The organism is Collinsella aerofaciens (assembly GCF_040926405.1).
GTDB lineage: Bacteria > Actinomycetota > Coriobacteriia > Coriobacteriales > Coriobacteriaceae > Collinsella.
Genome location: NZ_JBCOIG010000003.1, coordinates 56,417 through 107,649, shown reverse-complemented (window position 1 = coordinate 107,649; position 51,233 = coordinate 56,417). Strand labels below are relative to the sequence as shown.

At 64.2% G+C, this 51,233-nt stretch carries 53 protein-coding genes (1 of these 53 cut by a window edge); 21 read left to right on the top strand and 32 right to left on the bottom strand.

Annotation, left to right across the window (positions count from 1 at the left end; all coding sequences use genetic code 11):
• The 3 genes from AB5758_RS02300 to AB5758_RS02290 form a co-directional block, all read left to right on the top strand.
• A partial coding sequence (locus tag AB5758_RS02300; RefSeq protein ID WP_368155343.1) for an ATP-binding protein occupies window positions 1-392 on the top strand: 392 nt, incomplete at its 5' end.
• A 114-nt stretch (window positions 393-506) separates the two neighbouring features.
• Entirely contained in the window at window positions 507-1,583 is a 1,077-nt protein-coding gene (gene ychF, locus AB5758_RS02295; RefSeq protein WP_368141797.1) for a redox-regulated ATPase YchF, read from the top strand.
• An 11-nt stretch (window positions 1,584-1,594) separates the two neighbouring features.
• Entirely contained in the window at window positions 1,595-1,978 is a 384-nt protein-coding gene (locus tag AB5758_RS02290) for a DUF1648 domain-containing protein (RefSeq protein WP_089572786.1), read from the top strand.
• Window positions 1,979-1,987: 9 nt separating this feature from the next.
• Here AB5758_RS02290 and AB5758_RS02285 read toward each other — a convergent pair whose 3' ends face one another.
• Entirely contained in the window at window positions 1,988-2,377 is a 390-nt protein-coding gene (locus AB5758_RS02285) for a hypothetical protein (RefSeq protein WP_138111664.1), read from the bottom strand.
• A gap of 76 nt (window positions 2,378-2,453) precedes the next feature.
• On the opposite strand from AB5758_RS02285, the gene AB5758_RS02280 reads away from it, so the two are divergent.
• A complete protein-coding gene (locus AB5758_RS02280) occupies window positions 2,454-2,672 on the top strand; it encodes a helix-turn-helix domain-containing protein (protein WP_035136926.1) in 219 nt (72 codons plus the stop codon).
• Between the two features lie 22 nt (window positions 2,673-2,694).
• Here AB5758_RS02280 and AB5758_RS02275 read toward each other — a convergent pair whose 3' ends face one another.
• Window positions 2,695-3,708 (bottom strand): asparaginase, encoded by a 1,014-nt coding sequence (locus AB5758_RS02275; RefSeq protein WP_225093256.1) that lies wholly within the window; start codon window positions 3,706-3,708, stop codon window positions 2,695-2,697.
• Between the two features lie 268 nt (window positions 3,709-3,976).
• Here AB5758_RS02275 and guaA point away from each other — a divergent pair, with 268 nt between their 5' ends.
• A complete protein-coding gene (gene guaA / locus AB5758_RS02270) occupies window positions 3,977-5,575 on the top strand; it encodes a glutamine-hydrolyzing GMP synthase (RefSeq protein ID WP_368141794.1) in 1,599 nt (532 codons plus the stop codon).
• 617 nt (window positions 5,576-6,192) lie between these two features.
• Here the strand turns inward: guaA and AB5758_RS02265 are convergent.
• On the bottom strand, window positions 6,193-6,606 hold the full coding sequence (locus AB5758_RS02265) for a helix-turn-helix domain-containing protein (protein ID WP_346964614.1): 414 nt from the start codon (window positions 6,604-6,606) through the stop codon (window positions 6,193-6,195).
• Between the two features lie 140 nt (window positions 6,607-6,746).
• Between AB5758_RS02265 and AB5758_RS02260 the strand changes: the two genes are divergently transcribed.
• From AB5758_RS02260 to AB5758_RS02250, 3 genes are read left to right on the top strand one after another with little or no spacing between them, the layout of a single operon-like run.
• Entirely contained in the window at window positions 6,747-6,950 is a 204-nt protein-coding gene (locus AB5758_RS02260; RefSeq protein ID WP_006681531.1) for a hypothetical protein, read from the top strand.
• Window position 6,951: 1 nt separating this feature from the next.
• The gene (locus tag AB5758_RS02255; protein ID WP_138111676.1) at window positions 6,952-8,022 is read left to right on the top strand and encodes a site-specific integrase; all 1,071 of its coding nucleotides are present in this window, start codon (window positions 6,952-6,954) and stop codon (window positions 8,020-8,022) included.
• Window positions 8,023-8,027: 5 nt separating this feature from the next.
• The gene (locus AB5758_RS02250; protein ID WP_073293290.1) at window positions 8,028-8,453 is read left to right on the top strand and encodes a plasmid mobilization protein; all 426 of its coding nucleotides are present in this window, start codon (window positions 8,028-8,030) and stop codon (window positions 8,451-8,453) included.
• An 83-nt stretch (window positions 8,454-8,536) separates the two neighbouring features.
• On the opposite strand, the gene AB5758_RS02245 is transcribed toward AB5758_RS02250, so the two are convergent.
• Window positions 8,537-8,785: a hypothetical protein gene (locus AB5758_RS02245; RefSeq protein ID WP_368155342.1), complete on the bottom strand. Its 249-nt coding sequence runs from the start codon at window positions 8,783-8,785 to the stop codon at window positions 8,537-8,539.
• Window positions 8,786-9,328: 543 nt separating this feature from the next.
• Between AB5758_RS02245 and AB5758_RS02240 the strand changes: the two genes are divergently transcribed.
• The 6 genes from AB5758_RS02240 (at window position 9,329) to AB5758_RS02215 (ending at window position 14,078) form a co-directional block, all read left to right on the top strand.
• A complete protein-coding gene (locus tag AB5758_RS02240; protein WP_073293294.1) occupies window positions 9,329-9,700 on the top strand; it encodes a YraN family protein in 372 nt (123 codons plus the stop codon).
• Window positions 9,701-9,903: 203 nt separating this feature from the next.
• The gene (locus AB5758_RS02235) at window positions 9,904-10,668 is read left to right on the top strand and encodes a ParA family protein (protein WP_073293296.1); all 765 of its coding nucleotides are present in this window, start codon (window positions 9,904-9,906) and stop codon (window positions 10,666-10,668) included.
• Window positions 10,669-10,672: 4 nt separating this feature from the next.
• On the top strand, window positions 10,673-11,611 hold the full coding sequence (locus AB5758_RS02230) for a ParB/RepB/Spo0J family partition protein (RefSeq protein WP_368155340.1): 939 nt from the start codon (window positions 10,673-10,675) through the stop codon (window positions 11,609-11,611).
• Between the two features lie 210 nt (window positions 11,612-11,821).
• On the top strand, window positions 11,822-12,268 hold the full coding sequence (locus AB5758_RS02225; RefSeq protein ID WP_368141615.1) for a CopG family transcriptional regulator: 447 nt from the start codon (window positions 11,822-11,824) through the stop codon (window positions 12,266-12,268).
• Window positions 12,256-13,431 (top strand): relaxase/mobilization nuclease domain-containing protein, encoded by a 1,176-nt coding sequence (locus AB5758_RS02220; protein WP_368141616.1) that lies wholly within the window; start codon window positions 12,256-12,258, stop codon window positions 13,429-13,431. The genes AB5758_RS02225 and AB5758_RS02220 overlap by 13 nt, the downstream gene beginning before the upstream one ends.
• Window positions 13,432-13,523: 92 nt before the next feature.
• A complete protein-coding gene (locus AB5758_RS02215) occupies window positions 13,524-14,078 on the top strand; it encodes a hypothetical protein (protein WP_073293304.1) in 555 nt (184 codons plus the stop codon).
• Window positions 14,079-14,283: 205 nt separating this feature from the next.
• On the opposite strand, the gene AB5758_RS02210 is transcribed toward AB5758_RS02215, so the two are convergent.
• The 19 genes from AB5758_RS02210 to AB5758_RS02120 form a co-directional block, all read right to left on the bottom strand.
• Entirely contained in the window at window positions 14,284-15,015 is a 732-nt protein-coding gene (locus tag AB5758_RS02210; protein ID WP_368141617.1) for a class B sortase, read from the bottom strand.
• A gap of 72 nt (window positions 15,016-15,087) precedes the next feature.
• A complete protein-coding gene (locus AB5758_RS02205) occupies window positions 15,088-17,817 on the bottom strand; it encodes a VaFE repeat-containing surface-anchored protein (protein WP_368141618.1) in 2,730 nt (909 codons plus the stop codon).
• A 12-nt stretch (window positions 17,818-17,829) separates the two neighbouring features.
• Window positions 17,830-18,288 (bottom strand): DNA gyrase, encoded by a 459-nt coding sequence (locus tag AB5758_RS02200; RefSeq protein WP_346964608.1) that lies wholly within the window; start codon window positions 18,286-18,288, stop codon window positions 17,830-17,832.
• Between the two features lie 109 nt (window positions 18,289-18,397).
• Window positions 18,398-19,399 carry a VirB6/TrbL-like conjugal transfer protein, CD1112 family gene (locus tag AB5758_RS02195; protein WP_346964607.1) on the bottom strand — a complete coding sequence of 334 codons (1,002 nt, stop codon included), beginning with the start codon at window positions 19,397-19,399 and terminating at the stop codon, window positions 18,398-18,400.
• A gap of 2 nt (window positions 19,400-19,401) precedes the next feature.
• Window positions 19,402-20,100 (bottom strand): hypothetical protein, encoded by a 699-nt coding sequence (locus tag AB5758_RS02190; RefSeq protein WP_346964606.1) that lies wholly within the window; start codon window positions 20,098-20,100, stop codon window positions 19,402-19,404.
• A gap of 30 nt (window positions 20,101-20,130) precedes the next feature.
• Window positions 20,131-21,732 (bottom strand): C40 family peptidase, encoded by a 1,602-nt coding sequence (locus AB5758_RS02185; RefSeq protein WP_368141619.1) that lies wholly within the window; start codon window positions 21,730-21,732, stop codon window positions 20,131-20,133.
• Between the two features lie 2 nt (window positions 21,733-21,734).
• Complete coding sequence (locus AB5758_RS02180; RefSeq protein WP_346964604.1) at window positions 21,735-24,212, bottom strand: VirB4-like conjugal transfer ATPase, CD1110 family; 2,478 nt, start codon at window positions 24,210-24,212, stop codon at window positions 21,735-21,737.
• Window positions 24,181-24,606 (bottom strand): PrgI family protein, encoded by a 426-nt coding sequence (locus tag AB5758_RS02175; RefSeq protein ID WP_073293314.1) that lies wholly within the window; start codon window positions 24,604-24,606, stop codon window positions 24,181-24,183. The genes AB5758_RS02180 and AB5758_RS02175 overlap by 32 nt, the downstream gene beginning before the upstream one ends.
• A gap of 12 nt (window positions 24,607-24,618) precedes the next feature.
• Window positions 24,619-24,834 carry a hypothetical protein gene (locus AB5758_RS02170; protein WP_006234636.1) on the bottom strand — a complete coding sequence of 72 codons (216 nt, stop codon included), beginning with the start codon at window positions 24,832-24,834 and terminating at the stop codon, window positions 24,619-24,621.
• A gap of 84 nt (window positions 24,835-24,918) precedes the next feature.
• Window positions 24,919-26,736, bottom strand: a complete 1,818-nt coding sequence (locus AB5758_RS02165) for a VirD4-like conjugal transfer protein, CD1115 family (protein ID WP_368141782.1) — start codon at window positions 26,734-26,736, stop codon at window positions 24,919-24,921.
• Window positions 26,733-27,284: a hypothetical protein gene (locus AB5758_RS02160; RefSeq protein WP_169277613.1), complete on the bottom strand. Its 552-nt coding sequence runs from the start codon at window positions 27,282-27,284 to the stop codon at window positions 26,733-26,735. The genes AB5758_RS02165 and AB5758_RS02160 overlap by 4 nt, the downstream gene beginning before the upstream one ends.
• Window positions 27,285-27,340: 56 nt before the next feature.
• Window positions 27,341-27,874 carry a peptide ABC transporter substrate-binding protein gene (locus AB5758_RS02155; RefSeq protein WP_368141784.1) on the bottom strand — a complete coding sequence of 178 codons (534 nt, stop codon included), beginning with the start codon at window positions 27,872-27,874 and terminating at the stop codon, window positions 27,341-27,343.
• Between the two features lie 201 nt (window positions 27,875-28,075).
• Entirely contained in the window at window positions 28,076-28,864 is a 789-nt protein-coding gene (locus tag AB5758_RS02150; protein ID WP_073293320.1) for an ATP-binding protein, read from the bottom strand.
• Window positions 28,865-28,878: 14 nt separating this feature from the next.
• The gene (locus AB5758_RS02145; protein WP_073293322.1) at window positions 28,879-29,394 is read right to left on the bottom strand and encodes a hypothetical protein; all 516 of its coding nucleotides are present in this window, start codon (window positions 29,392-29,394) and stop codon (window positions 28,879-28,881) included.
• A gap of 4 nt (window positions 29,395-29,398) precedes the next feature.
• Window positions 29,399-29,647 (bottom strand): helix-turn-helix transcriptional regulator, encoded by a 249-nt coding sequence (locus tag AB5758_RS02140; RefSeq protein ID WP_273354874.1) that lies wholly within the window; start codon window positions 29,645-29,647, stop codon window positions 29,399-29,401.
• A gap of 78 nt (window positions 29,648-29,725) precedes the next feature.
• Complete coding sequence (locus AB5758_RS02135) at window positions 29,726-29,944, bottom strand: helix-turn-helix domain-containing protein (protein WP_073293326.1); 219 nt, start codon at window positions 29,942-29,944, stop codon at window positions 29,726-29,728.
• Window positions 29,945-30,682: 738 nt separating this feature from the next.
• The gene (locus AB5758_RS02130) at window positions 30,683-31,102 is read right to left on the bottom strand and encodes a YjdF family protein (protein WP_117648540.1); all 420 of its coding nucleotides are present in this window, start codon (window positions 31,100-31,102) and stop codon (window positions 30,683-30,685) included.
• A 504-nt stretch (window positions 31,103-31,606) separates the two neighbouring features.
• Window positions 31,607-32,569, bottom strand: a complete 963-nt coding sequence (locus tag AB5758_RS02125) for an Abi family protein (protein WP_075844146.1) — start codon at window positions 32,567-32,569, stop codon at window positions 31,607-31,609.
• 113 nt (window positions 32,570-32,682) lie between these two features.
• Window positions 32,683-32,943 (bottom strand): hypothetical protein, encoded by a 261-nt coding sequence (locus AB5758_RS02120; protein WP_368155339.1) that lies wholly within the window; start codon window positions 32,941-32,943, stop codon window positions 32,683-32,685.
• Between the two features lie 480 nt (window positions 32,944-33,423).
• On the opposite strand from AB5758_RS02120, the gene AB5758_RS02115 reads away from it, so the two are divergent.
• Window positions 33,424-33,651 (top strand): hypothetical protein, encoded by a 228-nt coding sequence (locus tag AB5758_RS02115; protein WP_368155338.1) that lies wholly within the window; start codon window positions 33,424-33,426, stop codon window positions 33,649-33,651.
• A 370-nt stretch (window positions 33,652-34,021) separates the two neighbouring features.
• On the opposite strand, the gene AB5758_RS02110 is transcribed toward AB5758_RS02115, so the two are convergent.
• Window positions 34,022-34,441 carry a YjdF family protein gene (locus AB5758_RS02110; protein WP_225093259.1) on the bottom strand — a complete coding sequence of 140 codons (420 nt, stop codon included), beginning with the start codon at window positions 34,439-34,441 and terminating at the stop codon, window positions 34,022-34,024.
• A gap of 615 nt (window positions 34,442-35,056) precedes the next feature.
• Between AB5758_RS02110 and AB5758_RS02105 the strand changes: the two genes are divergently transcribed.
• A complete protein-coding gene (locus AB5758_RS02105; RefSeq protein ID WP_225093261.1) occupies window positions 35,057-35,587 on the top strand; it encodes a flavodoxin family protein in 531 nt (176 codons plus the stop codon).
• 108 nt (window positions 35,588-35,695) lie between these two features.
• On the opposite strand, the gene AB5758_RS09740 is transcribed toward AB5758_RS02105, so the two are convergent.
• From AB5758_RS09740 to AB5758_RS02095, 3 genes are all read right to left on the bottom strand, one after another.
• The gene (locus AB5758_RS09740; protein ID WP_497506236.1) at window positions 35,696-35,881 is read right to left on the bottom strand and encodes a DUF8462 domain-containing protein; all 186 of its coding nucleotides are present in this window, start codon (window positions 35,879-35,881) and stop codon (window positions 35,696-35,698) included.
• A 502-nt stretch (window positions 35,882-36,383) separates the two neighbouring features.
• Complete coding sequence (locus AB5758_RS02100; RefSeq protein WP_368141957.1) at window positions 36,384-38,624, bottom strand: DNA gyrase subunit A; 2,241 nt, start codon at window positions 38,622-38,624, stop codon at window positions 36,384-36,386.
• A gap of 45 nt (window positions 38,625-38,669) precedes the next feature.
• Entirely contained in the window at window positions 38,670-40,667 is a 1,998-nt protein-coding gene (locus AB5758_RS02095) for a DNA gyrase/topoisomerase IV subunit B (RefSeq protein WP_117848178.1), read from the bottom strand.
• A gap of 470 nt (window positions 40,668-41,137) precedes the next feature.
• Here AB5758_RS02095 and AB5758_RS02090 point away from each other — a divergent pair, with 470 nt between their 5' ends.
• Window positions 41,138-42,151 (top strand): hypothetical protein, encoded by a 1,014-nt coding sequence (locus AB5758_RS02090; protein ID WP_368155337.1) that lies wholly within the window; start codon window positions 41,138-41,140, stop codon window positions 42,149-42,151.
• A gap of 112 nt (window positions 42,152-42,263) precedes the next feature.
• Here AB5758_RS02090 and AB5758_RS02085 read toward each other — a convergent pair whose 3' ends face one another.
• A complete protein-coding gene (locus AB5758_RS02085; protein ID WP_368141182.1) occupies window positions 42,264-46,649 on the bottom strand; it encodes a hypothetical protein in 4,386 nt (1,461 codons plus the stop codon).
• 156 nt (window positions 46,650-46,805) lie between these two features.
• The gene (locus AB5758_RS02080; protein WP_368141181.1) at window positions 46,806-47,567 is read right to left on the bottom strand and encodes a helix-turn-helix domain-containing protein; all 762 of its coding nucleotides are present in this window, start codon (window positions 47,565-47,567) and stop codon (window positions 46,806-46,808) included.
• 520 nt (window positions 47,568-48,087) lie between these two features.
• On the opposite strand from AB5758_RS02080, the gene AB5758_RS02075 reads away from it, so the two are divergent.
• The 4 genes from AB5758_RS02075 to AB5758_RS02060 all read left to right on the top strand — a co-directional run bounded on the left by AB5758_RS02075 (window position 48,088) and on the right by AB5758_RS02060 (window position 49,795).
• Complete coding sequence (locus tag AB5758_RS02075) at window positions 48,088-48,408, top strand: PadR family transcriptional regulator (protein ID WP_006234594.1); 321 nt, start codon at window positions 48,088-48,090, stop codon at window positions 48,406-48,408.
• Window positions 48,380-49,018 carry a DUF1700 domain-containing protein gene (locus tag AB5758_RS02070; protein WP_368141180.1) on the top strand — a complete coding sequence of 213 codons (639 nt, stop codon included), beginning with the start codon at window positions 48,380-48,382 and terminating at the stop codon, window positions 49,016-49,018. Before AB5758_RS02075 ends, AB5758_RS02070 begins: the two co-directional genes overlap by 29 nt.
• Before the next feature lie 15 nt (window positions 49,019-49,033).
• Window positions 49,034-49,315, top strand: a complete 282-nt coding sequence (locus tag AB5758_RS02065; protein ID WP_161155314.1) for a hypothetical protein — start codon at window positions 49,034-49,036, stop codon at window positions 49,313-49,315.
• 174 nt (window positions 49,316-49,489) lie between these two features.
• Window positions 49,490-49,795 (top strand): ATP-binding cassette domain-containing protein, encoded by a 306-nt coding sequence (locus AB5758_RS02060; RefSeq protein ID WP_161155269.1) that lies wholly within the window; start codon window positions 49,490-49,492, stop codon window positions 49,793-49,795.
• A gap of 169 nt (window positions 49,796-49,964) precedes the next feature.
• On the opposite strand, the gene AB5758_RS02055 is transcribed toward AB5758_RS02060, so the two are convergent.
• The 3 genes from AB5758_RS02055 to AB5758_RS02045 form a co-directional block, all read right to left on the bottom strand.
• The gene (locus AB5758_RS02055) at window positions 49,965-50,414 is read right to left on the bottom strand and encodes a PH domain-containing protein (RefSeq protein ID WP_161155268.1); all 450 of its coding nucleotides are present in this window, start codon (window positions 50,412-50,414) and stop codon (window positions 49,965-49,967) included.
• Window positions 50,415-50,681: 267 nt separating this feature from the next.
• Window positions 50,682-51,089 carry an arginase family protein gene (locus AB5758_RS02050; RefSeq protein WP_368141179.1) on the bottom strand — a complete coding sequence of 136 codons (408 nt, stop codon included), beginning with the start codon at window positions 51,087-51,089 and terminating at the stop codon, window positions 50,682-50,684.
• A 30-nt stretch (window positions 51,090-51,119) separates the two neighbouring features.
• Window positions 51,120-51,233, bottom strand: partial view of a HAMP domain-containing sensor histidine kinase gene (locus AB5758_RS02045; protein ID WP_368141178.1) — the final stretch only. The gene runs 1,026 nt beyond the window's last position; 114 of the gene's 1,140 nt are visible here — the last part of the coding sequence; its start codon lies beyond the right edge, outside the window — the gene reads right to left on this strand; its stop codon occupies window positions 51,120-51,122.

Genomic DNA, 51,233 nt, shown 5'->3' with positions numbered 1-51,233 from the left:
GGCGTCAACTGGTGCTCTCGACGTTGCAAAACCACCCCGAGCTTGCCCAGAACATGCAGGTGAGCACACCGGAGTGCGATTTTGACAAGTGTACGTCGTGCGGCGAGTGCGTCAACGTGTGCCCCACGTTTGCCTGCGATCTGGTGGGAAGCGGCCGCTTTGCGTTGGAGTCCACGTATTGTTTAGGCTGCGGCGCCTGTGTCAAGGTTTGTCCCGAGCATGCGCTCAAGCTGGTCGAGCACGATGCGTCCAATCTGGTCGTCGTCGACCCCGAGGCCGAGGAAAAGGCCGCTCAGAAGGCCAAGGCCCACGAAGAGGCCCAGAAGGCCAAGGCCGAAGCAAAGGCCAAGCTCGACAAGATGCTCGATCAGGTGGAGAAGCTCGCGGACTAGCCAGCGACCCCAATCTTTGCTTCATTTGCGCCGCCGCGGTGTCCGGATTCGCCCGGATGCTGCGGCGGCGCTATACTTATGCAGTTTGAAGTACCTGTACCAAAAGGAGCTGTCGTGTCCCTTTCCATCGGTATCGTGGGCCTGCCCAACGTGGGCAAGTCGACGTTGTTCACCGCGCTTACCAAAAAGACCGGCCTTGCCGCCAACTACCCGTTTGCCACGATCGACCCCAACGTGGGTATCGTCGACGTGCCCGATAGCCGCTTGCAAAAGCTTGCCGACATCGTTAACCCGGGTCGCATTGTGCCGGCGACGGTCGAGTTCGTCGACATCGCAGGTCTGGTGAAGGGCGCTAACGAGGGCGAGGGCCTGGGTAACCAGTTCCTGGCCAACATTCGCGAGACCGACGCCATCTGCGAGGTCGTGCGCTGCTTTAAGGACCCCAACGTCATGCGTGAGGTGGGCCGCACGGGCGAGTTCGTCGATCCCGCCGGCGATGCCGACACCATCATGACCGAGCTCATCCTGGCCGACATGGGCACGCTCGAGAAGCAGCTGCCTAAGCTCGAGAAGGAGGCCAAGCGCGACAAGGAGCTCATGCCCAAGTTCGAGGTTGCCAAGCGCCTGCTTGCCTGGCTCAACGAGGGCAAGCGCGCCGCATCCATGGAGATGACCGACGAGGAGCGTGCCGCCGCCAAGGGGCTGTTCCTGCTCACCATGAAGCCCATCCTGTATGTGGCCAACGTGGACGAGGATATGCTCAACGACGATCTGGCGCCCATCGATGGTGTCAAGCCGCTGCCCATCTGCGCCAAGATCGAGGCAGAGCTTTCCGAGCTCGATCCCGAGGACGCCGCCGACTACCTGGAGAGCCTGGGCCTGGAGCAGCCCGGCCTGGACGTGCTCGCTCAGGCTGCCTACAAGCTGCTCGGCCTGCAGTCGTTCTTTACGGCCGGCGAGATGGAGGTCAAGGCCTGGACGGTTCGTCAGGGCGCGACCGCCCCGCAGGCCGCCGGCGTCATCCACACCGATTTTGAGCGCGGCTTTATTAAGGCCGAGGTCATTGGCTACGACGACTACATCGAGCTCGGCGGCGAGCAGGGCGCCAAGGCCGCCGGCAAGCTGCGTATTGAGGGCAAGGACTATGTCATGGCCGATGGCGACGTCGTGCACTTCCGCTTTAACGTGTAAGGGCGACGCATATGTTTAAATACGGCAAAAAAGCTGGGTACATGGGTATTGCGCTGCTCGTACTTGCGGTGATCCCGCTGGTGGTTGCAGCGTGTGTTATCCCCAACATTGGCCCCGAGGTGGCAACGAAGTTTAACGCCGCCGGCGAGGTGACGCGCTGGGGCAAGAGCTACGAGCTGTTGGCGCTGCCGGTACTCAATCTGCTGCTGAGCGTGGCGACGTACTTTACGGCGGGACGCCAGGCAAAAAATAATGATGACTCCGCCGCCATGGCGCGCATCGTGTGTGAGCGCTACCTGCGCAACGGTTGCATCACGGGTGTGTTCCTCAACGTGATCAACGTTTACTTTATGTACTCGGCGATTACTGGAACGGGCTTTGGCTTTGGTTTCTAGCTTGTCCTTTTAGGCAACGAGCCTGCACGCATATTCAATGGCTGCTGCGAGGCCGCCGCTCGATCGTGGTTTAAAGACCATGTCGGCGGCGGCCTCGTTTTCGTATCCGGCGCCGCGAAGGGCGAGTGCGATACCGGCTTCCAGGAGAAGGGGCAGACCGCGTTGGCTGGTTGCGATCACGGCAGCCTGATTGAGCGAGCAGCTGTGCGCTTGGCATTGGATGGCAAGTTCACCTTGCGCCGGGCAAGGGACCAGAATGGCGGCGACGCGACTTGATAGCAATGCAAATGCCGTGCGCTCATCGGGCGAAAGGGCTTCTGCTTCAACGACGACGAGCTTGGGCGGTGCGCTGTTTGTGCGAAGCGTGGCTCGGTACATGCGGACCGAAGAACCCGACATAGAAAACTCCTGTGTATTCGGCAAAACGTAAACTATAGTTTACGTTTATGTTCGGCTCCATTTCAAACTCGGCTGCATGGACGAACGTGCGAAACAGATTCTTGGCAGGCGGGTCGAAGAGACACGCAGGGACCTTGGTATCTCCAAGGTTGATTTTTGTGTGGCGACAGGAATCAGCCGACCCTACCTCGACCGAATCGAAGATGGGACGGCAAATTTCACGCTCAAGGTTCTATTTAAGATCGCGCCCGCACTCGGCATGACGGTGTCAGAGCTTCTCGAGGGCATCGAATAGGGGATACCCGTCGACAACTGAATTACGCCATCGGGATACGGTCGTGGTTGACTTGGCTGTAGAACAGGCGCTGGATCTCGGCGGCATCGCGTGACTGGCCGAGCGCCCACATGGTTTTGGCCACGAGCGTCTCGGTGGTCATATCGTCGCCGCGCAAAATACCCGGATGATCGGCGTAAGCTCGGCCGACCTCATAAACACCCAGGTCAAGGCCCTCCTCGGGGACCTGCGTGGTCATAACGACGGTGCGACCCGAATCGACCCAGCGGAAAATTGCCTCTTGGAACGAATCGCCGGACTCGCCAAACTCGGGAATACCGCCAATGCCAAAGGTCTCAAGAATTACAGCATCGTAGCTATCGGCTAGGGCGTCCAGGATACCCGGGTTCACGCCGGGCGTCAGCTTAAGGACAAATACGCGCGGATCGATACTGTCGTAGAAACGCACCGGGCTCTCATTCTGATGAGTGCCGTGAAGCCCGTTGCGCACAATGCGGTCGTTGCGGATGTAGGCAATGGGCGGATAGTTGACGCTAATGAACGCGTTAAAGCTCATGGTGCGCTGCTTGCGGGCGCGCGTGCCAGCAATGGCGACGCCGCCAAACACGATCGAGACGTCGTGCGAATGCTCGTCGAGTGCATAGAGCAGACTCTGGTACAGGTTGAGCTTGGCATCGGTAAAGGGGTTGCCCATGGGCTTTTGCGAGCCGGTGAGCACGATGGGCTTGGGGCTGTCCTGAATCAGATAGGAAAGCGCCGCCGCGGTGTAGCTCATGGTGTCGGTGCCGTGCAGAATCACGAAGCCGTCGTGGTCGGAATAACCTTCGACGATGACATCGCGGATGCGCATCCAGTCGCTCGGGCGCATATTGGTGCTGTCGATGTTCATGGGCTGCACGACGTCGAGCTCGCAGAGGCCCGAGATCTCGGGGACGCTCTGGGCGAGTTCCTCACCGGTCAGGGCGGGGGAGAGGCCGTTGCCGTCCTCGGTCGATGCGATGGTGCCGCCCGTGGCGATGAGAAGGATGCGCTTCATGCTGGTATTCCTATCGTATTTGCCGCCGCAGAGGCGGAGTCGTTCGGCAGTATTGTGGCACAGAGCGTTCAATGTTCAAACGTATTACATCATCTGTAACGTCTGGTAACACTTCAATTGCCGTCAAATAGGGGCCCAGGTCGTGCGTTTGCCGTGCGCTGATGGCTGCGAGGGACGAGAAACCCCATATAACGTGTACACTATGGAGGTTATTTTCGTTCATTCACGCGGGTGGGCACCGGCTCCCCGCCAACAAGAGGGGGATACCATGGATCAAAAGGCTTCCGCAAAGGTCCTCGTACTCGACTTTGGTGCGCAGTACGGTCAGCTCATTGCCCGTCGCGTCCGCGACCTCAACGTGTATTCCGAGATTGTCCCCTGCGACATCTCGGCCGACGAGATTCGCGAGATGAACGCCTCTGCGCTCATCCTTTCCGGCGGTCCGGCTTCCGTGTATGCCGAGGACGCTCCGTCTATAGATCCCGCCATCTTTGACCTGGGCCTTCCCGTCCTGGGCTTCTGCTACGGCCATCAGATCACGGCCGTGACGCTCGGCGGCAAGGTCGGCCACTCCGAGGTGGGCGAGTACGGCCGCGCCACCATCACGCGCACGGCCGGCGCCAAGCTCTTTAACTCCACGCCCATGGAGCAGACCGTGTGGATGAGCCACCGCGACGCCGTTTCCGAGGTGCCCGAGGGCTTTACCGTTACCGCCAGCACTGACGTGTGCCCGGTTGCCGCCATGGAGTGCGTCGAGCGCAAGATTTTCACCACGCAGTTCCACCCCGAGGTCAAGCACTCCGAGTATGGTCAGCAGCTGCTGAGCAACTTCCTGTTTGAGATCTGCGGCCTGGAGCCCAACTGGAGCATGGACAACCTGGTCGAGACCATGACGGCCGAGTTCCGCGAGAAGGTCGGCGACGACCGCGTGATTCTGGCCCTGTCCGGTGGCGTCGACTCCTCCGTCGTGGCTGCGCTGGGCGCTCGCGCCGTGGGCAAGCAGATGACCTGCGTGTTCATCAACCACGGCCTGCTGCGCAAGGGCGAGCCTGAGCAGGTGGAGGAGGTCTTCACCAAGCAGTTTGACGTCGACTTTATCCACGTCCACGCCGAGGAGCGTTATGCCGAGCTTCTGGCCGGTGTGACCGAGCCCGAGGAGAAGCGCCGCATCATCGGTACGCAGTTCTGGAAAGAGTTCTTCGCCGTGGCGCAGCAGCTCGAGACCGATGGCAAGCCGGTCAAGTACCTGGCTCAGGGCACCATCTACCCCGACATCATCGAGTCCGGCGCTCGCAAGACGGGCGGCAAGACGGCCACCATCAAGAGCCATCACAACCTAATCCCGTTCCCCGAGGGCGTGCACTTCGACCTCATCGAGCCGCTCGACCACTTCTTTAAGGACGAGGTCCGCGCGCTTGGTCTGGCACTGGGCCTGCCGGGTCACATCGTGTTCCGCCAGCCCTTCCCGGGCCCGGGTCTTGCCATCCGCATCATCGGTGCGGTCGACAAGGAGAAGCTCGAGATCCTCAAGAACGCCGACGCTATCGTGCGCGAGGAGCTCGACGCCTACAACCAGCGTCTGTTTGAGCAGACCGGCGAGCGCAACTCCGAGCACAGCTGCTGGCAGTACTTCGCGGTCCTGCCCGACATTAAGTCCGTCGGCGTTATGGGCGACGAGCGCACCTACCAGCGCCCGATCATCCTGCGTGCCGTCGAGTCCAGCGATGCTATGACCGCCGACTGGGCCAAGCTGCCCTACGACGTGCTGGCCCGCATCTCTGGCCGCATCGTTGCCGAGGTCCCCGGCGCCAACCGCGTGTGCTACGACATCACGTCCAAGCCGCCCGCGACCATCGAGTGGGAGTAGGCTGATAGGGTTCTGACCTGCACTTTTGAGTGCCGCACTGTGCCGCTGAGTTTCGTTTCGTACGAGAGTCATGGCAAAGCCGCCAGCGACGGCGGTGAGTAAATACGGTAATCTGGCCTCCGTTCCCGCGTTGGGACGGAGGCTTTTTCTTTGCCGTTTTACTCCCTTTCACCTGCGATTTCGCGATTTACTCCCCGTATTTCAAGACGACAAGGCACGGGGCGGTATTCGGAGGAACGGGAGTAAAGATTTATCCCGAATGAGTAGACGCGCGATTTTTGTCCCCGAGAACGAAACGAGGCCGTTTCGGGGCCCGTGAAACTCAAATCGAACTCAACGGGCGTTTTTACGGTCTCCGTACGGCGTTTCCCCAGGTGGTTAATGGGGAGTAAAGAATCTCGCCGCCTCAATGAAAACGGGAGTAATCAGGGGAAATGCCGCAGTGTACTGCCGTGTGCCGCCATGTAAGCCACCGCGTCATTTACTCCCCATTTACGCTTGAAATGCCTTTGCATGCAATGGGGAGTAAAAACTCAGCTTACGCAGGAGCGAGCGGAGCTCACCGCCTAGCCTGGCGTCCTGATTCGGTTGCGTTGATTGCGAAATGCGGGGAGCCGTTACAGCAAGGCTTTCCAGTCCTCGTACTCGTCGGCGTCGATCTCGCCGTTCTCGAGCCGTGCGCGCTTCTCTGCCCACAACTCGATCGCCATCGCGGCTTTGGGCGCGTGCGGCGCCTTGGGGTTCAGGGAGAGGCCCGAACCGTCGGCTGAGGGAACTATGCCGAAGGAGTCTTCGAGCCGCACGAGCAGCGACATGAGGTCGCCTGCGGTCTCGACGCCGTAATCCTTGAGGGCGTTGACGGATACGCCTAGTGCTGCGGCGATGGATTCGAGCAGCTCGGGCTTCACGGCGCGGATGCCGCTCTCGTAGTGGCGCACGGCCCCCTCGGTCAGGCCGACCGCCTCGGCAAGCTGCGCTTGCGTCATGCCGCGCGACTTGCGGTACCGCCTTATGTTCTCGCCTACGGACATGCGCCCTCCTCCTGGAATTACGTACCCGCACATCTTACCAGCGTACGCAAATGTACGCAATTCTATTGACAGTACAGATATGTACGTTTACTCTGAATCTGTAAACCGTACGTATCTGTACGCTAATGACAGGAGGAGCCATGGACGAGAAGGTGGCAAAGACGCCGAGACCGCACATGCTGGATGCGGACGAGGTTGCGGAGCTGCTGAGGATCAAGAAAGGCAGCGCCTACGAGGTGATCAGGAAGATAAACGCCGAGCAGGAGGCGCGCGGGCGCGTGGTTATCCGCGGACGCGTTCGAAGTGACGTCTTCGACGCCCTGTACTTCCCGGAGGTGGACTGACATGCCGGTGTACAAGGACGACAGCAACGGCACGTTCTTCGTGCAGTGCTACTACCGCGACGCCCGCGGCTCGAAGCGCCACAAGACAAAGCGCGGCTTCTCCTCCGAGGTGGAGGCGGCCGTATGGGAAAGCCAGTTCAAGAGCCTTAACGGCGGGGCCATGGACATGACGTTTTCCGAGTTCGTTGAGGTGTACGCCTCCGAGGTGAAGCCTCGCATACGCGAGCATACGTGGATCACCAAGGAGTACATCATCAACGACAAGCTCGTGCCGTTCTTTGGGGATATGCGCATGTGCGATGTGAGGCCGATCGACGTTATTAGGTGGCAGAACGAGCTTACTGAACACCGGGACGCCGACGGTAAGCCCTGGGCGCCGACGTACCTGCGCACGGTGAACAACCAACTCAACGCCATCTTCAACCACGCCGAGCGCTACTACGGGCTCACCGACAACCCGGTGCGAAGGGTCGACAAGATGGGCTCGAAGAAGGGCGGCGAGATGCAGTTCTGGACCAAGGACGAGTACCTGAGGTTCAGCGAGGCCGTCATGGACAAGCCGCTCTCGTTCCACGCCTTCGAGCTGCTCTACTGGACGGGCATCCGCTGCGGCGAGCTTCTGGCGCTCACTCCGTCCGACTTCATGCTGGAGAGTTCGCGTCTGCGCATCAACAAGTCGTACCAAAGCCTCCACGGCGTAGACACCGTGACCGATCCCAAGACGCCCAAGTCGGTGCGCACGATCGTCATGCCCGCCTTCCTGCGCGACGAGATGGCGGACTTCATCGAGCTACGAGACGACGTCGCCCCCGACGAGCGCCTGTTCGCCGTTACCAAGCACTTCCTGGCCCACGAGATGGAACGAGGGTGCAAGGCGTCTGGCGTGAAACGCATCCGCATACACGACATACGCCACAGCCACGTGAGCCTGCTGATCGAGATGGGCTTCTCCGCGCTGGCCATCGCCGAGCGCATGGGCCACGAGGCGGTGGACATCACCTACCGATACGCGCACCTGTTCCCCACGAAGCAGGACGAGATGGCCGCCGCCCTTGACGGGGCGAGGGGATAAGAAGGATGCCGTGCGAGAACAGCGCCCGCAAGCGCAGTAAGACGATGGCGTTCCGCTGCACGCCCGAGGAGCATAAGCTCATATGCGAGATGGCCGCCTGGAGCGGCATGAACAGGCAGGACTACATCATCGCCAAGCTCACCGATACCCAGGTCGAGGTGAGACCCTCTGTGAGCGTGCAGAAGGCGCTGAAGGACTCGATGGCGGAGTTGGCCAAGGAAGTACGGCTGGCGGCCTCCTACAGCGAGCTGAGCGAGTCTCTGCAGCAGAGAGTCGAGCACGTGATGAGGTTCTTCCTGGCGCTCGGCGAGCCTATTGACTCGCGAGTGGACGACGCGTCTCAGGAAGAATCGTTCCCGGCGATGGCGACTGAGGTCGAAACTAACGACAACGCCGACAATGCAAGTATCTTTGGAATGGGTCGCGGCTAACGCTCATCTAAGCGCCGACCAGGAACTGCGATTCTTTAGGGTGTTGCCCGCAAAGCAAATAGTTAATCTTCCGCGAAAGGAAGCTAAACGGTCCGTTCCTCGACATAGAGGATCTCGTTTTGCGCCTCCAGGATTCGCGCGGCGTCGCCGATGCGCTCGGCGCACCTCTCGCTTATCGACCTCAGGGCCAGGACCCCCTCGACGTCGAGCAGGTCCAGCTGGTCGGCGTGCGCCAGGGACTCGAGCAGCTGGTCCAGGCCCCTCGCCAGCCTTCCTGCATCCGCCACCGCGTCAAGCAGCTCACGACGCTCGTCCTTCTCGTTGATATCCATCATTGGCTGTCCTCCTTCTTCCGACGGACGTGTTGCGCAGCACCGTAGCCGTTCCGCATGGAGAACCATCTCGCCACCGCGATCCCGTGCGCATATTGGCCGCAAGCGGCGCGGGGAATGCCGTCCCGATGCGGACCACGGCACCGCGACTCGGGAACGCGCCGTCGTTCCCGCCGCGGCGTCGTCTCCAATCCCACGGGAGCCCAGCAACCGCCGACAGATCGCATCCCATGCCTGGAAGCCTCGGCGCCCATGCCTGATTCCATGCCGCACGCCTGCGCCCTTCCGATCCGAAACCCGCCCCGGCGTTCCTTGGACGCGCAGGGTCGCACGCCGGCAGGCGGCCCGCAAGGGCCGCGACACTTTTTCGGGTTCTTCGCTCCATGCGCTGCGCGCGCGAACAACGCGAAAAACTGCCGTCGGAATACTTCTATTTCCACGCCCGACTTCGCTTCCTCCCTTGCCGGCACGCCCGCGCCGCATGCGACTCACGCGACGCAAGGCACGCCACAGGGGCGGGCCTCCGAGTCTAAGGAGCAAGACATGAACGACATGAAGGAAAAGGCGATGGGCGCGGTCAGGACCTTCCTCGAGCGTAAGGGCTACGAGATCGTCGATGAGGCCTGGCAGGGGCCCGAGGGCATCGGCGGAATCGACCTCGTGGCGGTGGACGAGGACGGGACCCTGGTCTTCGTCGACGCCACGGTCCGGATCGGAACGGACGGCTTCCCCGAGGCCCACAGGGCGCGCGGGCTGCGCGAGGCGCTGGCGGCGACGTGGCTCGCCGGCAACGGCGACGACTACGCCGACACGCCGGTCCGCTTCGACGAGGTGGCGATGATGGTCGTCAAGGAAAACCGAGCGCTCCTGCGCCACCACATCAACTGCTTCGGCGAGATGGAGCCGCTCTCCTAGGCGGCGCGCCCGGCCCCGGGCTCCCGGGGCCGGGTTTCCCCGAATCCACCCCTTGTACCACGAAAGCGTACATATCCGTACGTTTTCGTGGTACACTCCGCTTGTCGGACAAATCCGTACGGTTTTGTCCCGACGCTCCGAGACTCGGGGCGCGCCGGACCGGATGCGCCGAGGCGCGCCCCACGCTAGAGAGGACGCGACCCATGCGCACGATAGCCATTTCCAACTACAAGGGCGGCGTCGGCAAGACGACGACCGCCGTGAACCTGGCGGCGATCTTCGCCGCCCGGGGCCTTCGGACCCTGCTTGTCGACCTCGACCCGCAGGCGTCTGCCACAGACTTCTTCGGCCTCTACGACCGGGCCGTCTCCGAGCGGCGCACGTCGGTCGAGCTGCTCTACGGCGGCGCGCCCGTGGAGGAGGTCGCCTACGCTGCCGGGGAGAACCTCGACGTGGTGGCCTCGACCATCGACCTCGTCGACCAGAACGAGATGCTCCTGCGCGAGCAGCGACTCAAGTTCGCCCTCGACGACGCCTCGGGCTCCTACGACGTCTGCCTCATCGACTGCAGTCCCGTGATGCGCAGGCTCGCCTTCAACGCCTACCTCGCCGCGGCGGAGGGCGGCATGGTCGTCATCCCCGTGAAGCTCGACTCCACCGTGATGCGTGGCACGGCGCTCACCGTCGAGGCGACGCGCTCCATCGCCGACGCTCTGCGCATGCCCACGCCCCGCTGGAAGATACTGCGCACCTGCGTGCCCGGCCGCATGACCAACGCCGAGGCCACGGGCGCGGCCGTGCTCGACGGGTTCTTCCCGGACGAGCAGTTCGAGACGGTCATCCACGCGAGCAGCAAGGTCTGCGAGGGCAGCTGGCAGTGGAAGCCGGTGGCCGCCTTCGAGCCGGGGAGCCGCCCCGCGCGCGACTACAAGGCGCTCGCAGACGAGGTGTGCCGTGAACTCGCCTAGGCAGGTGGCCGCGGGCTTCACCATCACGGGGCTTCTCGACGGCGCGTCGCGCACCCGCGGGCGCTACCCGGTGTCCGAGATCGCGGTGGCCGACATCGCCGACCACCCGGCGAACGCCGCGTACTCTATGGACCCTGCTGGGATAGCTGAGCTCGCCGAGTCCATACGCGAGGACGGCCTCACCGACCTGCCGCTCGTGCGAAAGGTCGGCGACGGCTCGTGGCAGATGGTCTCCGGGCATCGGCGCAAGGCCGCCTACGCGCTGCTCGCGAAGGACGACCCCGCTTACGAGAGGATGCCCTGCCGCGTGATAGAGGGCATCGACGACGAGCGGGCGGTGACGCTGCTCCACGCAGCGAACTACTTCACCCGCGCGCTCACCGTGACCGAGCGCGCCGCCGCGACCGAGGCGCTCAGGGGCGACGCCGTGCGCCTGCGCTCCGAGGACCCCTCGCTCTCCGGCATGCGCGTCGACGACGTGAAGGCCGCCATCATCGAGCGGCAGACGGGCCGCAAGGTCTCCGGCAAGACCATTGCGCGTGAGGAGAGGCTGGCCCGCCGGATTGCCGAGGACCTCTCGCCCGAGTGGGCCGCCGAGGCCGATCGCGGCAACCTCAGCGCCGAGGCGGTGCGCTCGCTCGCGGGCATGCCGAAGGAGCGCCAGGCGGAGATGCACGCCGCAATGGAGCCCTGGCGGCGCACCAAGCGGGAGCTCTCCGACTACGTGAGGAGCGAGAGCAAAACGCAGGCCGGCCCCGACGGGCGCATCTCCAAGGCAGCGAGGCTCGTCGCCGATTTCCTCGAGAGCCCGCCCGAGAGCCCGAGCGCGGCCGACCTCTCGCTGCTGCGTGAAATGGCGCTCATGACCGCGCCGTACGCGGAGGCGGGCACCGATGCCCGAAAGCGTCGCAGAAGGGCCTCAGGCCCGAAATCCAGCAAGTAGCCTATGGCGTCCGACATCGCGTCGGGCGTCCATAGCACTTGGGGACCGGGCGGCCTCGGACCCGTCATGCCGCGGGCCGTTCGGGAGCCCGCTTTCGCGAGGCCCGGTCCCAGAGGCGGCGCCCGAGCCGGGCCGCCGCCTGCGGGGGATCCCCCGCGCCCCTAGAGAGACGCGCCCGCCGCGCGGCGGGCCCGAGGAAAGGAATCCGCCATGGAAGAGGAAGCCGGCGCCGCCAAGAGCAAGGAGCGCCGCGTCACGTTCCGCATGGAGGGAGGCGACTACGGCGCGCTCTGCGAGCGGTGCGAGCGCGCCGGCCTCAGCAAGTCGGAGTACCTGCGCTACCTCGTGCGCATACCGCTGTCGACGGAGGCCAACGCGGGAGACGAGCACCGCATACTCGTGGACCGCAGGGCCCTGTGGGCGATGTCGCGAGAGCTCACGAAGTGGGGCTACCACTACAACCAGGCCGTGCACGCGATGAACCTCATCAACTTCCACGCCCGCCACGGGCACGTCGACCGGGACCTCGTCGCGGATAGCATCCCGACGATCGAGCGCGAGCTCGCCGACGTGAACGCCGCGGCCCGAGAGATGGCGGCGGAGCTCGGTCGCATCGGCGCCGACTTGCTCGTGGAGGGCTCGCCATGCCGATCCTGAAGCCGATAAGCGGCCACGGCTCGACGGGCGGCATCCGCCGCTACCTCGAGAAGGGAGGCCGCGCCCTGGCGCGCGACCTGTTCAACCTGAGCTACGACGAGCGCGACGCCGGCGCGCTGGGGGAAGACGCCAAGGAGGCCTGCGCCTGGGACGCCGAGATGGACGCCACGCGCGCCGCGTTCGGCACGGACGCACCCTGGAGGGGCAAGCCCGCGCGCACGTTCAAGCACTTCGTGCTCTCGCCGGACCCCGGCGACGACATCGACCTGGCGACGCTGCGCGAGCTCGCGTGCTCGTGGGCGCTCAGGCACTTCGACGACCACGAGATCGCCATCGTCTACCACGACGACAACGCCCGCGGCATACCGCACGCGCACATCGTCGTGAACAACGCCAACCTCCGCACCGGCTACCGCATGCAGACCCAGCACCCCGAGGACCTCAACCGAGACCTGCAGGACATGGCGCGCGAGCGCGGGCTGTCGGGGCTCTCCAACGACCGGGCGCCCGAATCTCCGTCGAAGGCGCGCGGGCGGGCAGGTGCGGGCGGGCCCAGGAGCCGCAGGAGCGTCTACCTGGGCCGGGCCGAGAAGGAGATCATGCGCTCGGGCGGCTACTCGTGGGTCGGCGACATCCGCGCCCGCGTCGCGCTCGCCAAGACCACGGCGCGCGACGAGGCGGAGTTCTTCGGCATCCTCGACGCCCTGGGCGTGCACGTCGCCGACAACTCGGCCAAGGCGCGGCGGGACGACTGGGTGTTCAGCCTGGCGGAGGAACCGTCCAAGAAGGTAACCGGCGAGCGCCTGGGGTTCGTCTACGGCAAGGAGATGCTGCGCCGGCGCTTCGAGCGCGAAGGCGCCTACCGCCCCACGGACGCGAGCGCCGCGCGGATCCGCGAGGCCGCCGAGCGAGCCCTCGAGCTCAACGACCTCTCGGAGCTGAGCAGGCTCTCCTCGGCGCTCGAGACGTGCGCGAAGTTCGACGTCGAGTCCATCGAGGAGTTCGGGCTCAGGATGGCGACGCTCGAGCGGCGCGGCCAGGCGGGCGGCGAGGGATACCGTCGCCTCGAGGCCGCCCGCGCCTACATGGCCGAGAACGGGCTCATGCCGCTCAAGACCCGCTACGGGGACAATCGCGGGCGCGTCGATGCCGGCGGCAACTAGCGCAGCGACCGGCATGAGGACGAGCAACAGCGCATCCTCGCCGCCGAGCGGCAGCGGGCCCAGCAGGACCAGCGCAGGGAGAGGGGCCGGAGATGATGGTGAGGATAGAGTACGAGGGCGGCAGGACGACGCTGTTCGACACGCTCTCGTTCACGGAGGGGTCGCCGTTCTCCGGCGCGAACATGCTCACGGAGTTCGAGCTCGAGATGCGGGAGGAGCCCGAGAAGGGGCTCTGGCTCACGGCGAACTGGCACCAGGTGCGCGACGACTGGCGCGCCGACGCGCCCGCGGACGGGATACCGGCCGCGCGCAGGTCCCGTGGCTGGCGCTTCATGCTGGCCTCGGAGGCCGAGCTGGGGCGAGCCCGCCGCGTCCTGCTCGACGGCGACGAGGCGTTCGCCCGGGTGCGGGGCTTCCTGTGCGACGCGGCCGCGATCGGCGCCTGCTACCGCGAGCACGTGGGCCCTCCCTCAAAACCGCTGAAATCGCAGATAAGGGACCTGCAGCGCGCTCTGGGGAGGGCAGAGGTCCCGGGCGTGCCCGACGAGCTGGCGAGGCTGCTCGCGCAAGAGAAGGAGGAGGGCGCCGACGAGGGCGCCCGCAAGGTCAAGGAAGATTGGGGTGACGTCGATGAAGAGGCTTGGTAGGTTCCTCATGGCGGCGCTTAAGGTCACGCTGGGCTTTTTCGTCTGGCTGTTCCGTGCCGTGTTCAAGTGGGTGATGTGAGAAGAGGCGGGCAATTGCCCGCCTCTTTCCGTTGTGCGATTTCGATTTCCCACGGCTAGTCCCGGTCGTCGTCGCCGGCTGCGCAGCAGGCGTAGGCCGTGAGCGTGAGGAGCCCCATGAGGAGCCCTATTCCGAAGGGCGCGAATCCCATCCTTCCACCTCCTTCGCGTAGACGACGGTGCGCGAGTTGCTCGTCTGGTAGCTGCACGTCACGAAGGCCCAGGCCTGCGCGACGTCCGAAGGCTCTTCCAGGACGACCTCGCACCGGGACAATTTGTCCCCGAGGTAGGCGGCGAGCTCCGCCGCGTCGGCGAAGTCGGTCCGCTTGCCCTCCGAGCTCGCGTCGACCACGTCGGCCGCGAAGACCTTGAGCTCGATCGCCTTCTCGCGGGTGTAGATCCGGATGGTGCGGTGCCCCTCGGCGAAGTCGCGCGACGAGTACTGCGCGAGCGGCGCGAACATGGTGCCGTCGGACATGTGGTGCCCGTAGACGATGACGAGCGGGCTCTCGGCACCCTGCGCGCACCCGGCATCTATGTAGGGAGCGCCCCACGCGGATCTTTCGCCGCCGGCGTCGTGCGTGAGGTAGAAGTCGGGCGATTCGGGCCGGCCCTGGACGATCGGGTAGTCGACGGTCGTGCCCGGCACGCGCACCCAAGCGACGACGGAGGCGGGAAGGGTGTCCCAGTCGATGCCGCCTCCCGTCTCTTGAGCCTCCATTGTCGCGCCCTCTTCCGCAGTAGGCACCTCGTGCACCTCGTAAGGGTTCCTCTCGGACAGCGGCAGGACGGCGAGCGCCCCCATCGCCAGCAACGCTGCGGCGACGGCGAGCGCCGTGGCGGCTTTCCCTTTGTTCATGTCCTCCCCCGTTCGCGGGGGAGGCCCCGGGCGAGCGCCCGGGGCCTCCGGTTCGGTATCGATGCGGCGCCGCTACTCTTCCGGCTCTTCGTCTGCCGCGTCCTTGCTTGCGCCGGCCGTCTTGCGCTTGCGGTACGCGAGCGCCCCGCCCGCACCCGCCGCAGCTGCCAGAGCGATGCCCGCGGCCACGGCGTAGCCGGTGCCGTCGGGGGCGTCGGCCCCGGTCTTGGCGTAGGGCTCCTCGGGGACCTCGGGCGTGCCGGGGTTGTCCACGACGACGCTCTGCTCGGCGGAGTCGATGTCCTCGTGGGCCGCCACGACGTTGCCGGCGGAGTCCAGGACCTTCTCGAAGACGACGAGCTCGTCTCCCTCGGCCAGGCCCTCGGTATCGAACTCGAAGGTCACCTCGACGGTGCCGGAGGGTGCCTCGGGCTCGAAGGGCGTGCGCGCGGTCACCTCGTTGCCGTCCTTGTCGAGGAACGGCTCTCCGGTGCCCTTGTCCATGAGCGTGCCCACGGCGATGTAGGTCTCGCCGGGGACGAGGCCCTTGTAGGCCACCGTGTCGATGACCTTGGCCTTGCCGGCCTCGATGACCTGGTCGCCGTCGGCGGCGTCGGCCGCCTGCGTGCCCACCTCGACGGCGACGTGGACTGTCTGGCCCTCGTCGGAGAGGTCCGCGTGCGACGCCACCTCGGCCTCGTCCTTGCGTAGGCTCTCGAACGCGACCAGGTCGCGGCCGCCGAGCAGGCTCGCGTCGAAGGCGATCTCGACGTCCTGGCTGCCGGTCGAGAGCGCGGGGGCGAACTCGGCCTTGGCCTCCACGGGCACGCCCGAGGCGTCGGCCACGGGCTCGCCGGTCGCCTTGTCGACGAGGGTGGCCGAGAGCTCGTACTCCTCGCCGGCCTTCAGGCCCTCGTAGGCGACGGTGTCGACGACCTTGGCCTCGGCGTCGGCCGAGACGTCCTTGTCGCCGTCCGCCCCGTCCTTTGCCGTGGTGGAGATGCGCGGGCCCTCCTGGTCGTCGAGGCCCATCCACACGGCCTTCGCGACCGTCGAGTCGCGATCGACCCAGAAGCTCCTCGTGATGAGCTCGAGGTCCTCGTTGGCATCGCAGCGCAGCTCGGTCATGGTGTAGGCGCCGTACGGCAGGGCCGCCAGCGAGTCGTCGACCGGCGCCGAGGAGCCGTCCTCGCCGAGCGAGAACCAGATGCCGGCCTTCGGGTCCATGTCGGCCGCCATGATCGGGCCCTCATGGCCGAGCAGGGCGTCGTTGGCGTTGGTGTCGCTCGAGTGCCTGTTCCAGCTGCTCGCGGTCGACGCATCGCCGTTGCGGTCCGTCACCAGCACGTGCGTCTCGCCGGTGGCCGCGTTCTCGATGGCGAACGGGACCATGAGGCCGGCGTTGTCGGACTCGCTCTTCTTGGAGAGCTCGAGGTCGTTGCGCACCACCTGGTCGCGGAACTCGAGCGCGGCGCCGTCCGCGGAGGCGCTCACGATCTCGCCGCCGGCGCGGACCTCGAAGGTGCGGGGCTCGCCGTCGGTCAGCAGGTAGCTCCCGTTCGTCGCCGTCTCCCGCACGTCATAGGTTCCGTACGGCAGTGCGTCGGCCGCGGTCTGCGCGGTGTAGGCGCCGGCCTCGTCGTTCCATGCGGTGATCAGCGTGGCCACGGCCTCGCCCGGCTCGCGCCACTCGCCGTCAACGAGGACCTTGTGCGCCGAGCGGTTCGTGACGGTGAACTCGATCCCGTCGAGGCCGGGGTGCTCGCCAGGCGCCTCCTTGTGGTCGCTGCCCGCGAGCGCCTCGGACGCCTGCAGCTCCTTGTCGGACTTGGTCACCTGCACGCCGCCGCGGAAGACCTCGTCGGTCACGGGGTCGCCCGTGAGGTCGCGCACCTCGTCGGCCTTCACGGTGAACGCGATGGAGGCGTCGCTGGCGTTGTAGCCCTCGGGCGCGCCGGATTCGACGATGCGGTAATTGCCCGCGGGGAGGGTGTCGGCGCCGGTGGCGGCGACGTGCGACCCGTCCTTGGGCGCGGTCTTGATCGTGGCGCATACCTCGCCGTCGGCGTAGTACTCGCCGCCGACCAGCACGTAGCGGCCGGTCTCGTTAACGACGGAGAAGCTCGCGCCGTCGAGCGAGGCGTCGCCCTGGGGCTCCGTGCCCGCCTCGGAGTCCGTTTTGGCGACCTTGACTCCGCCCGTGGACCAGCTGAAGCTCACGAGCGTCTGGGAGCCGCCGCCGGTCCTGACGCAGAACGCCTCGAACCCGGCGGATACCTTGCCGGCGCCCGCCTTCATCTTGGCGAAGGTCCCGCCGATCAGCTCGGATTTCGCCCAGGAGGCGAACTCGGCACTCGTGCCGTGCGTGGCAGCCGACTCGGACCCAGAGTAGGCGTAGGCGATGAGCACATGGCTCGCCGCCGCGTACTTCGCGTCGTCCCAGCCGCCGCCGTCGTACCAGCTGCCCGGGAACATCGACGCGTCGAAGCCGGGAGAGCCGAACGAGTACCAGATCGCCGCTGTCACGTCGCCGCTCGGCACGGGGCTCGTCGAGTAGGAGCCCGGCGCGGGCGTCGGGGACGAGGGCTCGGCGCAGTAGGCGATGTTGCCGTCGGCGCTCATCCACGTGGTGGCGAAGCCGCCGTAGGGGATCTTGCCGCCGATGGACACGTCTACCGTGCTCGGCGCGGCGTAGGCGGGCGAGGCCGCCACGGAGGCGAGCAGCGCCCCCGCCGCCAGGATGAGCGCCATGGCGCATCGGAGGAGCTTTTCCTGCAGGGTGCAGTCTTTCGCTGCGTTCATCTTTCCGCCTCCCTATCTCTCGACGCTTCGCTGTGCGCGGGGCACCTCGTGCTCGGCAGCGCGGCTCGCCTGGCGGGCGTGCTCGGCGCGCTCCGCGAGGTAGCGCGAGCGCCCTGCGTCAACGGCCTCCTTGAGATGCGCCGGCATGACCTTCACGGTGTCCTTGACCGCGCGGCCGCCCTCGTCGAGCTCGGGCTGGCCGTCCGGGCCCATCACCGTCTTTCTCAGCCACACCTCGCGGTTCGCGAGCAGCGGTATGTCCCGGAAGTCGGCCCCCTTGAAGCGGCTCTCGTTAACGAACATGGGGCTGAACTCGTAGCCTCCCACGTCCATGCCGTCGACGACGGTGCCCTTGGGAAGGGTCGCCGAGTTGAAGGTCCTGGCCTCGCCGGTCGCGCGGTCGGTGTACTCGATGCCCTCGCGCACGAAGCTCTTGTGCAGCGAGAGGTACACGTTCTTCCTCTCTTCCATGTCTTTCCTCCTTTTCGTTTTCAATCGGTCCTTGTCTTCATCCGCCGGGACGCGTGCCCCGGCGCGGTGCCCCTATCTCATGGCGACCGCCCCCTTCCTCGCTTTTCCGCTAGAAGCCGCTCACGATGTCGCGCGCCCAGGAGCCGCTTTTCACGAGGGCCAGGATGAGCAGCGCGCACATGGCCAGGTACTGCAGCGCGTAGGTGAGCCCGTTTGCGACCGCGTCGGCCGGGGTGCCCGTCCCGGGGTTCGCCCCGGTGAGCCCGCCGAGCACGAGCGGGAACGATATGAGCAGCACGAGGATGATGACGCCGGCGATGCAGACCGCCCCGAAGCTCTTCAGGTAGCCGAGGCCTATCTGGCGCGTGGCGTCCATGCCGAGGAACGCCAGCGGGATCGGGGCGAACGCGGCCATGATGTAGAGCTGGAGCGCGCGGGCCCAGCAGACCACGAGGGCGACGACGTAGGCCGCCAGCACCACGACCCAGCTGATGAGGCTCACGACGAGCATGGCGATGAGCGACGGGATGTCGTCATCGGTGGTGACGACGGACACCTCGGGCAGGTCGAGCGCGCCTCCGGCGCCGAAGAGCGCCTCGACTCGGTCGATGGCGAGCCCGCAGACCTCGTAGATCGACGCCATCAGGTCGAAGCTGTTCTGTATGAGGAACAGGAACACGGCGAAGAACACGAGGAGGAAAACGACCTCCTTGACGCCGGGAAGGCTCTGGCTGCCGTCCATGCGCTGGGAGATCTCGATGAGCTTCAGAGTGAAGACCAGGCCGAGCACCCCGCACCCGATCGGCAGGATGGCAGCCTGCCATACGCCCCGGGCGACGTCGTGCATGGTCAGGTCGCTCGAGCTCGTGAGCATGTGCGCGAAGTCGGCCGAGAGGATCCCGTTCGCGCCGATCGACCCGAGCACGCCCGTTTGCGCCTTGAACATCCAGTTGCAGCAGTCGCGCAGAAGGCCGCACAGCCAATCGTTGACGTCCCCGGCTATGTCGGCGTATGCCGGCTGCGCGGGGACGAGCAGGAGCGCGCAGAGGGCGAATGCCGTCGCGGCGGAGATGGCGAACGCCCTTCGGCGTCGCGATCCAAGCGCCCGCACGGCTACATCGCCTCCAGCGAGCCGCCGCGCGAAACCACGGTGACCACCGTCGAGGCGGGGTCGTCGAGCGTGAAGGTCGTCGACGCGACGTTTCCGGCGTAGTCGAGCCACACCTCCTTGTCCCAGGTGGCTCCCGTCGCCTGCGGGGACACCTCCGCCGCCTTCCCGGCGACGGCCTCCTCGATGGCGGCGACGTCTGCGCCAAGCGCCTCGGAGAGGCGGTCGTCGGTGCCGGTCACGGAGAACGCTCCGACTTGCGCCTTCTGGGGCACGTAGGCCTGCGTCAGGAGGTCGCATGCCAGGGTGCGGGCGTCCCCGTCGCCCGAGACCTGGATGAGCGAGAGCCCTCCCGCCTTATCGCCGGTTCCCTTGACCTCGATGGGCATGCTGAGCACGCCGCCGGCCTCGGAGGGCTCCTCGGCCGAGAAGAACCAGGCGCGCTCGGTGCCGCCCGCGCTCTCCACCATGGCGCCCTCGACGATCCGCAGCGTGGCTGTCGGGTCGTCGGCGCCCGTCCATGCGGTGTTCCAGAGCGCCTCGGCGCCCGAGGCGGCCTTCCCGGTTGCCGCGTCGGCGCCTGCAGCCGCGGGCTGCTCTTGCTCCTGTGGACTATCCTGCGCGCCTTCCTGCGGGGCGATGGCGCAGCGCGCCGCGCCCGCGCCGAGCGCCACGGTGAGCGCGCTTGCCGCGACGGCGGCCATGACCCTTGACTTTCCCTGCATTGGTTTCTCCTATCTCGCGGTGAGCGCGCAGCTGAAGCTGCCGATGCCGCTCGCCATGCGGCACACGTCGCCCGTTCGCGGCTCGTGTATGTACCTGTCGTCGCCGATGTAGATGGCCACGTGGCCCGAGCGGTAGAGGATGTCGCCGGGCTTCGCCTCCGAGAGCGGTATGCGCCTGAGCTCCTCGTACTGGGAACCCGTGTAGTGGCTTATGCGGATGCCCGCCTGCGCGTAGCAGTATTGCGTGAGTCCGCTGCAGTCGAGCGCCTTGCCGGGGGTCGAGCCTCCCCACACGTAGGGCACGCCGAGCTGGCTGTACGCCGCCTCGACGATCGCGTTCCCGCTCGCGGATGCGTCCTTCAGGTCCTCGACCGTCATGGAGTCGAACCTGTAGAGGCCCCATTGCGCCATGATCGACTTCAGGGACTCGACGTAGGACGAGTCGGTCGCCCAGCCGGCGTCCTTGAGCCCCTCGGCCATCCTGTCCGAGTCGCGCCTCTCGATCGCCTCGCGGATGAGGGCGTTGCCCGAGTAGCGCTCCGCCTGCAGGAAGACCCTGCTGCGGAAGCGGATGCACTCGGCGTCGCCGGTGAAGCGGATGAAGCTCGCCGTGATCTGGGTGTGCTCGCCGGGCACGTACTCCTCGCTGGTGGCCCAGTTCGCCTTGCCGGCCACCTCGGGGCAGCCAGCGTAGCCCGACCACCACTTCATGCCGAAGAGGTTGTGGTCGCGTTCTGCGAGCTGGCTCATGCGGTCGCCCTGGCCGGACTCCTGGATGATCTGCGCGATGGTGCAGCCCGCCGGGTGCCCGTACTCCTCCTGGCACTCGAGCGCCGCCTCGACCATCTCGTAGGTGATGTAGGGCGGCAGCCCCTCGAGGCCCCGCTTGGAGGCCGCGTCGTCCCAGAAGCCGAACAGCGCGCTCAGCAGCTGCGCGACGGCGAGCGCGCAGGCGACGAAGGCCACGATGCCGGCCACCGCCCCGAGCAGGGCGGGCGCGGCGCCCGAGACCGCGCCCGCGATCGCGGAGGCGGCGCCCTTCGACCCCGCGGCGCGGGCCGCCTCGCCCGACGCCTGCGCGGCCGCCTGGGTCGCCTGGTGCTTGGCCGGGGCGGTCGCGCCGGCTGCCTCGGGGCCGCGCGCGCCTCCCTTTGGGGCGCCGAGGGCGGTCGCCGCCTTGCGGCTGCTCTGGGCGGCTTTCTTCGCCTTCCTCTGCCGCAGCCTTCCCGCGGCCTTCTCGGCCGCACGCCCCGCGTCGTACATGCCCGAGGCGCCCTCGAGCTCCTCCGAGTCGTCGAGTTGGGAGACGGCCTCCCGGGCGATCGCCAGCTTCGCCGCCTCGACGCGCGAGCGCATCGCGGCCGCCGCGCGCCGGTCGCCGGCGGGTTGGGACAATTTGTCCCCGAGCCCGCCTTCCGGGGCGTCGGGCCTGGATGGGCGCCCCTTCGCCGTTGCGGCGGGGCCTCCCGCCTCGTCGAGCGGGCCGGCGCCCTCCGAGACGTTTCCCAGGGCGTCGCGCTCGGTCTCCGCGACGTCGCCCGCGGTGAGCACGTCGCGGCGCCGCGCCCCGACCACCTCGAGCATCCCGCCGCCCTCGCTCGGGACGGCCATTCCTATTCCTCCGCCTCTCGCGCCGCCCGGCGCATCTCGCGCTCGGCGACCTCTGCGGGCTTGGTGTTCCACAGGTCGTAGAGCGGGCCTTTCGGGAAGTCGTCGGTGATGGGCACGCGGATCCCGGCGCTGATGAGCAGCCCCTCGCCGGGCTTGACGGCGTCGCCGATGTAGCCGCGCTCCGTGGCGGAGAGCTGGAGCATCTCCGCCCATGCGTCGAGGTCGGCGGTGGACTGCTTGTGCAGCAGGAAGAACTCGGAGTTGAGCACCATGTCGCGGGCCTCGGCGTTGGCCAGCATGTGGCTCGTGTTCTGGCTGATGCCGGTGCAGATGAGGCCGAACTTGCGCCCCTCGCGCCACAGGCGGGCGAAGTACTCGACCACCGTCGGGTGCGCGAAGAGGCTCTGCACCTCGTCGATGTAGAGCCAGGTGTAGTTGGGGCGCGGCGGCGTGACCATCACGCGGTTGCGCACCATCTCAAGCGCCGTGATCATGCCGAACACGCGCATGTTCTGGCCGAGGCCGTGCATGTCGATGTTGGTGATGCGGTTGTCGAGCGCCACGTTGCTCTGGCCGTTGAAGAAGGAGAACGCGCCCTTCACGTAGCGCTCGTAGCGCAGCGCGATGTCGGCGGCCTCGGACTCGGGCTGAGCGAGCAGCGCCGCGTGGAAGTCGCCGAGCGTGGGCAGGCGGCCGTCCCTCGCGCACTCCCGGTACGCCTCGCCGACGCAGCGGGCGATGATCGAGCGGTCGCGCTCAGGCAGGCCCTCGCGGCCCTCGGCCATGAGCGCGCTCGAGAGCGCGAGCACCGCGTCGGTCTTGTACGCGAGCTTGGCGGCGTCGGCGCGGTCCGCGACGTCGGCGGTGTCGAGGGGGTTGAGCACCGCCGAGCATCCCGGGGCGAGCTCGACGTTCGCGCCGCCGAGCGCGCCGACGAGGTTGCCGTACTCGCCGGCCGGGTCGAAGATCACGACCTCGTCCTCGGGGTGCGCGAGAACGGTGTTGGTTATCTCGCGCTTGACCGAGAAGCTTTTGCCCGAGCCGGGCTTGCCGCACACGAAGCCCATGGGGCTCGCCAGGCGCTTGCGGTCGCACAGCACCAGGTTCCCGCTCTCCTTGGACTGCCCGTAGTAGCCGCCGCCCGCCTCGTCGAGGCTCTGGCTGGCGAAGGGCATCTGCATGGCCACCTGCCCCGTGGTGAGGTAGCGGCTCACGGTGACGTGGTTGTCACCGAGCGGGAGCACCGAGTTGAGAGCCTGGCGCTGCCGGAAGTGGAGCGGCTCGAGGCCGATCGTGCAGCCCTGCGCGACGCTCGTCACCTGCTGGACGCGGCGGTCGAGCTCCTCGAGGCTGTCGGCCCAGGTGTAGACGAGGCCCGTGTAGACGAACAGGCGCTCGGACTTGTTGCGCAGGAAGTCGAGCAGCTCCTCGGCCTCCTCCTTCGAGAAGCGCAGCTCGGGCGGCAGGATCTGGTAGTCGTAGCCCTTCTTCACGGCGCTCATCTGCTCGTCGATGATCTCCTTGTCCATCCAGTCGATCTGGCGCTTCACGAGCGCGAGCGCCTCGCTCTGCGCGATGGGCTGCACGTGCAGCGTCACGTTGAGCGGCAGCGGCAGGTCGATGATGGAGGCGAGGTAGGTCTCCTCGATGACCGACCCGAAGCTGCGCACCGCGAGCACCGCGCCGTAGCGCTCGTCGCTGCGGAAGCAGTCGGACCTGCCCTCGGGCTTGAAGTCGAGCGTGGAGGGCATGACGAAGTCCTTCGTGCGCGCTCCCGACGTCGGGGACAATTTGTCCCAGGAGAACTCGAAGCGCGACCCCGGGCGCAGCTGCCCCTGCAGAAGCTCGAGCCTCTCGACGCCGTCGAGGGCGCGCGACGAGCAGCGTATGCGCGCGAGCGTCTGTTCCACGTCGCCCCGGATGCGCGCGAGCTTGGGCACCGCGGCGTCGACGTCGTCGGCGCCCACGGCGTAGGTCAGGTAGCGGTGGCGCACGAGGTTCGAGACGCCCTCGCGCATCTTGTCGTTGAGGATCCGGTTGTACTCTTCGGCGAGCCCGGCGGTGGCGCGCTCCCCGGGCTCGAAGAAGACCTTGCGGCCGACCTCGTCGGCGGGGATGGGCGCGTTCACTACCTGGAGCTGCACGTGGGAGTCCGCCGGGAAGTAGTTGAACAGCGAGCTCATCACGGTGAAGGCCGTCTCGCGCGCCTCCTTGCGCGCGGACTGGTAGCTGATGTCGGAGAACTCGACCGTCTGGCTGAACACCCCGGGCATCACCTGGGCGATTCCGTCCCTGTACATGGCGTCGTAGCCGACGTAGGCGGCCATCTCGCGCGAGCGGTCGCGCTCCCGACGGCGCCTCTGCCGCTCGGCCTCCGCGCCCTTCGAGGCGTCCTTGCGCCCGCCCGTGCCGCCGAGGAGCAGCCCGAGGGTGCTCGGGCGCTTCGGCCTATTCTCCTTGTTGCTTCTTGCTCGGCTCATAGAGCTCGGCTCCTTTCTTCCTTGCCCTGCGCCTCGCGCGACGTCCCGGGCGGCCCGGGCGCGGCGAGCCCTCGGGGAGGCTCCCGGCGAGGCAGGGCTCGTACGCGAGCAGCTGTGGGGAGAGCTCGTGTGCCGCCAAAAGCGGCAGCAGCTCCTCGGCGCGCATGCCGAAGGGCCGCCAGAACCCGGCGAGCCAGAACGGCATGCTGCAGAGCATGATCGGGAAGGCCGCGTCCGCGACGTCGGCGTGCAGGCCCAGGTGGACGAAGGCCGCCGCCCCGACCGCGCTGCCGAAGCCGAGCGACACGCATGCGAGCGTGCGCAGGCTCATCTTCCCGACGATCTTCTCCTCGTACTCGCCGATGTCCTTCTGCACCGGTATCCTGAGCGCCATCCGCGACGCCCCCTATGCCGGCAGCCAGGACGTGTCCAGCTGACCGAAGTAGACCGACGCGGCGATGATGATCGCGCCGCCGGCGATGGTGGATATGGCGGTCGCGATCTGCGGGCCGCCCTGCTGCTCCCTGATGGCCAGGCCGAGCGAGACCGCTCCCCACACGACCAGGAAGCCGCCGAGGAAGGTCACGCAGCCCGACACGAGCTTGATGACGTTTGCGAGCATGCTGCTCTCCTTTGCTTTCGGTTGACGATGTTCCTTGCTGTTCCTCCCCCGCGGCGGGGGAGGCCCGCGCCCGCCGCGGCCCCGTCACGAGTTGCTTTCCTTCTGCCTGCGGTACTCCGCGAAGTCGAACGGGCCGCGGCGCGCGGCCTCCTCGAGCAGGCGCGAGCGCGGGTGGCGCTCGAGCCGGTACTTCCGGTCCATGAGCGGCATGCACCCGTTCACGAGCACGAGCGCGTCCTCGCGCGGCATGCGCGCCACCTCGGCGGGCTGTATGAGGTCGCGCTCGGAGATGCCGCGGTTCACGGTCCGGGTCCAGCCGGCGCCCCGCGAGTCGCTCTGCGTCTCGCTCGCCACCGTCTGTTTGCCGGCCATCTTGCTGATCTCCTCGTTGGTCTCGTTCGCCTTTCCGCCCAGGTAGAGCAGCGTGTCGCAGGCGTTCACGATGGTCTCGGCGTTGTTGTCGCCGTAGGTCTCCTTCAGCTGCGAGAGAGACTGGGCGATCATCGAGACGGCGATGTTCCGGCTGCGGGTGACGGCGATGGTCCGCTCGAAGTCGGGTATGCGCCCGATGTTGGCGAACTCGTCGAAGACGAAGTGCACCGTTGTGGGCAGCGAGCCGCCGTGCGCCTCGAGCGCCTCGGCGCAAAGCGCGCTCACGGCCGTATCCATGAGCAGGGCGAACAGGAAGTCGAAGGTCGAGTCGGTGTCGCTCATAGACGCGAAGAGCGCGACCTTGGCGCCCTCGTCGCCCATGTGGGCGAGGTCGAGCTCGTCTTTGGAGGTGAGGTCGCGCACGGCGCGGATGGAAAGCGGCTTCAGGCGGACGTTGCAGCTCGAGAGCATCGACTTCATGGTGTCGCCGGCGGCCACGCGGAACTCGCGGTAGCTCGCGAGCGCGAAGTCGTCGGGCGGCGCGGGCTCGCGGACCTTGACCCACTCCCACGCGCCGTCCTCCTCGGAAAAGCCGCGCAGCGATCCGCCCTCCGCCGAGGCGCCGCCGCGCCTGACGTAGCGCTCGCCGGTCTCCAGCTCGCGGAACACCATGTCGAGCGGGCTCATGTAGCCCGGGTCGTCGCGGGCGTCGGCGAGCGAGAGCAGCGTGAGCAGCCCGTCGAGGTTTCGGTCGGCGGGCTCGCAGTGCATGACGAGGTAGGCCGTGAGCGCGGTGTAGACCAGGCGCTCGGCCTTCTCCCAGTAGGGGTCGCCTTTGTGGTCGGCCTCGCCCTCGGTGTTGGCGACGATGCCGCGGGCGAAGCGGATGACGCCCGCCTCGTCGCGTATGTAGGCTATGGGGTTGAAGCGCATGGAGCGCGTGAAGTCGATGGTGTCGAACGCGCGGATCTCGTAGCCGAGCTCCGCCAGCGCGCCGCCCATCTCGCGGATGAGCGTGCCCTTCGGGTCGGTCACGAAGAAGCTGGCGTTGGCCTGCAGGAGGTTCGGCTTGACGTAGTAGCGCGTCTTGCCGGTGCCGGGTCCTCCCACCACGAGCACGTTGTCGTTGGTGTCGGTGGAGAGGTCGAACCTGCGGCTCACGAGGCGGATGCGTGCGTTGTCGGTGAGGATGATGTTGTTGTCGGGGTCCTTGGGGTCGCCGAAGGGCGCGATGTCCTTGCGCGTGGCCCACCTGGAGCTACCGTGCTCCTCGCCGTCGCGCCGGGCCCCCTTGGTCCCCAGTGAGCGGGCCCAGGCGAGGAGCGCGCCGCACGCGCAGGCGGTCCCGGCGCACAGGGGAACCGCCTCCGCGGAGAAGACGCGCCCCGCGCGGAGCGCCGCGGGGATCGCCGCCATGGCGGCCTCCGGGTCGAGGATCGGGTTCGCGCCCGACGCCGCGATTGCCGCGGCCGCGAAGTCTCCCGCGGCGAACGCCGCCGCGGCCAGCGCGGCCGCCGCCTGCCACCTCATCTCTCGGGCCCCTCGATCTGGCGCGGGCCGCGGTCCCGGCCGATGCCCTGGCTGTGGGCCCTCGACGCCTCGCGCGCCCGCTCGGCGCGCTCCGCCAGCCGCTCGGGCGCCTGGCGCCTTTCGGCTATCTCGGAGAGCCGCTCCCTTGCGCGATCGGCGGCCTTGCCCGTCTCTTGCTCCAGCTGGCGGAAGGCCTCGTCGACCTCGGGGGCGTCCTCCACCTTGAAGAGCAGCCAGTCGCGGCCCTCGCCGGGGATGATGTGGTGCTCGACCGACGCGGCGCGCAGCTTGTCGGAGACGACCTCCTTGATCGTCGCGTACTCGGGAAGCCCAGAGAGCTCCTCGAGGCTGAGCTTCGCGTAGGTCGGCGCGCCGTCGGCCGCGATGGCCTCGGCGCGCCCGCCGGCGATGGTCCCGCGGATTCCCGCGAGGCGCTCGGAGAGCTCCCTCGCGCTGCGCGCCATTGCCTCGGCGCCGGCCTCCTGGCCGATTCTCAGCATCCAGTCGAGCAGCTTGCCGCCCGCCTCGTCCCCGTAGTCGCTCGCCATCCCGCGCCTCCCTTCCAGTCGAGATGAAAAAGGGCGCCTTCGCGCCCCGGTCGTCCCTATTCGGCCCCGACGGCCCTCTCGCGCGCCATTGGGGCGCGGGCTTCCTGCCCGGCGTGCGCGCGGCTCGCCTCGCGGGCGGACGCGGCGCGCTGCGCCAGCGGCTCGGGAGCCTTCTCGTGCAGATGGGCCCACTCGCCGCTGCGGCACTGCTCCGGCGTCGCCTCGCACATGTCGCGCATGGCGCGCTCGAACCGCTCGGGCTCCTGGGCGATGGCGCCGAAGCTCCAGCTCTCGAAGCCGGTCCACGCGTCGCCGTCGCGCTTGAGCGTCCACCACTCGTCGCCGCCGTTCACCTGCTGGATGAACGCGAGGTCGCGGTAGCAGAACCCCTGGCGTATGGGCCAGTTGCCCGAGCCGAGCGCCTCGCGGAGCCTGTCGACGCTGTCCGTGCGGGAGAACTCGTAGGGGTACTCCTCGAGGAACGGGTCGTCCTGCCAGTCGAAGCCGCCGACCTTGAGCCAGCCGTTCTCCTGGCACTTCTCCACGAGCCCGTCGTGCTCGCGGCCGGTTATCCTCTCGAAGCCGTCCATGGGCCCTCCGCCTTTCGTTTGTTGTTTGGCGGGCGGCGTCCTCGCGATGGGGGCACGGTGCGAGTCGGAGCAGGCGTGCGTGCCGGCGCGTCGGCGCCGCCCAAGACGTGTATAGCGATTTCGATTGCGGCGGCGACCGGGGCCGCCCGCGATGGGTCGAGCTGGGTCGAGCCGTCCGCGCCTCCACGGGAAGCGCACAAGCTAGCCGAGCCGGCGCCTGTCCCTTCCGCCCAGGTAGACGGGCCTGCAGGTCTGGGAGATCCTGCTCGCGATCGCCTCTGCCGTTACGCGCTCGCCGCGCCTCGCGAGCCTGTCCGCCAGCGCGCCCGGCGCATAGTTCGACGTGACGATGGTCGGGCGCATGTCCTCGTAGCGCGCGTCGAGCACGCTGAACACGGTGCCGACGGACCATTCCGTCGCGTCCTCCTTGCCGAGGTCGTCGAGCACGAGGACGTCGCACTTGGCGTACCGCGCGACGGCCGCCTCGGTGCCGCCCTCGTCGAACGTGGCCTTCACGCGCTCGAGCATGCCCTTGGCCGTCGTGAAGGCGACGTCGTAGCCGGCCTCGGCGAACAGCCTGGCCATGGCGGAGGCGGCGTGCGTCTTTCCGGCGCCGACGCCCCCGTGTATGTAGAGCCCGGCGCCTCCGTTGCCGGCGAACGAGGCGATGTACTCGGCGAACTCGGGGCGGTCGGCCTCGGCGGCCCAGTAGCGCCTGGGGATGCCCGCGCGCGCGAGCGCCTTCTCCCGGCGGGCGGCCTCCTCCTTGGCGGCGAGGGCCGCGCGCCTTCGCGCCTCGGCCTCCCGCTCGCTGGTTGCGCCCTCGCACGGGCAGGGGGCGCTGGAGACCCAGGCGACCCTGCCCGCCAGCGCTGCGCCGAGCGGTTCGAGGGCGGCGCCGCAGTGCGGGCACGCCCTCGGCTCCGGCTCGTCGAAGGAGAGCCCGGCGGCCCGGGCCTGCTCCAGGGTGATGAGTCCCGCTCGGTCCATCGGGCGCCCCTTCCTTATCTTCTGAAGTCCTTGTTGTCCCTTTTGCTTATTGGGTGGCATATCGTCAGGGGTTTCCCTGTCATTTCGTCAGGGGTTCGGGCTGCGAGCCCTGACGGTTCGTCATCCTTGTTCGCGGCGAACCCTGTCATTTCGTCACCCTTTCGCGCCGGGAACCCTGACGAATCGTCAGGGGTTGCCAACGCTCCGGGCGGCAGCCTCTCGCGCACGATGCGGTATCGCTTGGTGGCATGCCCGCGCGCCGGGGCGTGCACGCCGCACTCCTCGATGAGGCCCTGGTCGAGCAGGTTGCGGATGGCGCGGTGGACGCTGCGCTCCTGCACGTTGAGGAATCGGGCCAGGCCGCCCTTGCTCTCGAAGTAGCCGCACCCGGCGTCGCAGAAGCCGAAGATGCGCGCGTAGACGAGCAGGGGAAGGCCGGAGAGGCCGAGGTCCGCCATCATGAAGTGCCGTACCGTCGCGAACTCGCGCGGGGAGGGGCCGTCGCGCCCCCTCGGGCCTGCGGCCGCCATGGCGCTAGCCCCTTCTTGGCGAGCCGACGACGCTGTTGCGCTCGACCCATGCGACGAGCTCGTCGTGCAGCACGATGCCGTCGCGCGTCTTGCCGCCGATGTAGCGGATCGGGAACGGGTCGTCGGGGTCCTTGGCGAGCCGGTACATGGCGTCGCGGCTGATGCGCAGCATCGCGCACGCCTCGTCGGCGCCGAATATCGCGTTTGTCGATGTGATGAGCCTCACCTGGCTCCTGCTAGTGCTCTTGGTCATGGTCGTCCTCGAGCTCCTTTCGTCTCGAGGCTCCCTCGCGTGCCCGGCCGCGGGCGGCTTCCGGGGCGGTCGCCGCCGTCATTTCCTGCCGCTCCTTGACTCGATGTAGGCGTCCACTGACGCCCTCGAAACCAGGAGCTTCCTGCCGAGCCTGTACGAGTCGATCTCTCCCGACCAGATGAGGTCGTACGCCTTGTTTCGGCTCGCCCTCATGTACTGCTGCATCTCGATCACCGTCATCCATTCGTCGCGGCCCTGGTTGTTCTCGGGCGCGGCGCATTCGGCTGTGCGTGCCATGGTTCCTCCAATCTTCCCGTGCGGCACCGTGCGGGCACACCGCGCGGCACAGTGTCCCTTTTCGTCTGCGCGACGATTGAACCGCCTGCTGGCGCATCGCGCGCATGACGGGAACGGAGACGGGTCGAGGTGGGTCGAGCTGGTCGGGCCTCCACGAAACGGCCATGAGCCGCGTGGCTTAGCTCTCAGCTAAGTCCCTGAAAAGTAAAAGGCGCCCATGCGGGCGCCTGCCTAGGAGCGATGTTCGTTCGGTTGTGGTTGGAATGCTTCTCTTCCGCGGTGCTGTCGTCCGGGGTCCGGCATCTGTCGTTCGCCTCTTCTGTCGTGTTTGATGTTGTGTGTTATGCGAGCGACCTTGCGCGGGCCTGCCGGCCCGTTGCCCCAGGTGCACCCGGGTAAATGGTACCCATCCGTTGGAACATGGACATCGCGGGAGGGCTGTTTGGGCAAGCTAGGATGGATGAGCGGCGGGGTTCTAAATGCAATAATTCGAGCTAAAGGGCCTTGTACTCTCTTTTGTAAAACGCGAGGGTGCAATAAACTCGACGATCCCCCTGAACCTTTTCTGAACGAATCAGCTCTTAGGCGGTATGACGCGACACGCATCGGTAGTGCTCGGACTGGGTTAGTCATCGAGTGGGTATAGAACATACGTTCTGTATAACGTTATAGCACCAGGTGGCAGGCGTAGTTTCAATCGAAGCTACGCCTGCTGCTATATATGGGTTGATGGTGGTATCAATGACCGCGATGCTTCTGTTTGCGCTTCAGTTTTCGCTGCTCGAAGCGCGCCTCCGCCTCATCCGCGCGACGCTGGCTTCTTGCTTGAGCCGATTCCCGCTTCATCGTCTCCCGCTGATTCGCGAGCGCCTGCTGCGCCTTGGTGCTCATCGCCGGCTGCTTGAGGGCTTTCGCCGCCTCGCGGGCGCGTCTCTTGGGGTTCTTCGCGGGCTCGCTCGCCTCGGACGGATCGTCACCGAAGAACGCGAGCTTCGCCCATTTGCTTGTAACGAATCGCAGGATCTCCTCATCGGACGGTTCTGCGCCGAAGACGATGCGGGCGACGCCGTACCTGCCGTCCTCGACATGCTCCGCCAGCCCGACCCAGAATTGGCCGTCGTGATATACGGTCAGGGTGGACGACACGCTGATCTGCATGGCTGGTTCCTCCTTTATGTAGATGACCATGCAGAGAAGGGACAACCAAGGAGGCAGGTTACTGATGCGGACTCCCGCACGCCCACGACTACCCGACGGGGACTGTGTTTTCATCTCTGGTGCCCGCATTGTAGCACGCGCGGATTCACGATGTTGATTGCCGGCGCCTAGACGGAGATGAAGGCGGTTCGATCTAGGTCAAGCCGGTCGCTCGTTCATGAAGCGGCCGATTCCCTGAAAATAAAAGGCGCCCACGAGGACACCTACAGGCTATCTTCGAACTACTTGGTTGGGGCAGACGGAGGAAAAAAATAGGGCAGAATCGCTCTCACGATCCCGCCCCGCAAACCCGAGGGTTTCTAACTGGCTCCATTATTCCGGGCTTCTCAGTTCTGTCATTGACCCAGGTATCATCCGTCTCCTATAGCGAGTGAATATAAAAATAGGGCAGAGTCGCTTGCGCAAGTCCGCCCCTAAAACCGTGAAGGTTTTGCTATCTGCAGGCTATTCTACCAACCCGAGCGATTCTGTCAACCTGCGAAGGAACTCGAGCGCGGAGCGAGCTGCGGCGTCGGGCCCCTTGTCGGGCAGCGCCTCGGTTTCGCCGTCGGCCCTGGCGAACATCTCGGCGAGCTCGGATGCGGCGCGCGAGCGCGAGGAGCCCTCGGGTACCAAGCCGGAGTGCGCCACGAGCACGGTCGCGACCTCCTGCATGGCCGTATTCCCCATCCACTTCCTCCTGGTCGCCTTGGGAATCCCCACGGCGGCGACCCTTCGGGAGACGCCGCTGGACGCCGAGCCCCGGGCGGCGCCCCTCTCGGCGAAGCAGTTGATCAGGCACGAGCCGTGCGCGGCGCAGTTGCGGACGGACTTCACGCGCTTGAGGTCGTAGTGGGAGGCCTCGAGGCGCCTGTCGCCCCATCGCCTGGCGCAGAAGCGCACGAAGTCGATGAGGGTGCCGAACGAGGTGAGCTCAAGGAAGGCCCAGGCAGGCATGTCGCCGGAGTACTTCGCGTAGAGGCTCGAGCTGTAGGGGCTGCGGCCGCTCATCTTGAGCTCGCGCAGGCGGTACTCCCTGTTTGCAGTGGTAAGCGATGCCATGTAGTCGGCCACGATGGCGTAGCCGTCCTCTCCACGGTCCTCCATCTCGCGAAGCAGTGTCACCTTCTGGAAATGCTCGATGTCGAGCGTCATGCCGAGCAGGGCGTGGCGCAGCTCCTGGTCGAGCGCCGCGAGCAGGCGCAGCTGGCCGAAGTCGAGGTCTACGTAGCGGCCGTCGCGCGGGCCTCCCTCGTATTTCGAGAAGAGTTTGCGGTAGGATGCGAGCTTGAAGAAGTTGCACTTGTCGCGCAGGTAGTCCGCGGCCTCTTCCTCGGAACACAGTTCGAAGGCTACGCCCTTCTGCTTGAGGTGCTCTATCTGCTGCTCGATCGTGAGGATCGGCTTCCTATCGTGGGGTTCGGCCATGCTCGGTCTCCTGTCATTGATTTGAGAATCCTATTCTACCAGCATGTTTGCCCTGAATCCTGAAGGCCCGTTCGCCAACTCATAAGCAAGCCACCTGAGACTACTCACTTTGTTCACGAATGGCGAAGACCTGCGACCTGGGGTTTTGCAAATGGCGCGCAAGCCACCCGCGTTAATTCACTTGCGATTGCAGCTGGCGGCTTGCGGGCAAAAGGGCGGTTGAGTTTCAAAACGGGCGTTTTCGGCGCCATCGAGCATCCAAAGGCGACCCGCCGCGCACTTTGGGACAAAAACAAAAACTCAAAGCCCTGAGTTTGAAAAAAGTTTTTGAGGTTGTCCCAGCTTTTGTCCCCGAAGCCGACGAAACGCGACATCGCGTCATTCGGCGGCACGCGTTCCGTGTCGATGCCGAAAACTGGGTGTAACTGGAGTGACGGGACGGAAGAACCGACGCCATCGAGTGGGAATAGAAAATTCCTTAGTTATGGGGGCATAAATTTGATTTCCTTTAGGATAAACCCCCATAACTATATGAATTGACCAGCTGACTCCAATGAAGATTGGAGGGTAACTGCCAGGGGTGACGGCCCAGCGAGTGTTATTTTGCGAGCTATGCGCATTGAAATCGACCTTTCGTGGTATAAACTACTCGCCGGAAGCCGCGGCTTTCAGAGTACGGCTTACGTGTACGTTTAACCTCCGTGGGCGACGGGGTGCCGCAAGGCGTAGAATATCGCCCACCTGTAGGGGCCTGCAACGATGCGGGCCCCGCTTCGTATGAAGGGGGCGTAACCGATGAAGATCGTATCCATCCCCAGGACTTCTTCGACCTCGTCGAGGGCGACCGCGAGCCCATGCTTAAGCACAATCGCCCCTGCATCGTGGTGGTGAGGCTGCGTTTCCGCGGGAAGCGCAGGGACTTCGCCGTGCCGCTGCGCTCCAACATCGCCCCTAACGTGCCCAAAGACCAGTACTTTGCGTTGCCACCCCGCCCCACGACGCGCCCCGGCTGCCGCCACGGCATCCACTACATCAAGATGTTCCCCATAACCAAGGCCTACCAGCGCCGCTTCAGGACCTAGGGCTCGGCCTACTACGAGACGTTCCGGCGCATCATCGATGGCAACACCAAGCGCATTGTCTCCGAGTGCCAGGCGTACCTCGACCGCTACGAGCGCGAGGGAAGGCCTCGCTTTGCCGTCGACATCGACCGCATCGTGGGGCTGCTGGAGGGCGAGAAGTAGGGCACCTCGGCTCAGTCTCGAGCCATGCGGAGTCGCTCCGCATTTTTGAACGCCGCGTGTGCGTCCCAAATACTTGAGAAACAAGCTGTGAAGTGCGGTGGCGCGCCCGTGCCCGCGCGCAGCCGTCACCATCAGCGCCTACGCGGCGTCGGCTTCAAGTGGAACTGGCGCCGCTGCTGTATATGGTTTGCCTTGCTGCAAATAGCGATCAATGCCCGCGATGTTTCTGCTTGCGCTTCAGTTTTCTCTGTTCGTAGCGCGCATCAGCCTTTTCCACACGGCGTCGGCTTCTTGCTTGAGCCGACTCCCGCTTCATCGCTTCCCGCTGTGCCGCGAGCGCCTGTTGTGCCTTGGTGCTCACCGCGGGCCGTTTAAGGGCTTTCGCTGCCTCGCGAGCGCGCCGCTTGGGGTTCTTCGCGGGCTTGCTTGTTTCAGTGGCCTTGTCGCCGAAGAACGAGAGCTTCTCCCATTCGCTTGTAACGAATCGCAGAATCTCCTCATCGGACGGCTCCGCGCCGAAGACGATGCGGGCGACGCCGTACCTTCCGCCCTCGACGTGCTCCGCCAGCCCGACCCAGAATTGACCGTCGTGATATACGGTCAGGGTGGACGACACGCTGATCTGCATGGTTGGTTCCTCCTTTATGTAGATGACCATGCAGAGAAGGGACAACCAAGGAGGCAGGTTACTGATGCGGACTAGCGCACGCCCACGACTACCCGACGGGGACTGTGTTTTCATCTCTGATGGCCGCATTGTGGCACGCGCGGACGCGCCCTTCGTCGCTGCCGACATGACATGGCTGGGATTCGTTTCTCGACACATCCTTTTGTATATTGCTTTCCCGGTTTCGAAACTTTAAATAAATTCGAGTTTCGAAACCGGGAAGGAGAGTGTATGTGAGAGGCGATATGAGCATCAACTTGATGCTCGAGGGGGAGCTCGCGTCGCTTCTGTCCATCGGGGACGTGTTCCCGAAGGTCCTCATCTCCTGCATAGGGCATGAGCCCTGCACCCGGGAAAGCGTACTCGTTCTAGACCTCGCGTGGTGCTGCTCGGTGAGCAGGGATTCTGAACACTACGTAGGGATATAGCGCGACAGGGGGGGGTGCAGCACCGTTTGCGCCTTGTCTAGAGAGCACGAACGAGAGATGTGGTTTGCGGACGACTGAATAGCTCCATCTGTTTTGGTTACAACGAAATGTGTGCCGTGCGCCCGCGGCATGAAGGAGGGAGATTTCTATGAATATCGTTGTATTGAGTGGTAGCCCGCGCAAGGGCGCCAATACCGACACCATGGTCGAGGCGTTTGCCGAGACCGCGCGCGAGGCCGGCCATACAGTCGAGGTCATCCGCGTTGCCAGCAAGAAGATCGCTGGTTGTCTGGGATGCCAGTACTGCTTTACCCATGAGGGCACCTGTGTGCAGAAGGATGACATGGCCAACGTGATTGAGCCGCTGAAAGGCGCCGACATGGTTGTCTTCGCTTCGCCCATCTACTGGTTTGATATCACCGCGCAGGAGAAGGCCGCCATCGACCGCCTGTACGCCTTCGGTGCCACGGGCTTCCCGTTCACCAAGACGGCCCTTTTGCTCGATAGCCACAGCGAGGGCGTCTATGATGCGGCGATCGCTATGTACAAGTCGACCTGCGCGTACTGCAAGTGGGAGGACCAGGGCATTGTCACCATCAGCGGTATGACCGAGCGCGACAGCATGGCATCGTCGCCCAAGTTGGAAGAGGTGCGAGAGCTCGCTCGCAAGCTCGCCTAAGGACAAGAAGAACGCATGGCAATCAGCGTTATTGGAAGTACTTGCCGTCCTTGCCGGGTGAATCGTTGATTGCCATGCACCGTTGCCCTTGTGGACAATCTCCGCGTGCTAGGAGACTTTCTCGCTCAGGAACTCCCTGAACGCGGGTATGTCAAAGCCGACGAGGCCACGTCCACGTTCCCCGATAACGCCGTCCTCGAGGAGGCGGCGTTTGTATTGGCTTGCGTAGTTGCTGGCGACGCCCATGCGTTTGGCTATCTCCGAGGTCCTGCTGGGGCCAGAATCGGGCAGCATCGCGAGCAAAAACTCAATGTCTTTATCGGAAAGCTCCCGATAGGTCGTTTCGAGAGAAGCCCGATGCCATGCTTCTCGAGTTGCCTGAAGATGCCATTCATGCACGTGCGCCAGTTGCCCTGGGCTTCTTGAACATATGTCCAATTGATGCCCACTGGACCAATTTGAACGCCGTTCATGCGCGCGTGAGACTGTGAAAGGTAGCTATCTGCCGCTTCTTTGGTTCGCTCGATAATATCTTCGAGCATGCCTGGCATGGCGGAGACATTTGCTGCGATCCATGGTGGCCCCTTTGCAGGTTTTGCTACTTTTTGCAACTTTTGCTAATTTTTGCAAGTTTTGCTAACGGTTTAACATGTCTTGTGCCGCGGGATTGCAGGAGTGAAAAACGGGGATTCCTATTATTCCGACTACGTTGCAACGAGCGGGGCCCGGAGCGCGATGTTGCTGCGCTCCGGGCCCCGCTGCATTGTAAAACCATGACGGTTTGGCTGCCGTTGTTTTAGTCAAACAGACTCGGCATGTCGTTTTCTTTCATGAGGGCACCGGCGGAGGGCAGACTCTGCGCGGTGAACTTTTCGGCCGAGACGCCGGCGCCAAGGATCTCCTCGGTCGTGCCGACGGTGGTGACCGAGCGACCCTTCTTGGCTGTAAAGGCCTGGACGCCCTGCGTGTTGGTGGTCGTCTTGGTCTTGAGCAGCGACGTGTTGAAGTTCATCAAACGATAGTCGCTCGAGACCAGCGCGATGTCGCGATCTGTGTTGAGCACCTGGGCATACAGCAGTTTGCTGCCGCCGTAGATGGCGTTCTTGAGGCGCTTGCGGTTGGTCTTGGTAACGTATCCGGCAAGTGCGACGCGCACCACACGGCCGTTTTCAAAGACAAACAGCACGTCGGCCTTGTAGTCCTCGGGGTCGATGACCCAGATCACACTCTCATCGGGTTCCATCTCGAGATCGGTTGGCAGATACGAGCCCAGCTGGGCCGACTTGGTATCCTCAAACGCCGCAACCTTGCACTTGTACACCTGGCTCTTGTTGGTAAAGACCAGCAACTCGTGGGTGTTGGAGGACGGGAACTCGATAAAGGGTTTGTCGCCGTCCTTGTACTTGAGCGTGGTCGCCTTCTTGAGCACGCGGTCCGTCATCTTCTTAAGGTAGCCATCGCGCGAGAGCATGATGGTCACCGGGTACTCCTCGACCTCGGGCTCCAAGCTTACCTCGATAACCTCATGGGGCTCGATCCTGCCCGTGCGACGCGGCATCACATATTTCTTGTTGACCGCGGCCAGCTCGTCGCTGATGACCTTCTTGATGTTCTCCTCGCTGGAGAGGATCTCCTCAAGCTCGGCAATCTCGCTCTCAAGCTTGGCAATGTCCTTGGTGCGGTTGAGGATGTACTCTTCGTTAATGTTGCGGAGCTTGAGCTCGGCAACAAACTCGGCCTGGGTCTCGTCGATGTCGAAACCCTTCATAAGGTTGGGCACGACCTCGGCTTCAAGCTTGGTGCCACGGATGATGGCGATGGCCTTGTCGATGTCGAGCAAGATTGCCTCGAGGCCGTGCAGCAGGTGCAGGCGCTCGGACTTTTTGCCCAGGTCAAAGTTAATGCGGCGACGCGTGGACTCAATACGCCACTTGACCCACTCGTGCAGGATCTGACGCACGCCCATAACGCGAGGGTAACCATCGACCAACACGTTGAAGTTGCACGAGAACGAATCCTGCAGCGTGGTCGAGCGATAGAGCTTGGCCATGAGCTTGTCGGGGTCGACGCCGCGCTTAAGGTCGATGGCGATGCGCAAGCCCGAGAGGTCGGTTTCGTCGCGGATGTCAGCGATCTCCTTGACCTTGCCCTCTTTGGAGAGCTTGACGATGCGCTCGATGATGACATCGGTCTTGGTGGTGTAGGGGATCTCGTAGACCTCGATGATGCGCTCTTCGGGAATCCAGCGCCAACGGGAGCGGATCTGGAAGCTGCCAAGGCCGGTCTCGATAATCTTTTCCATCTCCTCGCGGCGGTAGATGATCTCGCCGCCGGTCGAGAAGTCGGGCATGGGCATGTACTCGAGCAGGTCGCAGTCGGGGTCCTGCAGGTAGTGCATTGTGGCAGTGCATACTTCGTTGAGGTTGAAGCCGCAGATGTCGGACGCCATGGCGACGCCGATGCCTTTGTTGGCCGAGACGAGGATGTTGGGGAATGTGGTGGGCAGCAGGCGCGGCTCCTTCATGGCGCCGTCGTAGCTGTCGACGAAGTCGACCGGGTCCTTGTCGATGTCCTTGAAGATCTCGGCGCTGATGGGGGAGAGCTTGGCCTCGGTATAACGCGAGGCGGCGTAGCTCAGATCGCCCGAATAGTACTTGCCAAAGTTGCCCTTCGACTCCACGAAGGGCGCAAGCAGCGCTTCGTTGCCCGTCGCCAGGCGCACCATCGTCTCGTAGATCGCGGCGTCGCCGTGCGGGTTGAGCTTCATGGTCTGGCCCACGATGTTGGCGCTCTTCTGGCGCTCGCCCTTGAGCAGGCCCATCTTGTACATGGTGTAGAGCAGCTTGCGGTGCGAGGGCTTAAAGCCGTCAATCTCGGGGAACGCACGCGAGACGTTGACGCTCATGGCGTAGGGCATGTAGTTGACCTCGAGCGTCTGCGTGATCGGCTGGTCGGTGACCTCGGAGTGCAGGCCGATGACGTTCTCGGCGTTGACCTGCTTTTTCTTTGGCTGGTTCTTCGTCTTCTTCTTTGCCACGATATCCTCTTGAACTTCTTATGGGCCGTCGTTATCGATGTGCTGCTATTGCAGGTCCAGCTGGTCCAGGTATTCCTTGCCGTGCTCGGAGATATGGCGCTTGCGGCCCGCCTCGTCGTTGCCCAGCAACAGGTTGAACATGGTCTCCATCTTGGTGACGTCCTCGGGCTCCACTTTGATCAGGCGACGCGTCTCGGGGTTCATGGTGGTGAGCCACATCATGTCCGGATCGTTCTCACCAAGACCCTTGGAGCGGTTGATGGAGCACTTTTGGTCGCCAATCTCCTTGAGGATGCCGTTCTTCTCGAGCTCGGTGTAGGCAAAGTAGGTCTTCTCTTTGCAGTTGATCTCGTAGAGCGGAGACTCGGCGATATACACGTAGCCCTCGTCGATAAGCGTGGGCACCAGGCGATAGAGCATGGTGAGCACGAGCGTGCGGATGTGATAACCGTCGACGTCGGCGTCTGTACAGATGATGACCTTGTTCCAGTTGAGGTTGTCCAGGTCAAAGGCGCCCAGGTTCTTGATGCGCTTGTCCTTGATCTCCACGCCGCAGCCCAGCACGCGCATGAGGTCCATGATGATGTCGGACTTAAAGATGCGCGGGTAGTCCTCCTTTAGGCAGTTGAGGATCTTGCCACGGACGGGCATAACGCCCTGGAACTCGGCATCGCGCGAGGTACGAATGGCGCCTGCCGCCGAGTCACCCTCTACGATGTAGATCTCGCGGCGGCTCTTGTCCTTGGAGCGGCAGTCGATGAACTTCTGCACGCGGTTGGCCATGTCGGTCTTCTGCTGCAGGTTGGTCTTGATGCTCTGACGCGTCTTCTCGGCGTTCTCGCGCGAGCGCTTGTTGATGAGCACCTGCTCCATGATCTTGTTGGCGGCATCTTTGTTCTCGATCAAGTAGGTCGAGAGGCGCTCCTTAAAGAATGCCGTCATGGCCTGCTGGATAAAGCGGTTATTGATGGCCTTCTTGGTCTGGTTTTCGTAGGACGTCTGGGTGGAGAAGCAGTTGGTCACCAACACCAGGCAGTCCTGGACGTCCTGCCACTTAATGCCGCTCTCGTTTTTGTTGTATTTGCCCTGTTGCTTGATGTAGGCATCGATGGCGCTGGTCAGAGCGCTGCGAGCGGCCTTTTCGGGCGAACCGCCGTTCTCGAGCCACGATGAGTTGTGGTAGTACTCCTGCATCATGAAGGTGCGCGAGAAGCACATGCATGCGGTGATTTTAACGTTGTAGTCGGGCAGGTCCTCGCGGTCGCGACCGCGACGGTCGGCCTCGATAAAGAAAGGCTCGGTGAGGTAGTCGGTACCGACCTTTTCGAGCACGTAGTCCTCGATGCCCTTGGGATAGCAAAAGTCCTCTTCGGTAAATTCGCCGTCGTCGCCCTCGATGCGCAGGCGGAAGGTCACGTTGGCGTTGACCACGGCCTGACGGCGCATGGTTTCGCGATACCAGTCGTGGGGAATGCTGATGGAGGTAAAGACTTCGAGATCGGGGCGCCATTTGATGGTGGTGCCGGTACGGTCCTCGTCGCTGGGCTCAATCTCGAGTGCCTTCTTTTTGGCGCCGACGACCTTGCCCTTCTTAAAGTGCAGGGAGTACTTGTTGCCGTCGCGCCAAACCGTGACGTCCATGTATTCGGAGGCGTACTGGGTCGCGCACGAGCCCAGGCCGTTGGTACCGAGCGAGAAGTCGTAGTCGCCGCCCTGGTTGTTGTTGTATTTGCCACCTGCGTAGAGCTCGCAAAAGACGAGCTCCCAGTTAAAGCGCTTCTCGGAAGGGTTCCAGTCGAGCGGGCAGCCGCGGCCATTGTCCTCTACCTGAATGGAGCCATCGCGAAAGGCGGTAAGGGTGATGAGCTTGCCGTAGCCCTGGCGCGCCTCGTCAACGGCGTTGGACAGGATCTCGAAGGCAGCATGCGCGCAGCCATCGAGTCCGTCCGAGCCAAAGATGACGGCGGGGCGCAGGCGTACGCGCTCCTCGTCCTTGAGCTGGCGGATACTGTCGTTACCATAGTTTGCGGTGTTTTTTGCCATACTCGCTCTCTCGGTGCTCCCTTGCTGCGTTTAAGTCATATAGATAGTCAAGGTAGCATAGCCCAGCCCACAGGCGATTCCAACCAACACGAAATCCATCGAACAATCGTTCGGAATTTGGTGGAACAGCGTTTACTCGGACAAAACCGAGTCGGTTCTGTCCGAGTAAGTTTGAAGGCGGTCGAATGCGTCCTGCTACGTTTGCGGTTGGATGCGTTTGTCAAAAACGTGCCATGCGGATTATTGGATTGAATCGAACATTGGGACAGGCGTCTCATTTTATGGGCCGAGGGCGTGCGTATACGAGTCTTTTTGGTCCATAGGGGATGCTGGGCGGTTGCTAGTTGGGCCACGGGTCACTTCGCCGGCGCTGCTTTTCGCCATACGCTCATAGTGGAGGCCGATGCCACGGAGTCGACTTGGGACTCGGGCAACGGATGAGCTGTAAGCCGAAAGGAGCGGTGAGGATGATGAAGCCCATGACGAAGAAGCTGCTGTTAGGAATTCCCACCGTGACGCTTTCGGCCGTGCTGGCTTGCACGCTTACCGGTTGCGGCGGAAATGCGCCGAGTGGCTCGGCTGGCAGCTCGGGCGGCGGCAGTGCTCCCGTAGAGAAGAAGGCCTATGAGTCGCAGACGGTCGAGGTAGCTGGTATAACCTATGAGTCGGTAGCCCACGGTACGTTCTATCGCGGCGACGCTAAGCTGCAGGACGGCTTTTATCTGCACGTCAAGATCACCAACAACAATGCAAAGAACAGGACGTTTAGCTCCTTTAACGTGCATGCTGCCCAGGGCGATCTTGAGGCAGGCGACCCGTTGTTTACTTCCGGCAAGGCGGCCGTGCTCGATTACGTTGCAAGCGAGGCTCCCGATGAGCTCCACGAGGGCATCGATCTTTCCGAGAGGTCAGATATCGGTCCGGGCGAGACTGTTGAGTACGTGTATTTCTGGGCGCCCAAGACGGCGTACTACGGGCCCATCACTGTCGAGTTCGTAGATGCTTACGCCCCCGCCAAGAATCATGAGGCCATGCACTTTGACACCACGGGGTGCGAGACCAAGGAGTTCAAGGCGGCCGGCGGTGTGGCCGATTCTGGTGACGCGGCCAATATGACCGGCATCGATTGCGCATCGTACAGTATCGAGGCCGCCGATGGGTACACGCTGGATTCGTCCAACGAAGAGCACGAAAAGGCAGACTTCTTCCACGACGAGACTGGAGGACGCTTGCACATCAGCATCTTCCCGCGCTCGCCGGAGGAAGAGGTTGCAAGCCTAGAGCAGGTCTACGAAGGCAAGGAGACAACAACCGACCAGGTCGAGTACAACGGCATAACGTGGCTGCGCTTTACCGGTCCCGACAACGGCCATACGCTGTTTGCGACGGCTCCCGCAACAGGTGAAACCGTCCGCGTGTCGATTGGCTGGAAGATCGATTGGGACGCCGCCGTGCCCATGATGGAGGCGCTAAAGCTCAAGTAGCGCTGTGATTCCCATGTCAGGCGACTCAGGGCTGGCTCCGAGTTATCGGGGCCAGCCCTTTTTTGATGTTCGATGAGCCGAGTCGGCGTCTCTCGCAAAGGTAATTTAGGAGCTAGCGAGGCCTATCCGAATTGATCTCATCGGCGGTGTCGTTTTCGAGCGCCGTGCGGCGGGCGCTGTAGGCGACAAGGCCGGCGCCAGCTGCGGCGAGTGCTGCAGCGGCTGCCATGAGGGGAGCGTTGACATCGCTCGTGCCCGCAAGCACGCCCGCTTTTCCGGAATGCTTGTTATTGCCGTGATCCTTGCCGCTGCTAGAGCCACTGCCGCCACCGGAGCTGCTTCCGCCGGAGCCGCCACCCTTGTCAGTACCGCCGCCACTCGAGTCGCCACCGCCGTCCGCCGTCATCGGTGCATCGTGAAGCCCCGTCGTATCCGCGCTGTCGCATACGCCGACCTGAACTTCTGAGCGTTCGCATGCCGCGTCGGGCACATGAAGCTCGTGCAGTACGGCACCCAGCGCCGAGTTTGCGCCCGGTCGAATTTCCTCGAGCGCTACGGGATCGAGTGCCACCAGATTACGCGCCTTCGCATACAGCGTTACGCGTTTGCCCACTTCGTCGCTCCAACTTTCGGGGATGGCGAAGCTCATGCGGAACTGTGCCGTGCAACCCGGTGCCAGCACGGCGTTGCCGTTGTCGGCTACCAGCGGGTGCGTTGCAAAACGTGCGCCCAGCGTCTCGAGCGCGTACTTCACGTGTGCAACGTCGTTGTCCGAAGCATCCTCGGCAAGCTCTGGATCGTAGATCGAAGCCATGCGTGCGTTCACTCCGAATCCGATAGATGTGCTGGAGAACGGCTGACTGGAGCCCTCTCGGTACAGATCGATCGTGCCGGCGGTCAGCAAGGTGTTGCCGTCGTTTCGCACCGTGACCATGAAGGATTCGCCTGCTGCTCCGGGCACCACCGCGCCCGAGGTAGCGACTGCGCCCGTCGGAGTGGCACACGCCACCAAGGGCACTTCGATGCCGTGTAGTTCTGCCTCGCTCTTCTCCGCGCTCACAATGTGCGTGGCGAGCGCGGAGAGCATGCCTCCCGACGTCAAAAATGTCGTTATCTGATCGACGGGATGGTCCAGCTCGCACATCACGAACGGCTCCGTGAACAGATCGCCTGCCAAGGTGCTGGCGAAGATGCGGAAGTGCTTGCCCATCACTGCTACCGGGTTGCCTTCTTCGTCGTAGGTTTGTCCCACCTTGCCATCGGTGTTCTCTACATAGAGCACGCACCTGCCGTTGTTGCTTACGCTAAACGATGCCGGACCACAGCCTGCGGCGCCCACGGGCTGCGTTGCAAAGGCCGATGCGCCTCGCGTCCAAGTAATATGCTGCAGTTGCTCGTTGACGGTTGCCAAAAAGCCCGTGTGCTGCGGCCACGGCACCGCGTGGGGTACTGTGGCATCTGGCGACATAACGCCCCAACCTGCGATGGACTGGCCGATCACGGCATACGACGCGCAGCCACAACCGCTTACAGTCTCGTATGCAACGGGCACCACCATTTTGCCGTTGATATTCTCGGGAGCGCCCAGCTCGATGCTCGACGGTGCCTGCGGAAAGCGGAGGACCTGACGGAACGTGAGACTGTCGCCCAAATCATCCGACCACAGGGCAAAGCATTCCAGCGCAACCTCGGCCTCGCTGCCGAGCGCCTTCTCTGCGGTGGCTCCGTGGCGGTGGAGGTAGGCGCCCGACAGACGTCCGTCGACAAGTGTCTTGCCCACCGTGATGCGTGGGCACTGCAGGCAATGGTAGCCATCCTCCTGAAGGCGGCCGCGCGAGATGCTGCGCCACGACGTGTGCGATATCACGCGAACTCCGTCGTTGCTTATGCGCAGGCGCACAACGGACAGTATGCCGGATGTGCTCGCCGTATCGAAATGGGTGTTGTCGCCGGCGGGGCGCTCGCCCGAGACCAGCAGCACGTAGGCGTCCTGGTTTCCTCTTCCGTCCGTATATTCCACCACGTCGAAGTCGTAATCGTATATGCCGTCGCGCTCCACGTCGCCCTCGCCAAACCCAAGGGGAAAGTCCACGGGCGTGGGAGCGGACCACGTGCCGTTTGCCTTTGTGTGTACCACCAGGCGCGAGCGGCCATTGTCGCCGTAGCGCACCGAGGCGATACGGAACAGGCATTCTACGTCGGCAATCATTGCCAGCTTCATGTGGGCTTCGCTGAGCACGCCAGCAAACAGCACGTTGTCGCTCGAGGGTTTGATGCCGCCACGCTCGTCCTCCGACACGCCGGCAGAATTGGCGTTCGGGTCCGCAACGGCGTTCGTTGTCTGACCGATGTAGGTGTACTCATACATCGGCGCGGCATTTTCGTCGTTTTCTATCAGTGCATGGACGAAATGCTCGATCTGTCCCGTGTCGTCGCTTTCTGCATCCGCCTTGAGCTCAATGCGCGTGACCGCTTGATCCCAATCGCGCGCGGCAGGCGCGACGTTTACGGCAGTGGCCTTAACCTCGGCGCGTGCGAGCAGCTCGGCGTTGGTGACGATGGTGGCCGATGCGATAAATTGCGGCACGCCGCCCGCCTCGATGTTGCCGGGCGTGCAGAAGCAGGCATCCAACGTGTAAGGCGTATCTCCACCCAATGCGAGCTCAGAGCGCTGGAGCACATACTGGCTGCCATTGTTCACCGACATATTCCACGAATCGAGGAGTGTGGGCCACGACCCCGACCAAGCCTTGGTGGTCCACTTGAACATTACGAACTGGAGTATCACATCGACATCGACGTCTGCACCTACGCGCAGTCGCGGAAGCTGGTGTCCATCTGCCTTCTCGTACCCAATGAACAGCGTGAGGGATGCGGCGCCGCGCACGGCAGACGAAGCGACGCCTGCAACGCCGGCGCCAAAGGTGACGGCAAGCCCGATCTGGATGGTGAACGAGCCCGACGTGTTTGAATAGTCGAGCGAAATGTTTTTAAAAAACGCCGCGCCGCTGCCGTGCGTGTGGGCACCCACGGCGAGCGCCAGCTTCGCCAGCACCCAGGGGTTGACGTTTAGGAAAAACGGTACCGGTCCTAGGGTAAACTGCTCGGTCCAATTGAGGTCGGTTCTTACCTGGAAGAGGGCCTTAATATTGCCGTATGCGGGGTCGTTGTTGTTACCCCAGGTTTTGCCCACCCAATCGTAGGCGAGCGAGCCGTACAGCTGTGTGGCGATATCCATCGTGAACAGCGGCGTGCAATGGTGACGAAGGAGCTTGGTGTTTCTTGGATCGGTGCCCGAACCGGCACTCATACTCTTGTACTGATTCCACTTCCCCTCCATCTCGTCGAGGTAGCGGTTTGCCTGCTTGGCGCCCGACTCGCGCGGCGATTTCTTCCAGTATTCCGGATCAGGGTTGCCCGAATCGTTCATATAGCTAGCTGGTTTGTACCCTCCGCCAAACAGCACGTATCCAGCAAACGAGAAATCGAACAGAATGGGAAATGTGGGCATCCAGCACGTGAACTTATTGCCGCCGATACCGGGAAACGCCGCGGGGAAATCAAACGGAGTGATCTCTTGGTCCATGGTGGTGGGAATGATGGTGGTCGAGCCCGATTCCGCCTTTGCGGCCGGCGCGGTGACAACGGCCATAGGGGATGAGAGCGTGTAGGTTTTGCCCTGGTAGTCGAGCATAAAGCGCAGCTTGCACCCTTCCTCCAGAAGGCCCGAAGCTGCATCGAGGAACGTGTCTTCGAGCGTGAACGTCGCCAGATTATCCGCGCCCGATGCGCTGGCCTTGATCTGGCCGATCTGCGTGACGGTTTCGGTTGAGCTGCCCGCAGAGGGCATCACTTTATTGATATACAACGTTGCCTGCCCGCCCTGCGGCAGATGAGCCTGCACGGTAAAAGCGTGCGTGTCGGGCTGGTCGTTTGCTGCTTCGTCCGCTGGCATTGCCATAAACGTGGCGTCGGCGTACTGGATGTCCCATTCGTCGAACGTGAGCTGTCGAAAGTACGGCTCGCCATCGGAGAGCGGACGTGTGGGTGCGGTAATAGCGGTGCCGCCCTGGATACGCGCAAGGGGAATCTCGACATCGCGGTAGCCTGCCATGCTAATGGAGATGCCGCCGTTAAAGTCGTACGCGTCGAGAAGCGTTGCCTCGTCCACGTAGCCTTCTGAAAGAGGGGCGACCTCAAAGATGGCCGTGCCTTCGTCATCGGTCGTGGCGGTGAGCTGCTTGCCTGCGGCATAGCGCGATATGAGCGTGACCTGGGCACCCGTGATGGGCGTATTCTTGTTGGCGACGTCGACCACGACCACACCAAACATGGTGCGCGAGAGCACCAAGACCTTGAAGGGATCATCTTCGTCGGCGTATGCCTCGGCGGGGGCGAACGGCAATATGAAGGCGTTTGCGCTTCCCGGCACGCGCGGCAACATAATGCTCGCCAGCGAGGACGCTCCGGCAACAAGTAACGAACGGCGATCAAGCATCTTTGGCTCCCATTCCGCAGGTATCGGTGGAAATAATCCAATTTTGCGAGAAGGCATCCTGTCACGGTAGTGCCGTCCGAGGGCCAAAATGTCCAATTTGAGCGAGCGAAGTGCCGGGGCTCCGGGGCGCACGTGCCGCGCTAGGCAGTCTGGCCGCTAACGCAGCATATGCGCGACCAGTTCGGTGCGCGTGCCGATGCCAAGCTTTGCATACACGTTGGACAGTCGATTTTTAACGGTACCTGGCGACACGCCCATGTGGCGTGCGATTTCGGCGTTGGTCCATCCGCGGCAGGCGAGCATGGCCATGGTGAATTCCGTGGTCGTTAGATCGTCGGCTACGTCCTCGCCCGAATCGGGGTTGTGGATGCGTCGCCAGCCGTAGCTGAAGCGGTACGTGATCTCGATGATGCGCGCGAAGTCGTCAGGGTATTGCGTTTTTAGGCACGCCTCGATGAGCCCCTGCAAAAGGCCGTGGTGCTCGCCGATGAGCTCGATAAGGCCGTCGGGACGCGCAATGTCCCAAGCAGCTCCGAAGTGTGCCTTTGCAGCGTCGACGTCTTTGAGACTCATGCAGGCCATGGAAGCTGACAGGTGCAGGAACAGCTCCGAGATGGGATAGCTTCCCTGTTTCATGATCAGGGCGTTTTCCGCCATACCCAGGCTGCGGCCGTATTCGCCGCGCAGGTACAAGGCGTGCGCCATCACGTAGCTGGCGAACAGGCGCAGGCCTTCGGGCAGATGCGCCACAAGTGGATAAAACTCTTCGGCAGAATACGGGGAAGGCAAGTGCAGCAGGACACTCGCGGCCGAGGCGAACAGGATATGCGTAGCGTGGATGGCGGGCGATTCCTCGTCGGCCGGCGTATCCGCAGATAAAGCATGCGGAATAGCGCAGTGCGGGATCGGTAGCGTCAAGATAGGGGCGCGCCGTCTTGGCAGCGAGGGTGGCCTGCCCGCGAAAGTACAGCGCTTCTGCCGTAGCAATGGCGCGCGAATCGGGGTCGGAAATGCCTGCAACCGCAGCGTCAATCTGCCCCGGCACAAAGGCAGTGCACATCAACGGCATGGGAACGCATGGGTAGCCATCGCAGTCCATCTTCCATCTCCCAACAGCTGACAACAATGCAGCAATTGTACTCCTGTTGTTCGGGACTGGAATTTGTGGGTATCGCCGACGATTATGCCGAACGTATAAAGGAAGACTAGCGGCTCTCTTGAACCCGAGGTCGAAGGGGGCGTTGTACAAGGCATATGGGGCCGAGTGGAAGTGGATCAAAAGAGCGCTACTTGACGTTTCATGCATAATGCCAACCGCCCCGCGACATCACGTTCGCAGCGCGCAGGGGCCGGAGAATCTTCGCGATGAGAGTTGACGTCTAATACCTTGCATCGTATAGTGTGTATAGGATAGTATATGACGAGAGGAGGTATGCGGATGGAGGCCCAGATGAAGCGCGGCTTCCTGGAGGCCTGCGTGCTCGCGGCCGTCTCCGGCGAGGAGTCCTACGGCTACCAGATCGTGAAGGACGTGCCGGCGAGCATGGGGCTCACGGAGTCGACGCTCTACCCGCTGCTCAAGCGCCTGGAGAAGGCCGGGTGCATCACGGCGCGCTCTGCCGAGCACAACGGGCGGCTGCGCCGGTACTACCGCATCACGGACGATGGGCGTGCGCGCATCGAGGAGTTCCTGGCCGAGTGGCCGTCCGTACGGGAGATTTACGCATACGTTGAGGGGGCGCACCATGACGCGCGATGAGTTTCTGGGCCGGTTGGGCGAGCTGCTTGCCTGCCTGCCGGCCGAGCAGGTGGAGGAGACCAAGGCGTTCTATGCGGAGGCCATCGCCGACCGCATGGAGGACGGTATGAGCGAGGAGGAGGCCGTGGCCGCCATGGGCGCCCCCGGCGAGGTTGCCGAGGCCACGCTCGACGACCTGCCCGCCGTGCCGCGCGCGATCGCGAGGACGCGCCGGCGCAGCACCGCGCTGCTGTTGGTGCTGACCATCGTGGGCTCCCCGGTGTGGGTGCCGCTGCTCGCCGCCTTCGCCGCCGTGGCCGTCACGGTCTATATCTGCATCTGGGTGCTGGCGCTCTGCGTGTGGATCGTCGCGGCGGCACTCGGGGGCGTGGGCGTAGTTGAGCTCCTGCTTGCCGTAAGCGGCGTCACCATCGGCCACTTCCCGTACGCCCTCGCCTCGGCGGGCGTGGGGCTCGGCCTCGTCGGCGTGGCGCTCTTCGTTGGTGCTGGCGCTTGGGCCGCCTCAAAACAAATTGCGCGCCTCTCGGCGCTCTGGGCGAGGAAGGCCGCCTCGCCCTTCTGGAAGGGTAAGGGCGAGAAGGGCGGCGCTGCCGCGCATCTCGCGGCGTAGAAAGGAGTGAGTACCATGACCAGCGCGAAGAAGATCTACCTCGCCGTGGCGGGCGGGCTCGTTGCCGCGGGTGTTGTCCTCGCGGGCATTGGCTTTATCGCTTCGGGTTTCGACCCGGCCGTGTTCACAACCCAAATCGACACGCGCGACAGCACCATCGTGCTCGGCGGCGTCGAGGTGGACGACCCGACGGGCCTCCCCCTCATCGAGCAGCTCGCCGGAATCGGCGAGGTCGACACCTCCGGCATCACCGCGTCCGAGTCCCCTGCTGCCCCGGAGGCGCCCACCGCTCCCTAAGCATAGCGTGCCCGGACGCCCCGTCCGTCGGGCTGTGCAAGCCTGTGGAACCCGGACCTCAACCCCAACCCAACCGGCCTCGAGCCTGCGTCGATTCGCTCCCCGTCCCGCGCGGGGGCCCATGACGCATACCCAAAATCCATCCGAGGAGAAAGGAACGCAATGACGACAGCCATGCCCCTCCGCCTTCACGGGGTCACGAAGGCGTACCGCGGGAGGACCGTCCTCGGCCCCATCGACCTCGCCCTCGAGGCGGGGCGCGTCTACGGGCTCATCGGCGAAAACGGCGCCGGGAAGTCAACGCTCATCTGTATCGTCACTGGCACCGCCAGCCCCAGCTCGGGCTCGGTTGAGCTGTTCGGCGAGCGCGGCGGGCGCGGGCTTGCCGCCGCCCGGAGGCGTATGGGCTACATGCCCGACGCGAGCTCGGCCTACCCGGGGCTCTCTGCGCGGGAGAATGGATTTGCAACGGTTGCTTAAACATTTTTTACAGGGACAGCCCTGCGTTCCTGAACTCAACTGGGCTCATGTAGACCAGTGTCGAAGGGGCAGTCGCCCCAGTCCGCGTACCAGACCTGTGTGCCGCCGAGGGAATACTTCCTCCAGTAGGGCCAGTGCGGGACGTCCATCCTCTCTTCCTTTCGGGGCGTCAGGCGCCGGGCCCAAGGCCGCACCTGCGCCCCAGCTCCGCCACGAGGGCGTCGTTGTCTCTGACCGAGACGATGGCGTCGCCGTCGTAGGGCGCCTCGATGTAGACGCGGTCGAGCGAGTTGGCCGTCCCCGCCCAGAGCGTCCTGGTGCGCCGGACGCCCCGCACGTGGGCGTAGGGTATCACCGAACGCGTCCCAGCGTACACGACGACGAGGCGGTCGCCGTAGAGCTCGAGGCGATTGCTGCGGACGGGAAGGGCAGCCAGGGCCACGAGGGCCGGGATGGGCAGCAGCGCGAGCCAGCCCCATAGGAGCGCGGGACTCGAGCTCAGGAAACACGCGATACACGCCGCGGATAAACCGCCCGCCACAATCACCATGGCCGCTATGAACCACGGGTCTGTCCTGCCGGGGAACACCCGCTCCGGCCGCTCGCCCTTCTCACCCATTACGGCCCTTCCGTCTCTTGCACCCCTCCCGGAACTGTCCGCATCAGTATAGCCAATGCTTTTTCTGATTTGTCGAGAAGCCGGCATTTGGGGGCATTTTGGATAGCGAACAGTTCAAACAAGAAGCTGAGAAAATAGAACAAAGCCTGAGTGCCTTGAGAGTCGCCGAGCGCAATGCAGTGATTCCCTTTATGAACGGCGACTTTACCCAATGGGATCTATATCTGGCATCCTCCTCTGAGTATGCGATGAGACTGATAGACGGATTCATCTCCATGCTCGAGTCGAGGAATCTTGTTTGCGTCGCCCAGCTTCTCCGCGCACAGGTTGGAGTCTGCCTGCGGACATTCGCGTTATTCGCCGCCGAAGACCAGGATGACTTTCCCCCAAAAGGCTGCCAAGTACCATGGCGTGAGCGTTGGGGTAGCCATCATTCAGCGTGGATACATCCGGATGCGCATAGATCCAGACGATTCCAACGTTCTCGTATTTCCCGTGCAGGTAATCGAAGAGGGCAAGCGACACCATACAGTTGCCGCCGACGGTCACGACTCTGTCGGGGTTTTCTGCCGCAAGCTTCCTCTGCGCATCCTGAATCCCCGCCAGGACTTCGTCCTCGGCATAGATGCGAACTGCCTCCCATTTCTCATGTCCAAGTTTTGGGACGCGTTTCACAATGCCGAGTGGGACCCCTGGACAGTCGGATCACGTGATGGCCCCCTTTGAGAGGGTCACGAGCATCACGGTCCCGTTCTCGGAACTTGTTTCGACCTCTACCGTGCCGCCGTGAAGCGCTGCAATTTCCCAAACAAGCGCTAG

Excerpts from the sequence above, each read along its gene's own strand:
- AB5758_RS02290 (WP_089572786.1), top strand. The coding sequence starts at position 1,595 with ATGTTTAAATACGGCAAAAAAGCTGGGTACATGGGTATTGCGCTGCTC.
- AB5758_RS02285 (WP_138111664.1), bottom strand. The coding sequence starts at position 2,377 with ATGTCGGGTTCTTCGGTCCGCATGTACCGAGCCACGCTTCGCACAAAC.
- AB5758_RS02280 (WP_035136926.1), top strand. The coding sequence starts at position 2,454 with ATGGACGAACGTGCGAAACAGATTCTTGGCAGGCGGGTCGAAGAGACA.
- AB5758_RS02275 (WP_225093256.1), bottom strand. The coding sequence starts at position 3,708 with ATGAAGCGCATCCTTCTCATCGCCACGGGCGGCACCATCGCATCGACC.
- guaA (WP_368141794.1), top strand. The coding sequence starts at position 3,977 with ATGGATCAAAAGGCTTCCGCAAAGGTCCTCGTACTCGACTTTGGTGCG.
- AB5758_RS02265 (WP_346964614.1), bottom strand. The coding sequence starts at position 6,606 with ATGTCCGTAGGCGAGAACATAAGGCGGTACCGCAAGTCGCGCGGCATG.
- AB5758_RS02260 (WP_006681531.1), top strand. The coding sequence starts at position 6,747 with ATGGACGAGAAGGTGGCAAAGACGCCGAGACCGCACATGCTGGATGCG.
- AB5758_RS02255 (WP_138111676.1), top strand. The coding sequence starts at position 6,952 with ATGCCGGTGTACAAGGACGACAGCAACGGCACGTTCTTCGTGCAGTGC.
- AB5758_RS02250 (WP_073293290.1), top strand. The coding sequence starts at position 8,028 with ATGCCGTGCGAGAACAGCGCCCGCAAGCGCAGTAAGACGATGGCGTTC.
- AB5758_RS02245 (WP_368155342.1), bottom strand. The coding sequence starts at position 8,785 with ATGGATATCAACGAGAAGGACGAGCGTCGTGAGCTGCTTGACGCGGTG.
- AB5758_RS02240 (WP_073293294.1), top strand. The coding sequence starts at position 9,329 with ATGAACGACATGAAGGAAAAGGCGATGGGCGCGGTCAGGACCTTCCTC.
- AB5758_RS02235 (WP_073293296.1), top strand. The coding sequence starts at position 9,904 with ATGCGCACGATAGCCATTTCCAACTACAAGGGCGGCGTCGGCAAGACG.
- AB5758_RS02225 (WP_368141615.1), top strand. The coding sequence starts at position 11,822 with ATGGAAGAGGAAGCCGGCGCCGCCAAGAGCAAGGAGCGCCGCGTCACG.
- AB5758_RS02220 (WP_368141616.1), top strand. The coding sequence starts at position 12,256 with ATGCCGATCCTGAAGCCGATAAGCGGCCACGGCTCGACGGGCGGCATC.
- AB5758_RS02215 (WP_073293304.1), top strand. The coding sequence starts at position 13,524 with ATGATGGTGAGGATAGAGTACGAGGGCGGCAGGACGACGCTGTTCGAC.
- AB5758_RS02210 (WP_368141617.1), bottom strand. The coding sequence starts at position 15,015 with ATGAACAAAGGGAAAGCCGCCACGGCGCTCGCCGTCGCCGCAGCGTTG.
- AB5758_RS02205 (WP_368141618.1), bottom strand. The coding sequence starts at position 17,817 with ATGAACGCAGCGAAAGACTGCACCCTGCAGGAAAAGCTCCTCCGATGC.
- AB5758_RS02200 (WP_346964608.1), bottom strand. The coding sequence starts at position 18,288 with ATGGAAGAGAGGAAGAACGTGTACCTCTCGCTGCACAAGAGCTTCGTG.
- AB5758_RS02190 (WP_346964606.1), bottom strand. The coding sequence starts at position 20,100 with ATGGCCGCCGTCGCGGCAAGCGCGCTCACCGTGGCGCTCGGCGCGGGC.
- AB5758_RS02185 (WP_368141619.1), bottom strand. The coding sequence starts at position 21,732 with ATGGCCGTCCCGAGCGAGGGCGGCGGGATGCTCGAGGTGGTCGGGGCG.
- AB5758_RS02180 (WP_346964604.1), bottom strand. The coding sequence starts at position 24,212 with ATGAGCCGAGCAAGAAGCAACAAGGAGAATAGGCCGAAGCGCCCGAGC.
- AB5758_RS02175 (WP_073293314.1), bottom strand. The coding sequence starts at position 24,606 with ATGGCGCTCAGGATACCGGTGCAGAAGGACATCGGCGAGTACGAGGAG.
- AB5758_RS02170 (WP_006234636.1), bottom strand. The coding sequence starts at position 24,834 with ATGCTCGCAAACGTCATCAAGCTCGTGTCGGGCTGCGTGACCTTCCTC.
- AB5758_RS02165 (WP_368141782.1), bottom strand. The coding sequence starts at position 26,736 with ATGAGGTGGCAGGCGGCGGCCGCGCTGGCCGCGGCGGCGTTCGCCGCG.
- AB5758_RS02160 (WP_169277613.1), bottom strand. The coding sequence starts at position 27,284 with ATGGCGAGCGACTACGGGGACGAGGCGGGCGGCAAGCTGCTCGACTGG.
- AB5758_RS02155 (WP_368141784.1), bottom strand. The coding sequence starts at position 27,874 with ATGGACGGCTTCGAGAGGATAACCGGCCGCGAGCACGACGGGCTCGTG.
- AB5758_RS02150 (WP_073293320.1), bottom strand. The coding sequence starts at position 28,864 with ATGGACCGAGCGGGACTCATCACCCTGGAGCAGGCCCGGGCCGCCGGG.
- AB5758_RS02145 (WP_073293322.1), bottom strand. The coding sequence starts at position 29,394 with ATGGCGGCCGCAGGCCCGAGGGGGCGCGACGGCCCCTCCCCGCGCGAG.
- AB5758_RS02140 (WP_273354874.1), bottom strand. The coding sequence starts at position 29,647 with ATGACCAAGAGCACTAGCAGGAGCCAGGTGAGGCTCATCACATCGACA.
- AB5758_RS02135 (WP_073293326.1), bottom strand. The coding sequence starts at position 29,944 with ATGGCACGCACAGCCGAATGCGCCGCGCCCGAGAACAACCAGGGCCGC.
- AB5758_RS02130 (WP_117648540.1), bottom strand. The coding sequence starts at position 31,102 with ATGCAGATCAGCGTGTCGTCCACCCTGACCGTATATCACGACGGCCAA.
- AB5758_RS02125 (WP_075844146.1), bottom strand. The coding sequence starts at position 32,569 with ATGGCCGAACCCCACGATAGGAAGCCGATCCTCACGATCGAGCAGCAG.
- AB5758_RS02120 (WP_368155339.1), bottom strand. The coding sequence starts at position 32,943 with ATGTCGCGTTTCGTCGGCTTCGGGGACAAAAGCTGGGACAACCTCAAA.
- AB5758_RS02115 (WP_368155338.1), top strand. The coding sequence starts at position 33,424 with ATGCTTAAGCACAATCGCCCCTGCATCGTGGTGGTGAGGCTGCGTTTC.
- AB5758_RS02110 (WP_225093259.1), bottom strand. The coding sequence starts at position 34,441 with ATGCAGATCAGCGTGTCGTCCACCCTGACCGTATATCACGACGGTCAA.
- AB5758_RS02105 (WP_225093261.1), top strand. The coding sequence starts at position 35,057 with ATGAATATCGTTGTATTGAGTGGTAGCCCGCGCAAGGGCGCCAATACC.
- AB5758_RS09740 (WP_497506236.1), bottom strand. The coding sequence starts at position 35,881 with ATGCTGCCCGATTCTGGCCCCAGCAGGACCTCGGAGATAGCCAAACGC.
- AB5758_RS02095 (WP_117848178.1), bottom strand. The coding sequence starts at position 40,667 with ATGGCAAAAAACACCGCAAACTATGGTAACGACAGTATCCGCCAGCTC.
- AB5758_RS02090 (WP_368155337.1), top strand. The coding sequence starts at position 41,138 with ATGAAGCCCATGACGAAGAAGCTGCTGTTAGGAATTCCCACCGTGACG.
- AB5758_RS02085 (WP_368141182.1), bottom strand. The coding sequence starts at position 46,649 with ATGCTTGATCGCCGTTCGTTACTTGTTGCCGGAGCGTCCTCGCTGGCG.
- AB5758_RS02075 (WP_006234594.1), top strand. The coding sequence starts at position 48,088 with ATGGAGGCCCAGATGAAGCGCGGCTTCCTGGAGGCCTGCGTGCTCGCG.
- AB5758_RS02065 (WP_161155314.1), top strand. The coding sequence starts at position 49,034 with ATGACCAGCGCGAAGAAGATCTACCTCGCCGTGGCGGGCGGGCTCGTT.
- AB5758_RS02060 (WP_161155269.1), top strand. The coding sequence starts at position 49,490 with ATGCCCCTCCGCCTTCACGGGGTCACGAAGGCGTACCGCGGGAGGACC.
- AB5758_RS02055 (WP_161155268.1), bottom strand. The coding sequence starts at position 50,414 with ATGGGTGAGAAGGGCGAGCGGCCGGAGCGGGTGTTCCCCGGCAGGACA.